This window comes from Psychrobacter sp. APC 3279 (genome assembly GCF_030407795.1).
Lineage (GTDB): Bacteria > Pseudomonadota > Gammaproteobacteria > Pseudomonadales > Moraxellaceae > Psychrobacter.
Genome location: NZ_JASDCR010000009.1, coordinates 57,672 through 115,342, shown reverse-complemented (window position 1 = coordinate 115,342; position 57,671 = coordinate 57,672). Strand labels below are relative to the sequence as shown.

General features: G+C 42.4%; 48 protein-coding genes and 1 riboswitch (2 of these 49 cut by a window edge). Of the genes, 13 read left to right on the top strand and 35 right to left on the bottom strand.

From position 1 onward, the window contains the following. The 8 genes from sucC to sdhC form a co-directional block, all read right to left on the bottom strand. A protein-coding gene (gene sucC, locus QL898_RS06540) for an ADP-forming succinate--CoA ligase subunit beta (RefSeq protein WP_134292285.1) crosses the window boundary here: on the bottom strand, positions 1-634 show its 5' portion. Its footprint begins 533 nt before the window's first position; only the first 634 of its 1,167 coding nucleotides appear in the window; the start codon lies at positions 632-634; the stop codon falls past the left edge of the window. A 158-nt stretch (positions 635-792) separates the two neighbouring features. Then, positions 793-2,247: a dihydrolipoyl dehydrogenase gene (lpdA, locus tag QL898_RS06535; RefSeq protein ID WP_160021402.1), complete on the bottom strand. Its 1,455-nt coding sequence runs from the start codon at positions 2,245-2,247 to the stop codon at positions 793-795. Between the two features lie 254 nt (positions 2,248-2,501). Further along, positions 2,502-3,749, bottom strand: coding sequence for a 2-oxoglutarate dehydrogenase complex dihydrolipoyllysine-residue succinyltransferase (gene odhB, locus QL898_RS06530; protein ID WP_290176223.1), 1,248 nt, complete (start codon positions 3,747-3,749; stop codon positions 2,502-2,504). A 154-nt stretch (positions 3,750-3,903) separates the two neighbouring features. After that, positions 3,904-6,780, bottom strand: coding sequence for a 2-oxoglutarate dehydrogenase E1 component (locus QL898_RS06525; protein ID WP_290176222.1), 2,877 nt, complete (start codon positions 6,778-6,780; stop codon positions 3,904-3,906). A gap of 915 nt (positions 6,781-7,695) precedes the next feature. Continuing rightward, a complete protein-coding gene (locus tag QL898_RS06520) occupies positions 7,696-8,406 on the bottom strand; it encodes a succinate dehydrogenase iron-sulfur subunit (RefSeq protein WP_055123743.1) in 711 nt (236 codons plus the stop codon). A 223-nt stretch (positions 8,407-8,629) separates the two neighbouring features. Then, complete coding sequence (sdhA, locus tag QL898_RS06515; protein ID WP_201547479.1) at positions 8,630-10,480, bottom strand: succinate dehydrogenase flavoprotein subunit; 1,851 nt, start codon at positions 10,478-10,480, stop codon at positions 8,630-8,632. A gap of 330 nt (positions 10,481-10,810) precedes the next feature. Beyond that, entirely contained in the window at positions 10,811-11,218 is a 408-nt protein-coding gene (gene sdhD / locus QL898_RS06510; RefSeq protein ID WP_290176221.1) for a succinate dehydrogenase, hydrophobic membrane anchor protein, read from the bottom strand. Continuing rightward, entirely contained in the window at positions 11,218-11,604 is a 387-nt protein-coding gene (gene sdhC / locus QL898_RS06505) for a succinate dehydrogenase, cytochrome b556 subunit (RefSeq protein ID WP_082624524.1), read from the bottom strand. The genes sdhD and sdhC overlap by 1 nt, the downstream gene beginning before the upstream one ends. Before the next feature lie 1,017 nt (positions 11,605-12,621). Here sdhC and gltA point away from each other — a divergent pair. After that, entirely contained in the window at positions 12,622-13,902 is a 1,281-nt protein-coding gene (gene gltA / locus QL898_RS06500) for a citrate synthase (protein WP_057757851.1), read from the top strand. A 132-nt stretch (positions 13,903-14,034) separates the two neighbouring features. Here the strand turns inward: gltA and QL898_RS06495 are convergent, their stop codons facing one another. Together QL898_RS06495 and QL898_RS06490 are read right to left on the bottom strand one after the other, a co-directional pair. After that, the gene (locus QL898_RS06495) at positions 14,035-14,967 is read right to left on the bottom strand and encodes a hypothetical protein (protein ID WP_290176220.1); all 933 of its coding nucleotides are present in this window, start codon (positions 14,965-14,967) and stop codon (positions 14,035-14,037) included. Between the two features lie 211 nt (positions 14,968-15,178). Next, positions 15,179-15,709: a type IV secretion protein Rhs gene (locus tag QL898_RS06490; protein ID WP_290176219.1), complete on the bottom strand. Its 531-nt coding sequence runs from the start codon at positions 15,707-15,709 to the stop codon at positions 15,179-15,181. 444 nt (positions 15,710-16,153) lie between these two features. Between QL898_RS06490 and QL898_RS06485 the strand changes: the two genes are divergently transcribed. Beyond that, positions 16,154-17,443 (top strand): replication-associated recombination protein A, encoded by a 1,290-nt coding sequence (locus tag QL898_RS06485; protein ID WP_290176218.1) that lies wholly within the window; start codon positions 16,154-16,156, stop codon positions 17,441-17,443. 358 nt (positions 17,444-17,801) lie between these two features. Further along, positions 17,802-18,914 carry a bifunctional 3,4-dihydroxy-2-butanone-4-phosphate synthase/GTP cyclohydrolase II gene (gene ribBA / locus QL898_RS06480; RefSeq protein ID WP_057757842.1) on the top strand — a complete coding sequence of 371 codons (1,113 nt, stop codon included), beginning with the start codon at positions 17,802-17,804 and terminating at the stop codon, positions 18,912-18,914. 141 nt (positions 18,915-19,055) lie between these two features. On the opposite strand, the gene QL898_RS06475 is transcribed toward ribBA, so the two are convergent. The 6 genes from QL898_RS06475 to QL898_RS06450 form a co-directional block, all read right to left on the bottom strand. Then, positions 19,056-19,547 (bottom strand): acyl-CoA thioesterase, encoded by a 492-nt coding sequence (locus tag QL898_RS06475; protein WP_290176217.1) that lies wholly within the window; start codon positions 19,545-19,547, stop codon positions 19,056-19,058. A gap of 52 nt (positions 19,548-19,599) precedes the next feature. Then, on the bottom strand, positions 19,600-20,625 hold the full coding sequence (locus QL898_RS06470; RefSeq protein WP_290176216.1) for a hypothetical protein: 1,026 nt from the start codon (positions 20,623-20,625) through the stop codon (positions 19,600-19,602). A 60-nt stretch (positions 20,626-20,685) separates the two neighbouring features. Next, a complete protein-coding gene (locus QL898_RS06465) occupies positions 20,686-21,684 on the bottom strand; it encodes a uroporphyrinogen-III synthase (RefSeq protein WP_290176215.1) in 999 nt (332 codons plus the stop codon). A 110-nt stretch (positions 21,685-21,794) separates the two neighbouring features. Next, a complete protein-coding gene (gene hemC / locus QL898_RS06460; protein WP_290176214.1) occupies positions 21,795-22,829 on the bottom strand; it encodes a hydroxymethylbilane synthase in 1,035 nt (344 codons plus the stop codon). A 228-nt stretch (positions 22,830-23,057) separates the two neighbouring features. After that, the gene (locus tag QL898_RS06455; protein WP_102078269.1) at positions 23,058-23,795 is read right to left on the bottom strand and encodes a LytTR family DNA-binding domain-containing protein; all 738 of its coding nucleotides are present in this window, start codon (positions 23,793-23,795) and stop codon (positions 23,058-23,060) included. A gap of 341 nt (positions 23,796-24,136) precedes the next feature. Continuing rightward, a complete protein-coding gene (locus tag QL898_RS06450) occupies positions 24,137-25,171 on the bottom strand; it encodes a histidine kinase (RefSeq protein WP_290176213.1) in 1,035 nt (344 codons plus the stop codon). A 230-nt stretch (positions 25,172-25,401) separates the two neighbouring features. On the opposite strand from QL898_RS06450, the gene argH reads away from it, so the two are divergent. Then, positions 25,402-26,775 (top strand): argininosuccinate lyase, encoded by a 1,374-nt coding sequence (gene argH / locus QL898_RS06445; protein WP_290176250.1) that lies wholly within the window; start codon positions 25,402-25,404, stop codon positions 26,773-26,775. A 315-nt stretch (positions 26,776-27,090) separates the two neighbouring features. Next, positions 27,091-27,381: an oxidative damage protection protein gene (locus tag QL898_RS06440; protein ID WP_057757820.1), complete on the top strand. Its 291-nt coding sequence runs from the start codon at positions 27,091-27,093 to the stop codon at positions 27,379-27,381. Positions 27,382-27,477: 96 nt separating this feature from the next. On the opposite strand, the gene phoU is transcribed toward QL898_RS06440, so the two are convergent. The 5 genes from phoU to pstS form a co-directional block, all read right to left on the bottom strand. Next, on the bottom strand, positions 27,478-28,260 hold the full coding sequence (phoU, locus tag QL898_RS06435) for a phosphate signaling complex protein PhoU (RefSeq protein ID WP_290176212.1): 783 nt from the start codon (positions 28,258-28,260) through the stop codon (positions 27,478-27,480). A 119-nt stretch (positions 28,261-28,379) separates the two neighbouring features. Next, positions 28,380-29,138, bottom strand: coding sequence for a phosphate ABC transporter ATP-binding protein PstB (gene pstB, locus QL898_RS06430; RefSeq protein WP_290176249.1), 759 nt, complete (start codon positions 29,136-29,138; stop codon positions 28,380-28,382). A gap of 250 nt (positions 29,139-29,388) precedes the next feature. Beyond that, complete coding sequence (pstA, locus tag QL898_RS06425; RefSeq protein ID WP_201547488.1) at positions 29,389-30,294, bottom strand: phosphate ABC transporter permease PstA; 906 nt, start codon at positions 30,292-30,294, stop codon at positions 29,389-29,391. 61 nt (positions 30,295-30,355) lie between these two features. Continuing rightward, complete coding sequence (gene pstC, locus QL898_RS06420; protein WP_102092671.1) at positions 30,356-31,309, bottom strand: phosphate ABC transporter permease subunit PstC; 954 nt, start codon at positions 31,307-31,309, stop codon at positions 30,356-30,358. 208 nt (positions 31,310-31,517) lie between these two features. After that, positions 31,518-32,684 (bottom strand): phosphate ABC transporter substrate-binding protein PstS, encoded by a 1,167-nt coding sequence (gene pstS / locus QL898_RS06415; RefSeq protein WP_290176211.1) that lies wholly within the window; start codon positions 32,682-32,684, stop codon positions 31,518-31,520. A 315-nt stretch (positions 32,685-32,999) separates the two neighbouring features. Next, a riboswitch (TPP riboswitch) is annotated at positions 33,000-33,144 on the top strand. Positions 33,145-33,392: 248 nt separating this feature from the next. On the opposite strand from pstS, the gene thiC reads away from it, so the two are divergent. After that, positions 33,393-35,507 carry a phosphomethylpyrimidine synthase ThiC gene (gene thiC, locus QL898_RS06410; RefSeq protein ID WP_290176210.1) on the top strand — a complete coding sequence of 705 codons (2,115 nt, stop codon included), beginning with the start codon at positions 33,393-33,395 and terminating at the stop codon, positions 35,505-35,507. 124 nt (positions 35,508-35,631) lie between these two features. Here the strand turns inward: thiC and QL898_RS06405 are convergent, their stop codons facing one another. Together QL898_RS06405 and QL898_RS06400 are read right to left on the bottom strand one after the other, a co-directional pair. After that, positions 35,632-36,522, bottom strand: coding sequence for a fructose bisphosphate aldolase (locus QL898_RS06405; RefSeq protein WP_290176209.1), 891 nt, complete (start codon positions 36,520-36,522; stop codon positions 35,632-35,634). Positions 36,523-36,698: 176 nt separating this feature from the next. Beyond that, positions 36,699-37,547 carry an EamA/RhaT family transporter gene (locus tag QL898_RS06400; protein WP_290176208.1) on the bottom strand — a complete coding sequence of 283 codons (849 nt, stop codon included), beginning with the start codon at positions 37,545-37,547 and terminating at the stop codon, positions 36,699-36,701. Between the two features lie 369 nt (positions 37,548-37,916). Here QL898_RS06400 and QL898_RS06395 point away from each other — a divergent pair, with 369 nt between their 5' ends. The 3 genes from QL898_RS06395 to QL898_RS06385 all read left to right on the top strand — a co-directional run bounded on the left by QL898_RS06395 (position 37,917) and on the right by QL898_RS06385 (position 41,439). Further along, the gene (locus QL898_RS06395; protein WP_290176207.1) at positions 37,917-39,833 is read left to right on the top strand and encodes an ABC transporter ATP-binding protein; all 1,917 of its coding nucleotides are present in this window, start codon (positions 37,917-37,919) and stop codon (positions 39,831-39,833) included. A gap of 77 nt (positions 39,834-39,910) precedes the next feature. Then, complete coding sequence (locus QL898_RS06390) at positions 39,911-40,801, top strand: alpha/beta hydrolase (protein WP_290176206.1); 891 nt, start codon at positions 39,911-39,913, stop codon at positions 40,799-40,801. A 20-nt stretch (positions 40,802-40,821) separates the two neighbouring features. Further along, a complete protein-coding gene (locus QL898_RS06385; protein ID WP_290176205.1) occupies positions 40,822-41,439 on the top strand; it encodes an alpha-ketoglutarate-dependent dioxygenase AlkB in 618 nt (205 codons plus the stop codon). A 32-nt stretch (positions 41,440-41,471) separates the two neighbouring features. Here the strand turns inward: QL898_RS06385 and QL898_RS06380 are convergent, their stop codons facing one another. The 4 genes from QL898_RS06380 to QL898_RS06365 all read right to left on the bottom strand — a co-directional run bounded on the left by QL898_RS06380 (position 41,472) and on the right by QL898_RS06365 (position 45,834). Further along, positions 41,472-42,344 (bottom strand): EcsC family protein, encoded by an 873-nt coding sequence (locus tag QL898_RS06380; protein WP_290176204.1) that lies wholly within the window; start codon positions 42,342-42,344, stop codon positions 41,472-41,474. 195 nt (positions 42,345-42,539) lie between these two features. Continuing rightward, positions 42,540-43,571 (bottom strand): NADP-dependent oxidoreductase, encoded by a 1,032-nt coding sequence (locus QL898_RS06375; protein WP_290176203.1) that lies wholly within the window; start codon positions 43,569-43,571, stop codon positions 42,540-42,542. A gap of 186 nt (positions 43,572-43,757) precedes the next feature. After that, the gene (locus QL898_RS06370) at positions 43,758-44,513 is read right to left on the bottom strand and encodes an endonuclease/exonuclease/phosphatase family protein (protein ID WP_238068831.1); all 756 of its coding nucleotides are present in this window, start codon (positions 44,511-44,513) and stop codon (positions 43,758-43,760) included. Between the two features lie 208 nt (positions 44,514-44,721). Continuing rightward, on the bottom strand, positions 44,722-45,834 hold the full coding sequence (locus tag QL898_RS06365) for a hypothetical protein (RefSeq protein ID WP_102091366.1): 1,113 nt from the start codon (positions 45,832-45,834) through the stop codon (positions 44,722-44,724). A gap of 490 nt (positions 45,835-46,324) precedes the next feature. Here QL898_RS06365 and QL898_RS06360 point away from each other — a divergent pair, with 490 nt between their 5' ends. The 4 genes from QL898_RS06360 (at position 46,325) to QL898_RS06345 (ending at position 50,082) form a co-directional block, all read left to right on the top strand. After that, on the top strand, positions 46,325-48,535 hold the full coding sequence (locus QL898_RS06360) for a M3 family metallopeptidase (RefSeq protein WP_290176202.1): 2,211 nt from the start codon (positions 46,325-46,327) through the stop codon (positions 48,533-48,535). Further along, positions 48,536-48,793 carry a YheV family putative metal-binding protein gene (locus QL898_RS06355; RefSeq protein ID WP_290176201.1) on the top strand — a complete coding sequence of 86 codons (258 nt, stop codon included), beginning with the start codon at positions 48,536-48,538 and terminating at the stop codon, positions 48,791-48,793. Between the two features lie 142 nt (positions 48,794-48,935). Then, positions 48,936-49,484, top strand: coding sequence for a hypothetical protein (locus tag QL898_RS06350; protein ID WP_290176200.1), 549 nt, complete (start codon positions 48,936-48,938; stop codon positions 49,482-49,484). A 34-nt stretch (positions 49,485-49,518) separates the two neighbouring features. After that, positions 49,519-50,082: a hypothetical protein gene (locus QL898_RS06345; RefSeq protein WP_290176199.1), complete on the top strand. Its 564-nt coding sequence runs from the start codon at positions 49,519-49,521 to the stop codon at positions 50,080-50,082. 119 nt (positions 50,083-50,201) lie between these two features. On the opposite strand, the gene pnp is transcribed toward QL898_RS06345, so the two are convergent. The 8 genes from pnp to infB all read right to left on the bottom strand — a co-directional run. Beyond that, a complete protein-coding gene (gene pnp / locus QL898_RS06340; RefSeq protein ID WP_201547499.1) occupies positions 50,202-52,304 on the bottom strand; it encodes a polyribonucleotide nucleotidyltransferase in 2,103 nt (700 codons plus the stop codon). A gap of 690 nt (positions 52,305-52,994) precedes the next feature. Further along, positions 52,995-53,261 carry a 30S ribosomal protein S15 gene (gene rpsO, locus QL898_RS06335; protein ID WP_045443035.1) on the bottom strand — a complete coding sequence of 89 codons (267 nt, stop codon included), beginning with the start codon at positions 53,259-53,261 and terminating at the stop codon, positions 52,995-52,997. 378 nt (positions 53,262-53,639) lie between these two features. Then, a complete protein-coding gene (locus QL898_RS06330; RefSeq protein WP_167514323.1) occupies positions 53,640-53,816 on the bottom strand; it encodes a hypothetical protein in 177 nt (58 codons plus the stop codon). A 113-nt stretch (positions 53,817-53,929) separates the two neighbouring features. Beyond that, positions 53,930-54,091, bottom strand: coding sequence for a hypothetical protein (locus QL898_RS06325; RefSeq protein ID WP_160023635.1), 162 nt, complete (start codon positions 54,089-54,091; stop codon positions 53,930-53,932). Positions 54,092-54,188: 97 nt separating this feature from the next. After that, on the bottom strand, positions 54,189-54,713 hold the full coding sequence (locus tag QL898_RS06320; protein ID WP_290176198.1) for a type 1 glutamine amidotransferase domain-containing protein: 525 nt from the start codon (positions 54,711-54,713) through the stop codon (positions 54,189-54,191). 400 nt (positions 54,714-55,113) lie between these two features. After that, positions 55,114-56,205 carry a tRNA pseudouridine(55) synthase TruB gene (truB, locus tag QL898_RS06315; protein WP_290176197.1) on the bottom strand — a complete coding sequence of 364 codons (1,092 nt, stop codon included), beginning with the start codon at positions 56,203-56,205 and terminating at the stop codon, positions 55,114-55,116. Between the two features lie 9 nt (positions 56,206-56,214). After that, complete coding sequence (locus QL898_RS06310; RefSeq protein WP_102078739.1) at positions 56,215-56,604, bottom strand: ribosome-binding factor A; 390 nt, start codon at positions 56,602-56,604, stop codon at positions 56,215-56,217. Positions 56,605-56,805: 201 nt separating this feature from the next. Continuing rightward, positions 56,806-57,671: the final stretch of a translation initiation factor IF-2 gene (gene infB, locus QL898_RS06305; protein ID WP_057757754.1), read on the bottom strand. Its footprint extends 1,861 nt past the window's final position; the window shows 866 of its 2,727 coding nt (coding positions 1,862-2,727); the start codon falls outside the window, past its right edge; its stop codon occupies positions 56,806-56,808.

The following is a 57,671-nucleotide window of genomic DNA, read 5'->3' as shown; positions in this document are numbered from 1 at the left end:
AAACGATTTCGCCATTTTCACGAACGGCTAATGGGTTGATTTCCATTAGGGCAAAGTCGTTTTCAACGAATGCTTTATAGGCGCCAGTCATCAATTTAACGAATTGATTGATTTGCTTACCTTCTAGACCAAGTTTGAACGCAACGTCGCGCGCTTGGAAAGGCATTAAACCAACTAAAGGATCAACGTGTACTTTAAAGATTTTTTCTGGAGTGCTGTGTGCTACTTCTTCGATATCTACACCACCTTCGGTAGATGCCATGAAAGTTACACGACGAGTTGCACGATCAACGACTGCGCCAAGATATAGCTCAGTTTGTACTGGATACATATCTTCTGCAACCAATACGAAGTTTACTGGCTGACCATCAGCATCAGTTTGGAACGTTACTAGGTTAGTACCGATCAACTCTTCAGCAACTTGCTTAGCTTCTTCACGAGTTTTAACCAGTTTTACACCACCAGCTTTACCGCGACCACCAGCATGTACTTGCGCTTTGATTACCGCAATGTCAGTTGGGGTTTTATCAAAAGCTGCAGCAGCTTCTTCGCCGTTATGAGCGATGATGCCTTCTTGAATTGGCAAACCGTAGCTTTTTAATAGCTCTTTTGCTTGATACTCATGTAAATTCATTGATTGTATCCTTTATTTTTTACAATTAATAAAAAGTGAAATCAAGTGCGCACATATACATATGAATCATACGTCTGACGCACTCATGATTGTGGCATCACCAAAATAGCGATACCCCAATCAGGTTGTAAATCGATAATAACTAAACGAGCAACTACTTATTTCTTACGTTTTTTGCGCTGGATAGCATGGATAGCACGGCCATCTGCAGATAGAGCAGCTTCATGCACTGCTTCTGAAATAGTTGGATGAGCAAATGTCATCAACTGCAAGTCTTCGATACTAGACACAAATTCCATCGCGATCATACCTTGATGGACGATATCACCAGCACCAGCAGCGATAGCATGCATACCTAATAGACGATCTGTTTTCGCATCAGCAACAACTTTGATAGAGCCTTGTGCTTCACTTTGCGCTAATGCACGACCGTTAGCAGCTAAGTTGAAAGAACCTGTTTTAACTTCATAGCCAGCTTCTTCAGCTTCTTGCTCAGTCAAACCTACCCATGCGATTTCTGGGTGAGTATAAATGACATTGATGATAGTGTCATAGTTAACTTGAGGTTTTTCGCCATGAATACGCTCAACAGCCATCATGCCCTCTTCCATTGCTTTGTGCGCAAGCATAGGACCACGGACCAAATCACCGATAGCATAAACGCCATCAAGATTGGTTTTGCACTGGTCATTGACATCGATAAGACCACGTTCAGTCAACGTGATACCGCTGTCATCGCCAAGCAGTTTTTCAGAATAAGCGCGACGACCAACACAAACGATTAGCTTGTCGAAGCTCTCTTCAGAAGATTCGCCTTTGCTTTCGCTAGTGACAACAACTTGGTCACCTTGTACTTCAGCATTGGTTACTTTGGTATCGACACGGATATCAAGACCTTGCTTCTTCAGCATTTTGCCGGCTTCTTTTGAGATGTCTTTATCGGCGGCAGCTAAGAAGCTAGGAAGTGCTTCATATACGACTACTTCTGCACCTAGACGACGCCATACTGAACCAAGCTCAAGACCGATAACACCAGCGCCAATAACGCCTAAACGCTTAGGTACTTCAGTGAAATCAAGTGCGCCAGTTGAATCAACAATGCGGTCACCGTCAGTTTTGGCAACAGGAATTTCGATAGGCACAGAACCTGCCGCAAGAATAACATTCTTAGCAGTGATCGTCGTTTCGCTTTCGTCTTCTAGAGCAGTAAATTTGACTTTTTTGTCAGTGCCCGTGCCGTCAACTAAAGTACCCCAGCCCTGTAGCCAATCAACACCATTGCCTTTTAGCAACGCTGCAACACCACCAGTCAACTGCTTAACAATACCTTCTTTACGCTCTATCATTTTTTCGATATTGATAGCAACGTCACCAGTACTGATACCGTGCTCGTCAAGGTCATGCTTAGTAGCTTCGTAACGATGTGAGCTGTCAAGTAGGGCTTTTGATGGGATACAACCAACGTTTAAGCAAGTACCGCCAAGTGCTGGCTCGCCTTTATAAACGCGCTTTTCGATACAAGCAACACTCATACCGAGCTGGCCTGCACGAATAGCTGCTTCGTAACCACCAGGACCGCCGCCGATGACGACTAAATCATAATTGTCTTTCATAGTACGTTCCTATTTTTAATTGTATGTGTCATTTAAACTGGTTGTTATCTTGCTGATAGATCAGCGTTATCTACACTGAACAGTTAATACACTATGTCAATGAGATAGACTCACACATCGATAGCAAGTCACCATTATTAAATTTATTTAAATACAGTTATCAGCGCATCAAGTAATCGCTGACTAATAAAAATCATTATCTATACCAAAGTTAAAAAGCTTGTATCAGCGGTTGCCAATACAAGCTTAAAAGCTTACAGGTCTAGTAGTAGCATTGCAGGGTCTTCGACCAACTCTTTGATAGTTACCAAGAACTGTACTGCTTCTTTACCATCGATCATACGATGGTCATAAGATAGTGCTAGGTACATCATTGGTAAGATTTCTACTTTGCCATCGACTGCCATTGGGCGATCATTGATAGCATGCATACCTAAGATAGCAGTTTGTGGTGGGTTCAAGATAGGGGTTGACATCAATGAACCAAATACACCACCGTTAGAGATAGTGAAAGTACCGCCAGTCATATCTTCTAGGCCAAGTTTACCTTGCTGTGCTTTACCGCCAAACTCACGGATTGTGCTTTCAACGTCAGCCATGCTCATGCGATCAGTATCACGTAATACTGGAACAACCAAGCCGCGATCTGAAGATACTGCTACACCGATATCATAAAAACCATGATAAACAATGTCATCGCCATCTAGTGAAGCGTTTACTGCTGGGAAGCGTTTCAATGCTTCTGTCGCTGCTTTTACGAATAACGACATAAAGCCTAAACGTACGCCATGACGCTTTTCAAACTTCTCTTTGTACTTAGCGCGCATGTCCATCAATGGCTTCATGTTCACTTCGTTAAACGTCGTCAACATCGCTGTATCTTGTGATGCTGATAATAGACGCTCAGCAACACGCTTACGAAGACGAGTCATTGGAACACGTTTTTCAGTACGCTCACCCATTGACTCAGCAACAGGACGGCCACTGTCAGACTTGATACTGCTGTCTGATTTCAATGTTGGATTAGCCATATCAGTTTTGGTTACACGACCACCGCGGCCACTACCTTCGACTTCTTTAGGATCTACGCCTGACTCTTTTGCTGCTTTACGAACTGCTGGGCTTTGATCTTTATGATCAGCTTCGCCTTTCTTATCTGTTGCTTGAACAGGCTCACCACCATCGGCAGCTTGCTTTGCTTGAACTGGCGCAGCTGTTTGGTCTGGATCTACTGCTGGCGCTTCGTCTGCGCTAGCACCAGCACTTGCACCGGCTTCAAACTGAGCGATAAGCTCATCAGACAATACAGTATCATCAACTTGCTTTACGATTTTGGTCAATACACCATCATCAGGTGCCACAACTTCTAATACAACTTTATCAGTTTCAATTTCAGCCAATAGGTCATCACGATTAACTTGTTGACCTTCAGTGACATGCCACTCAACGATTGTGCCATCGGCAACCGATTCTGGAAAAACGGGGGCTTTGATGTCAGCCATCGATATACTCCTTAGATTTGGGTATTCATACTTATTATTAAGTCGTGATAAGCAGCCGGTAATCTTTTAATAACTTTGCTTATATTTTATTAAAAAACACTGACTGTCATCGCCTGATTCATTTATCTTCTATAATCTTTGCTTAGACAAGGTGTTACTGAGCTAATTCATCAACACTTATGCCAAGGCCACCAGCAATGAGTGCTTGCTGTTGTTGAGCATGCAGTTTCGGTGATCCTGTTGCAGGGGCTGCACTAGGAGGACGCGCGACTGGCTCCATGACTTTTGCTTTGGTTGGATGCGGTACGACAATACGGAACATATGCGGTGCTAAATAGTACCAAGCGCCTTGGTTCAATGGCTCTTCTTGCGTCCATACGATTTCAGTTAGGTTGCTGTATTTTTCGATTTCAGCGATTAAGCGAGTCTCTGGCAATGGATACAATTGCTCAATACGAACGATAGCCACATGATCAAGACCTAATGCACGGCGCTGCTCTAACAAATCATAATAAACCTTACCACCACACAGAACCATACGAGTCACTTTATCTGCGTTGTGATCGTCCATCTCTGGCAATACCGTCTCAAACTTACCATTAGCAAGCTCTTCTAGATTAGAAGTCGCTAGCTTATGACGTAATAAGCTTTTTGGTGACATAACGATCAGTGGCTTACGAATAGGACGTACTGCCTGACGACGTAATGCATGATAAATTTGCGCAGGAGTCGTTGGGGTAATGACCTGCATATTGTCTTCAGCACATAACTGTAAGAAACGCTCTAGACGTGCAGATGAATGCTCAGGACCTTGACCTTCGAAACCATGTGGTAACAACATCGTCAAACCACAAACACGCTGCCATTTGGTCTCACCGCTTGAGATGAACTGGTCAATCACAACCTGAGCACCGTTCACGAAATCACCAAATTGTGCTTCCCAAACGATCAATGCGTTCGGTACAGTGGTCGCATAACCATATTCAAAGGCTAGTACCGCTTCTTCTGATAGCAATGAGTTATAAGTAGCAAAGCGTGCTTGGTTCTCACTTAAATGAGACAACGGTACATACATGCTGCCATCATTGACATTGTATATTTCACTGTGGCGATGTGAGAAAGTACCACGGCCTACATCTTCACCAGTAATACGTACTAATACGCCATCGTTATCAACCAATGATGCATAAGCCAATGTCTCAGCTGCACCCCAGTTAAGAGGCTCTTCGCCCGTTTGCATCGCTAGACGCTGCTCAACGACTTTTTGAACCTGACGCTGTAGCTTATAACCTTCTGGCATTTCGGCCATACGGCGGCCATAGCCTTTAAGCTTTTCGATATCGACACTGGTATCCCAGTCATCAACCAAGTCATGACCTAGATAAGGTTTCCAATCTACGAACAACTGTTCGTTAGGCTCTTGAACCAATGAGCTAACAACATAATCACCACGGTCTAAAGATTCACGATAATTATCTTCATACTGTTTTTCTTCTTCAGCATTTAAGATACCTTCTGCGATAAGCTTCTGCGCATACAGAGTACGAGTAGTTGGAAGCTTCTTAATAACAGCATACATCAATGGCTGAGTTGCAGATGGCTCATCTGCTTCGTTGTGGCCGTTACGACGATAGCAGAACAAATCAATGATGATGTCTTTGTCAAACTTATGACGATAATCTAATGCTAACTGAGCGGCAAATACGACTGCTTCAGGATCATCACCGTTTACATGTAGGATAGGAGCATGAACCATCTTGGCAACGTCAGTACAATATTCAGTTGAACGAACATCTTCTTGACGGCTAGTAGTAAAGCCAACTTGGTTATTGATCACGATATGCACAGTACCGCCAGTGGTATAAGCACGGGTCTGTGACATCTGGAAGGTTTCTTGGACCACACCTTGACCAGCGAAAGCAGCATCACCATGAATCACGATAGGTAATACTGAATTACCACCAGTATTGTCTAGTAATGGCTGATCGTTACGGCGTACTTGACGGGCACGTACTGAGCCTTGTAGTACTGGCGCGACAATTTCAAGATGCGATGGGTTAAATGCTAAAGCCAAATGCGCTTCGCCACCTGGTGTCATCACATTAGATGAGAAACCGTTGTGGTATTTAACGTCACCTGAGCCTTTTTCTGGCTGTACTTTACCATCAAACTCATCAAACAAGTCTGCAGGGTTTTTACCTAAGATGTTGACTAGTAGGTTTAGACGGCCACGGTGAGCCATACCAATGACCATTTCTTTTGTGCCATATCCGCCAGCACGTTGAATGATTTCATTGATAGCAGGAATGAAGCTCTCACCACCTTCCAAACCAAAACGCTTAACACCCGTATATTTACGAGCAAGGTATTTTTCTAGACCTTCAGCAGCCGTTAAGCGCTCAAGAATAGATAAACGTTTTTCTTTATCGAATTTGATATAGCCTAGATTGGTCTCTAGGTATTCTTCCATCCAGCGTTTTTCGGTACTGGTGGTAACATGCATGTACTCGACACCGATATGGCCACAGTAAACACGTTCCATGATTTCGATGATTTCGCGCAATGTCGCTTCATCTTTACCAATAACTAAATCATTGGTTGGGAATACGGTATCGAGATCAGCTTCTGACAAATTATGATAAGCAAGCGTCAAATCTTCTACTTCTGCACGTGGATGCAAATTTAAAGGATCAAGCTTGGCACGGCGATGACCGCGACGACGATATGCTGAGATTAATTGCTGTACGCCCATCTGCTTAGGATCACAGTTGGCAGAGCTGCTAGAGTCGGTATCAGTACTGCTACTCTTATTTGCCGTTTGATTACGAGCAAGTAGTAAGAACTGATCTTTGATAGCGTTATGCTGAGCATCGTTCTGCGACTTATACTGTTCAAAGTACGTTTGCCAGTCAGTATCAACACTATCAGGGTCTGTTAGGTATTGCTCGTAAAGAGCTTCTATATAGTTGGCGTTATCGGCAGCCAGTTCGGTATGTACTTGGCCAGATTTTTCTTTGGTTATACTATTCATAATAATCGTCTATTTGATAGATAAATGAATGGAATCGTGCTTATTATTGTGTCAGTCGTTGTATGCTCAGGTAGTTAGACAATGTGTCATATCCTGTTAAATACTATTCGATAAAACACTTTTATCCCTAAGTATTGCCATCACCATAGAATATTGCTGTCATTGTCTACAAGAGCAAGTGATGCTAAATAGTGGTAACAAGTCTTATTGCAATACCCGTCTAAAAATAAAACTATTTGTGAACGCTCAGTTTTCTTATCTAGCTCGTTTCACAACATTAATTTATATATACTTCTTTGAGTCATAACCAATCCATTAATGATAAACTATTAATAGATAATTATATTTTCAGCTAACCTATAAACTGGTTATTGATGCTGAATTACCCTAAATTTGCTGACAAATCCTGCCTTTTCAGACAGACATACATTGCTGTATAGATTATCATGCCCATTTTTTGCGACATAGTTTGTTTGTTCAATACTAGGTATTTATGTAATGAATATCTATCATCAATTATAAACGCATAATCATTGTGCGCATAGTATTTTAGCCCGATAATGTCATAATGTGTTCAAACGGCACATATTAAGCTCCAAAAAGGACGCTTTGATCATCTCACTAAATACCAAATACAATTATACCAAAATTCGACTATGTCTATATTCGATTATATAGGGTGATTGTCTATATATTATTTCTTCTTACATACAACCAACGTATTGACCATACAGTTTTACTCTTAAATCATTTGATACCTATTTTTCAATAGGCTAAATTTACTGGATTTTTTAAACGACAAGTTAGCTATAAACAGTAGTAAACCTATATATCAGCTTTTTAACTAACAAAAACACCACCTAATGAATAGGTGGTGTTTTTCGTATAGTAACTATAAATATCAATTATTTATGCTTAACCAGCTTGGTCAATCAACATATTACGTAGATGACCGATCGCTTTGGTTGGATTCAATCCTTTTGGACAAACTGATACACAGTTCATGATACCGCGGCAACGGAACAAGCTAAACGGATCGTCTAAGCGAGCTAAACGTGCTTGAGTATCACCGTCACGGCTATCAGCAACGAAGCGATAAGCATGCAGTAACGCTGATGGACCTAAAAACTTATCAGGGTTCCACCAGAAAGATGGGCAACTGGTTGAACAGCAAGCACATAGAATACATTCGTATAAACCGTTCAGTTTTTCACGCTGTTCAGGCGACTGTAGACGCTCAGTTGGCGGTGCTGGCTGATCATTGATCAAGTACGGATGTACTTTCTCATACTGCTCATAGAACTGGTTCATATCGACAACCAAGTCACGAACCACTGGCAAACCAGGTAGCGGACGAACCGTTACTTTTTCTGGTAGCGTGTTCATGTTGATTAGACATGCCAAACCGTTCTTACCATTAATGTTCATGCCGTCAGAGCCACAAATACCTTCACGGCAAGAGCGACGGAAAGTAAGCGTTTCATCTTCTTTCTTTAGGCGTAATAGTACGTCAAGCAACATACGATCTGAATCAAGTAGCTCAATCGTATAAGTTTGCATGCGTGGCGCTGCGTCCAGATCAGGATCGTAGCGATAGATTTCGATGGTGCGAGTACCTCGGCTCATAATGCTAAACTCCACACGTAGGTGATGGCGGGCATACAAAGATTGCAACATATTTGCGCTAGCTATTAATCAGTATTGATAACCAATATCAGATACCAATTAATAGCATAGTAGCGCTGGCATGAGCATGTAGCTGGCGGTCACCTTTTTAATAAATTAATAAGGGATAAAACGTTAACACTGCTGTTATCTATCAACTATATATAAAGTATGCAGTCTAAAATTAGTAGACGCGGACTTTTGGTTCGATATAATCAACGGTTAATGGCACTTTACGTACTGGCTTATAAATGATGCGATTGCCTTCAGAGTACCATAAAGTATGCTTCATCCAATCGTGGTCATTACGGCCGTTAGGTGCGTAATCATCATCTTCTGGACGATCATAATCGGATACACTGTGCGCGCCGCGGCTTTCATGACGCTTCGCTGCAGATATCATTGTCGCTTTTGCTACTTCATACAAGTTAGCAACTTCGAATGCTTCAATACGCGCTGTGTTGAACACTTGTGATTTATCGCCAAGATGGATCTTGTCGATCTTTTCACCTAGCGCTAAAATTTTCTCAACGCCTTCGTCCATCATCGCTTGCGTACGGAATACGCTAGCGTGTTTTTGCATCGTAGCACGAATCTCATCAGCCACGTCTTGCGCGTTGTAGCCTTCAGTAGACTGTTGCAACTTGTCTAAACGCTTCACTGTAAAATCAAGCACACGTGGATCAAGCGGCTTGTAGTTGTGATCTGCATGATGGAATTCATCAACAATATGCTTACCAGCTGCACGGCCAAATACCAATAGATCTAGTAGAGAGTTCGTACCTAGACGGTTAGCACCATGTACACTGACACAAGCACACTCACCGATTGCATAAAGACCTTTAACGACGTTGCCTTTAGCATATAAGCCGTCTTCATCAGTACCTGCATCTAGATCCGGTACAATCACTTGACCATGAATAGTGGTTGGAATACCGCCCATCATGTAGTGAATGGTTGGGATTACTGGAATTGGTTCTTTAGTGATGTCAACGTTGGCGAAGTTTTTACCGATCTCAAATACTGATGGTAGACGTTTCATGATGGTTTCAACACCTAGATGCGTCATATCCATTACGATATGGTCAGCATTAGGACCACAACCACGACCTTCTTTGATTTCTTGGTCCATTGAGCGCGATACAAGATCACGTGGTGCCAAGTCTTTCACGGTTGGTGCATAACGCTCCATGAACGCTTCGCCATCTTTGTTACGCAAGATAGCACCTTCACCACGGCAACCTTCAGTCAATAGTACACCTGCACCATGGACACCAGTTGGATGGAACTGCCAGAACTCCATATCTTGTAATGGAATACCAGCACGGACTGCCATGCCAATACCGTCACCAGTATTGATATAAGCATTGGTAGAAGCTGCGAAGATACGACCAGCACCACCTGTCGCTAGGACAGTAATTGGTGACTGGAATACTGCAATAGTACCCGTCTCTTGCTCAAGCGCGACGACACCGTTGATGTTACCAGCTTCGTCTTTGATCAAATCAAGCGCGATCCACTCGATAAAGAACTCAGTACCTTGCTCTAGGTTTTTCTGATATAGCGTATGTAGTAATGCGTGACCTGTACGGTCAGCAGCGGCACAAGCACGTTGTACTGCTTTTTCGCCATAGTTAGATGTGTGACCACCGAACGGACGCTGATAAATAGTACCGTCTTCGTTACGGTCAAACGGCATGCCCATGTGCTCAAGCTCATAGACTACTTTTGGCGCTTCACGACACATATATTCGATAGCGTCTTGGTCACCTAACCAATCTGATCCTTTAACGGTATCATAGAAGTGGAAGTGCCAGTTGTCATTGCTCATATTACCCAAACTTGCACCGATACCACCCTGAGCGGCAACCGTGTGCGAACGCGTTGGGAATACTTTGGTAAGGACTGCAACCTTCATGCCCGCTTCCGCTAAATGCAATGAAGCACGCATACCTGAGCCGCCGCCACCAACGATAACTGCATCGTAGTTTAGGGTCTTGATATTACTAATGGTATTGTCTTGTCTAGTTGCCATTACGGTTTTCCTAATGCCTGTTAATGCGTAAAAGTAAATCAAAGACTTTTTGAGACATCTCTATTACAGCTATAAAGGCTTACTATTTGGCCATCTCTACGCTTATAAAATAAAGAATCTTAATAGTCGTTAACCACTTAATTTGCATATCTATCGTTATACTGAACTAAGCCTACTCAACTATAATCAGATTAGCTGATCAGTAATGCTAGTCCAATGCTATGACTATTCTTGGCTATCGACGGATGACTCTAAAATACTTTGCCAACTAATGTATCAGTTGAATGTATCCGTCGTTATATATAGATATCAGAGCTTTTTATGAGATGGTTAAACGGCAGCGATACCGAAACCGTTACCCCAAAAAATCATGATGCCCCAAAATAGAAATACTAAAATAGCGATAATCATCAATGACTGTAGTACTAAACGTAAACCTGCTGCGCTTGAGCCTAGTTTGCCTGTTGTAATATAGTCAGTAAATACTGTCCACATCCCAACCCAAGCATGACCAGCTAGTGCAAGTACTGCAACCAAACTGAATAGACGCATCGGTAGGCTGGTCATAAATGATGACCATTCAACAAAAGTGACATCGCCATGGGTCAAAAAGAAGCCCAGCAATACCACACTATAAACGGCTAAAACAACAGCACTAATACGCTGGACAATCCAATCACGTGAGCCTGAACCTGTCAGACCAGTAGCACTTTTGATTCCTGAATCATTTTTTCTCATTAGAACATCACCCATACAAATGACGCGACAACTAAAATCGCTGCAATCACAAAACTTACCATAGAGGCAGTGCGGCCAGATTTTAGCTCTTCGTTCATGCCCATATCAGCAAATAAATGTTTGATACCCATTACAAAATGATATGCAATGGCGGCAACAAATATCCATGCCAAAAAGCGCACAAGTACGTTGTCAAATACGGTCGCAAAACTCTCAGGCGATGCCAATGAGTTCTGTAGTATCCATAACATGACAGGAATCAATAAAAATAGAATAATGCCAGAGATACGATGCAAGATAGAGGCGATCGCGATCGGTGAGCGATTAACGCTAATCACTTGGCTTAAAGGCAGATCAATAGGTCGGTTGCTTTTCACAGCGGGCATCCTTTTGCGGTTATACTCCTGTATCTGCTATCAACGCATGACATAAATAGTGTCAATTGAGCATTGAGCAACACACGAGACGAATAAAGTAAGGAAGAGCTAGCTGACTTCGTTTAGTTTGCGCTAAATATGAAGAAAGGATTATGTATATAAAGGTATTGATAGACTGTTCAATGTCGCTTGTCGAATCGACAGGCCTATCAAACAACCTATCTATTATACAACAAAGAAAATAAACATGAGTAATATCGACTAACCAGTCTATTTTAGAGGTCGTATGAATAGTAAGACAACGTTAATATGTCTTCCATATCAGAGCAGACCCTATATTGGGCACTTGAAATCTTGTGCCAAACAAATAAAAAAGATTGGTTAAGAAGAAAATTCAAACCATAGAATGCGGTTTGGTCTATCGTAACACCAGACAATCGTAAATAAGCATGAATAGAAGACGCTCTGAACGACACTATAACATGGTCATTTATTAATTCGCGCAAAGCTAGTGCCAGTTAATTCCTACAATTATAAAATGCCTGAGCAATAATTACAAATTTATCCATTCAGTAAGAATATATACATATTTAATCAATAAATGAATGAATAAGCATATTACTAATTTTAACAGTGATTATTATGACAAACTTTAATCCGCTTGCTAGGTATAGTCTGGCAGTTTTCGGTGTCATTATTTATGAGTTTTGTCTCTAAAATATATTTATAAATCCAAAATACTGCTCCGATAATGCTGCTATAAACTTGCTCAAAAATAGAGGAATTTTAAGCAAAATAACCTGACAGACATATTTTGATACAAAAATTACAGCGAATAACTACCGCCACACCGCGCCAATTGGACACATGGTCCATAAAAGTTTTTTCAAATCATCAAGAATTGCTGCTAATATACCCTGCGTACTAAATGAGTTGAATGCACTTTTACCGTTCAACCGACAATGACGCGAGGGTATGCGTCTGTAGTAATTTATTCTAACAAGTCAAACCAATGGAGAGCAATTTATGGCTGATACTAATGCCAAACTAACCGTGAATGGTGAAGAATACGAACTTCCTATTATTAAAGGTACTTTAGGGCGCCCAGTTATCGATATTGCTGCTTTACAAGAATCAGGATTTTGGTCTTATGACCCTGGTTTTAAAGTAACTGCTCCTGTTGAATCAAAGATTACTTATATTGATGGTGGCAAAGGCGAGTTATTACACCGCGGCTACCCTATCGACGAGCTAGCGAACAATGCTGAATACCTAGAAGTTGCTTATGCACTTTTACATGGTGACCTACCTACTGCTGAGCAAAAAGCAGAGTTTTTTGAAAAAATCCGCGAGCATACTCCTGTTCACGATCAATTGCGTAAGTTCTTTGAAGGCTTCCGCCGTGACGCGCATCCAATGGCTATTATGGTTGGTGTCGTTGGTGCCTTATCAGCGTTCTATCATGAAGACCTAGACGTGAGCAATGAAGAGCATCGCGAAATCACAGCTATTCGTCTGATTGCTAAGATGCCTACGCTTGCTGCGATGAGTTATAAATACTCACAAGGCGAACCGTTCATGTATCCGCGTAACGACTTTAACTACGCAGAAAACTTCTTATACATGATGTTTGCAACGCCTGCTGATGTAGACTACGAGAAAAATGACGTTATCACTCGCGCAATGGACAAAATCTTTACTTTGCACGCTGACCATGAGCAAAACGCTTCTACGTCAACGGTACGTTTAGCTGGTTCTACTGGCGCAAACCCTTATGCGTGTATCGCTGCTGGTATCGCAGCCCTATGGGGACCATCACATGGCGGCGCGAACGAAGCTGTTCTTGAGATGCTAGATGAAATCGGTACTGTTGAAAACGTGCCTGAGTTCATGGAAAAAGTGAAGAGCCGTGAAGTGAAGCTAATGGGCTTTGGTCACCGTGTTTACAAAAACTTCGATCCACGCGCTCAAGTAATGAAAGAGACTTGTGATGAAGTACTAGAAGCACTAGGTATCAACGATCCTAAGCTTGAATTGGCGATGGCACTAGAGAAAATTGCGTTAGAAGATCCGTTCTTCATCGAGCGTAACCTATATCCAAACGTTGATTTCTACTCTGGTATCATTTTGAAAGCCATTGGTATCCCAACGTCAATGTTTACCGTAATCTTTGCATTGGCTCGTACTTCAGGTTGGATCAGCCATTGGTTAGAAATGCACAGTGCACCGTTCAAAATCGGTCGTCCACGTCAGTTATACACTGGTGAAACGCGCCGTGATTTTGTAAAAGTTGAAGATCGCAAGTAAGCAAAAATAATATTTATCCAATAAAAAATCCCGCCATCGTGCGGGATTTTTTATTGTCTTAACTCTCTTTATTCGATACTGGATGTTTTATGAGAAATGACTAACTAAATAAGTTTATAAAATTATAGTCAGTTACTGAAACTCTTTTAACGTTTGCTCATATTTGGCAATCTGCTCATCGTATCCTTCAATAGTTTCATTAAATTTAGCCATTAAAGCTTCAAACTCTTGTTGCTGCCGCTGTTTCATTTGCTGCATATCAACCACTTGCTGAGCTTCTATTTGTTCCCATACCTGATGCTGAATGATTAAACGGGCAAGTGCCGGACTTTTTGCACTTACTCTACCAGCAATCTCTGCATGCTCAAATAACTGCGGAACCAAGGTCGCCACATTGATTAATGTATCAGAATCCTCTGCGCTCAGCGGTGTTGTCACCGGTTGATACAAGGCATCCATGGTTTGCTGATAGCGTTCTATGATTTGGTCTTCGGTCAACATAACAGGTTTGCGCGGCTCAAGACTGATGCGTTTTAAAACCGTTAAGTCACGCTCACCAACTTCAGTGCTAGTATTGACATCAACCTCTGCATCTACATTTGGATTGCTGTTTATCGGGGCGATATCAATATTCGATGACGCCACTTCTTCAGAGCTAGTAACAGTAGTATTTGCGTTAGGAGCGGTATTATCAGTCGCTACTTCGTTATTGCTATCTGTATTTTCACTATTATTAGTATTCAGTAATAAAAGCTCCTCACTGTCTGACGCATCTGCCGCTTGCAATGACTCATACTCTGCTTGCAATCGTCTCTGTAAACTTTGCGCCTGTGTGACATATATCGGCTGAAATTGTTTTATGCGCGCAGCAGCTGAGTCACTTTTTGGCATAGGCTTACTGTCTTCTACGCTTGTTTTTTCACTGGTTTGACTGTCATCAGCTACAGGCGATGTGTCAGACTGCTGACAGCCTGTCAAAAACAATACTCCTGACAGTGCGGCTAAAAGCAAAGTCGGTGGGTAGCGGGTATCAACATTAGGCTTTACTGACAAAAATTTAAACATGAGAGTGCATATCCTTTGGTAAAGCAAAATTATTAAAGGGTAAATTACAATTGCGGTTCATTATTCTTTGATTTTTAGCAACACAACTGACTGTTAAATCGTCCAATATAGTTATCCAGTATTTATCCAACCGACCTATGTTTCAGTTAATGTATCGTTCTATAGTTCGGTTATGACTTATCATAGCTAAGCTTACTGTTACTTTTAAAAATTAGATGATTGATGGATTGTCAGTATTTTTTGCCTTAATAGGCTGCTCTGTCAAAAATGGAATACAAGCTTCCCACTTTTGGCAGTTCTGACCACGCTGACGACTTACAAAATAGTCTTGTACCATGCGTGCCTGCTGCTCAATACCATACTTAAAAAATGATTTGCCTGTTTCTAACACGTAGTCATATTTTCGGTTGATGATCGCTCCGCGTACCACTTTTAAGCCTTGCTGTAATTGCCATACGTGTGTTAGCTCATGTATAAGCCAGCTTTGTTTGCTCAATGGAGCTTCGCTAAAATCCGTAATCCAATCGACTGAATTAAAGTAAATATTGCCATTGGGGCTAACGGCATAATGTTGTAATACCCACCATGCTGTCTTTAACTGCACTTCATCAAGTTTGATGCTGTCACCAAATACTGAATGCGCCAATGCTATCTCGCCAGCTGTCAGATAACGTGACTGCTGCTTGCCCGTATCACTACGCAAGTAACGATTGAATAAGCGTTTAAGAGTCGGTTCAGACATCGTTAATGCAATACCTTATATTTGATAAGCCATTTTTAGTGTTTAATAGTTAACAGTCGCAATTGGCCAACTTTTCCCATCGATACGGTAAAACTGTTAATAGTAGAGCCGTTAATATAGATGAATGATGAAAACTAAAGTACTCCGGACACAAGCTATACGCTTAGTTAGCTTTCATTAACATATTTTTGCGCTAACCTAGCGCGTATGACTTATAACAAGTACCATCCTTATAAACTAGCTTACTTCTACTGCTGATGTCTAATACTCATTGCTATTATAAAATTGCTGCGAAAATCATGCCAAACATATATGAGTGTCGAAACCCAATGAGAATGATGGAGTTAGACTAGTATGCTGTTATTTAGATTTAACTATAAAGACCTTGCCATTACTACCATTGCAGCTAGTAGATAGCTTTTTTATTTTTCGATAGAGAATCTTATGCCACCTAACTTCCATGCCGATACTCCACTTGCTCAGCGTATGCGCCCTACTTCTCTTACCGAAATCATTGGTCAAGAGCATTTGCTGGCAACTGGTGCACCGCTACGACGTTTAGTAGAGCAAGGACACCTGCCATCTATTATCCTGCACGGTGAAGCAGGTATTGGCAAAACAACCATTGCGATGCTATTAGCCGATGCCGTCAATCGACCTTTTCATGCGCTTTCCGCGTTAAATACTGGTGTCAAACAGTTACGCGAAGTCTTAGATAGTAAAGATTCATTGGCATTTGAGTCACCTGTGCTCTTCATTGATGAAATTCATCGCTTTAATAAAGCACAGCAAGATGCACTTCTGGGTGCGGTAGAGTCTGGTGACATTACTTTGATTGGTGCTACCACTGAAAACCCATCGTTCAGTGTCAACAACGCTCTACTATCACGTTGCCAAGTATATCGTTTAGAGCCGTTAACACCTGAGCAGATAAGTGCCGTGCTACAACGAGCGCTTTCAGAAGATAATATACTCAAAAAGTTAACCATCGATTTACAAGCAAAAGATACCATCAGCCAGTTGGCCCATGGTGATGCTCGAAAAGCGCTAAATTTATTAGAGTTAGCCATTCAGACCGCTGATGCTAAACAGTCGCCAGTGATTATCGATGATGAATTGATCAGCCGAGTGGCACAGACTGCTTTGGTAAGATATGACAAAGATGGTGAGCAGCATTACGATATTATCTCAGCGATGATAAAGTCCGTCCGCGGCTCAGATCCAGATGCGGCATTGTATTGGATGGCACGTATGCTCGTAGGCGGCGAACCTGCTGATTTTATTGCGCGGCGCTTGGTGATTTTGGCCAGTGAAGATATTGGTAATGCCAATCCTAATGCCTTACTCCTAGCTGATGCGGCATTACGTAGTGTGCAATCTATTGGTATGCCAGAAGCGCGCATTATTTTAGGTCAAGTCGTGGTGTATTTAGCAACTAGTGCCAAAAGCAATAGCACTTATAAAGCGATCAATGCTGCGATGGCGTTGGCTGAAAAAGATGCCTCACCTGTACCGCTACATTTGCGCAATGGTGTGACCAAACTGATGCGTAGTCAAGGCTACGGTCAAGGTTATGCTTACCCGCACGATTATCCTAACCATTACTATCCTCAAAGCTACTTACCAGATAATTTGGTTGGTACCAGTTTCTACGAGTTTGCAGATAATCAGCGTGAGCAGCATAGCAAGCAATTTATGGATTGGTTAAAAAGCCAAGCAGCGAGCAATAACTAACTATGATATAGATTAATAAAAATGTAACGCACAAATGTAACGCACAGATTTATGAGTCAGTTTTAATGGTCATTGATAATATTTATGACTATTTTTGACATACTGAACGATATAGTGGGAAGATGGCGCAGCACGTGACGCTGAAAAGCGTTAAAATAACCTAATAATGATATATACAAGCAATGAAGCGAATCACTTTTATATCAAATTATATTGCTTATAGCGCGATTTACTTGACCGTAGTAGCGCTTTGCTTGACCGTAACAGCGCTTTGTATTATCTACTGCTACAATAAGCAGATAGAGCCCTATATTCTAAATGACACCTATTTATAAATAATAAAATATTGAGATTTACTATGAGTTTAAATGCAATCCCTGAGATTATCGAAGATATTCGTGCTGGAAAAATGGTCATCTTGATGGATGATGAAGACCGCGAAAACGAAGGTGATATCATCATGGCAGCGACGCATGTGCGCCCTGAAGATATTAACTTTATGATTACTCACGCACGCGGCTTGGTTTGTTTGACCTTATCACAAGCACGTTGCCAGCAATTGGCACTGCCACTGATGTCAGATCGTAACGAGGCGAAGTTTAGCACCAACTTTACTGTCTCGATTGAAGCGGCTGAAGGCGTCACTACGGGTATTTCTGCTGGTGATCGTGCACGTACTATTCAAGCGGCGGTATCTTCATCAGCAAAGCCTGAAGACATCGTTCAGCCTGGACATATTTTTCCAATTATGGCACAAAACGGCGGTGTTCTTCACCGTGCAGGCCATACAGAAGCGGGTTGTGATTTAGCACGTTTAGCAGGTCTAGAGCCTGCAGCGGTGATTGTAGAGATTATCAATGCAGATGGTACGATGGCGCGCCGTGACGACCTTGAAATATTTGCAAAAGAGCATGACATTAAGATAGGCACGATTGCTGACCTTATCAACTACCGTATCGCTAATGAGCAAACGGTCGAAGAGATTGAGTCACATCCTTTTGAAACTGAACACGGTACTTTTACGCTACATCGCTTCCGTGAGTTTGGGGCTGAAGAAACACATTTAGCCTTGGTAAAAGGTGATGTCAGCGAAGGCGTCAGCACTGTACGTGTACACGGTTTCCACCCATTACGCGATTTGTTTGCAGCTAAAAACGATATGACTGGCCGTAGTGGCTGGAGCGTACAGTCAGCACTAGAAGAAATCAGTGCTTCAGATCGTGGTGTGCTGGTATGGATTGGTAGCAATCAGCCAGTTGATTTGGGAGATGCGCTGGACAAAGCCGCAGACAACGAGTCTCAATCAACCATTACGCAACAGCCATATCGTAGTATCGGTGTTGGTGCACAGATATTACGTCATTTAGGTGTCCGTGATATGCGCTTATTGTCATCGCCAATGAAGTTTTTTGCATTGTCAGGTTTTGATCTAAATGTGGTTGATTTTGTTCATGCGCCGCAACAAGACTAAAAACTGTTTAAGAAAATAGTTAAAGAATGAGTGATAAAAAAGGCACGCTAATATTATGTTAGCGTGCCTTTTTTGTTTTTAGCTTTTACTTTACGATAATTTTTTTGAAAAAATGAACCATCGACTCATATAGAAACCGACCTAAAGCTCAGGCGTATGACCAAACTTGGCTTCCAGTGCTAGCAGCTGTTGACGCTCTGCTGCTGTCCATGGCAATTTACCTTTTCCATCACTATCCAGACGCACTACCACGGCCTCTGCCGTAGCAACGATTGTTTCTTGTGCGATACTATAGTAACTATATTCCATCGCCATACTTGTATTGCCTAAACGCTTACAACGAACTCCTAATAATAATGTATCAGGATAAGTAACTGGGCGTAAATACTGGCAGCTAGACTGGGCTAAAACAGTGACCATACTGCCATCAAACATACCTAGCGCATGCAAATAACTAATACGCGCTGACTCAGCGTAACGATAGTAAACCACATTATTCAGGTGATTGAAGGCATCCATCTCTCCCCACTGTATCGGCTGATGATGAATAACAGGATAATGGGCTAGTAATTCAGGGCGGTGTTCGTTTGCTGTATCAGATATAGATGTCGAACTTTCATTATAATGGGTCATTTCTTACCTTACGTTTTATATTTTCTGTATTAACTATTGTGACTAACTCTCGTTAGCGTTGCGGCTTATCCAAAATTTCTGTCGTCAATAATGGCGTTGGTTTTGGTGCATGAGCAATCAACTGATTTAGCCATACAATTACTTCTGGTATGTCACTCGGTGCTTTCATTGTCTCAAGATTACTTTGACCATCGATTGGTTTTTTATCTGCTTGTACAATGCCAATCGCACCAGCTTGTGCTGACTTTTTATTATCGCTAGTTGAGGCCTTAGGCACCAACGTTTTTAATTGTTTGCGTGCTTGCGTCAAATAGCTGACAAGTTGATCTTGCTTACGCATATTGCTGGCTTGGCTTGCTAGATTCAACGTCATGATGACTTCATGGATAGTGAGCTGACGACGCGTTAAATTTGTATCACTAGTCGCTGAAGTATCATTCGCTTTGAGCTGCTGTTTATTTTCAGTAGCTGCATCTACTAGCTCTCGACGCTGTAGATCCGTACCTTCGTAGCTACCAAGACGCTCATGACTGTGCAAAAATTCCTGAATGTTTTGAATCGCCAGATTTTGTATTTGCCACGGGCTTGGCTGCGAGCTTTGGGCCTGCAGACGCTCAATATCTTTGAGCAAACTTTGCTTAATAACGATGGTTAACGCAGGCGCAATCTCATTACTGCTTTGCGACAACTGCCAATGTAGACCTCGCAATAACTCAATCGCCGCACTGTCATTACTATCTGCCAACAGTCTATCAGCAGCTTTGATTTGGATACGCAACAGGTCCAACTGATTCTGCGCTTGGCTACTGGCCTTAACTCTAGGCTCTGGCAGCGTCTGCTGACTCATGGCAAATAGACGATCGTCCATTTCGTTTAATCGACTGATTACTTGCTCATTACTCTGCAAACGATCGTTGACACTATGCTGAAAGCGCTGCTGACTAATATATAGCCACAATAATGCAGCGATCAGTAATAAGATAACCAGCCATTGCATCCGTAGCAGCAAAATATTTGCTTGCCGGCGCTGCTGAACAGTAGAAGGATCCTTAGATAAGGACTCAGAATTCATTGACATAAGGCAGTACCGTTATTGGTATAGATAAACATGTTTAAAGCAAATGAGAAGTTTAAAGTATTATATTTTAGAATGAATGGCTGAGAGAATCGTATCTGGCGATAAGTCCTCTACTCGCCAGTAGCTCAACTGCTGTGCGGCAACCATATTGGCCAGACGCTCACCCAACACAACGTAGGAGAAATCTTTTAACGTAAGCGATAGCCGCTGTGCTGTATTAGCCACTGCATCAGAATCTTGCCCTTTGTCGACCGTCTTTGATTGGCTGTCATTGACAATACTTGACCAATGCTCAAAAGCTGCCGCACTGCTGATGACGACAATTGGCTTTGGCTGCTTTGGTAGGGCAATATCTGACGCAATACTATGAGTAAGAAATGCTTGTTGCCACTGCTGATAATGAGCCAATGCCTCGATAGGCATCGCACGCTCGTACCAAGCAATACTATCGATATGTACACCGCGCGCCTGCAATGTATCAACTAATAATCGTCGTCCACCAAGCCCGCGCCATATCAGCAATTTATCGCCTGCTTGTAAGCTATCAATTTCAGGCATTGCTAGCATGCCTTCGTTATTGGCCGTCTTAGGCTGAAGTATTTGATAGTTTGTTGTGTTTATACGCACCTGACTGAACTCTGCCGCCGTTGCTTCACCAACCGCAACCAGAGGACTAGGTAGGGATAACCCCTCTAGTAAACTCTGTGCATAAATGTCTGTCGTTTTGTATTCGCAATCTTTATATTCATTTTCAAGTGATTGCCAAACGGCTAGCCCTGAAGCGGCAGCAGTTGGACTGACAATAACAAGCGCTTTGTAGCCCCCCGCCAGCCACTGATGCATTAATGCAATATCTAGATCAGTTGTTGGACGTGGTCGTAGTGTCAACATTGGCATCTCAATCACTGTCAATCCTGCCGCTTGTAAATACTGAGTCAACGGTGCTGCTCGCTCTACTGGGCGAGTATTGATGACAATTTGCGGCATTACGTTTGACTTCTCATTAGCATAATTCTTAAGAGAAATGGTGTATGTAGATTGAATTGGCATTGATGACATCGATATACCATGACAAAAAGCGAATGAAAAAGGCTTAAGCATACAAGAGTGGCTGATGCTTAGATCAGCCTATCTTACGGTTGATCAAACCTATAGCGACTGTACTTGTACTACTCAGGCTGATAAATGGCTGACAAAATAGCGCCTGCGCCATCAGCAAGCAGCATTTCTGCGACATCGATACCTAATTGATTGGCTTGGGCTTCTTGCTCAGCTTGTGTCCCAACCAACGTAGCTCGTTTGTCCGCTTTCAACAACTCGCTACCATCGGCCTGACCCACTCGACCGCGTAGCCACAGCACATTCCCGCTGTCGTTATTGCCATTATCACCATTGTTGTCATTATTAACACTGGTTTCTCCAGCTGTCTGCAGAACTGCATAAGCGGCGATCGGTACTTGGCAGCCGCCCTCTAAATGACGGTTCAGAGCACGCTCAGCGATAAGCCGAATACGAGCTTTATCATCATTGAGTGGTGCAAGTAATCTTAGTACTTCTTCATCGCCTTCACGGCATTCAATTGCTAAGGCACCTTGCCCAACTGCAGGCAAGCAAGCTGCGATATCAAGCTCACCGCGTATTCTCGCGTTTAGCTCAATACGTTGCAAGCCGCTGGTCGCTAAAATAATGGCATCGTATTCACCAGCATCTAACTTGCCCAAACGAGTGCCAACATTGCCGCGCAAGGTTTTTATTTGCAGGTCAGGACGATAGGCTTTGATCTGGCATTGACGACGTAAACTTGATGTTCCAACGACTGCACCTTGCGGTAGCTCATCAATACTATTATAAGTGTTTGAGACAAAGGCATCTGTTGGTGATGCGCGTTTACAGTAGACGCCTAATGTGAGGCCTTCGGGAAGCTGCATGGGTACATCTTTTAGCGAGTGCACTGCAATATCGGCTTGCTTATCATACAGCGCTTGCTCAAGCTCTTTTACAAACAATCCTTTGCCACCGATTTTGGCCAAAGGTGTATCCAAAATCTTGTCACCCTTAGTGACAATTTTTAGTAAGTTAATCGTCAGATTAGGATACAGCGCCAATAAACGATCACGAATATGCTCAGCCTGCCACAAGGCTAAAGGACTTTGACGTGTAGCGATATTTAAAGTAGTCAAAACAGGTTGCTGCGGATTGCTCATAAAGGACCTCAATAAGTTCGATACTAATACTATAATGGCTTTAGTCCCTATATCAGTACTGTTCACCTTTGTACTGAATAATATCGATATTACTCGATAGGGCAGATTTGCCAAAGCATAGGCGACTCAAATGATTAATAGTAGATGCTGACGCAAAAAAATACCCCTATTTAAGCATAAATAAGGGTTTGATGATATGGAATGATTGGTCGCTATCAGGACAGCCTATTACATGCTTTGGATTTTATCACGTAGGGCAGGTAAGTGGCGACGACTGACCGCTAGCGTCTCATCAATACCTTTAAATCGTATCTGATACTGGCCTGCATCCAAAGTTTCTAAAAAGTCCAAATAACTAAGGTTGATGATGGCATTGCGATGTACTCGGAACAGACGATCATCAAACTCTTGCTCTAACTCTTTTAGCGTTTCATCAATCAATACCATGCCATCTTTGTGACGCACTTTGACGTATTTTTGATCTGCTGCAAAATAGTAGATATCTTTTAGCTTAATCAGTTCAACACCGCGATGCGTACGAGCAGCGATATGTTCACGTATCGGACGTGCTGTCGGGTCTTCAAGCTTGCGAATTTCATTTAGTTGAGCAGCATTTAGGTTCTTTGCTTTGTTTAATGCCTCTAGTAGCTCATCTTTGTTTGCAGGTTTCAACAAGTAGCCAATTGCATTGGCTTTTAACGCTGCGATCGCATAATGGTCGTATGCCGTCACAAATATAATCGCTGGTGGATGCTCAAGTTTGGCAAGCTCTTGAGCACAGCGCACTCCGTCCATCTCAGGCATTCGGATATCTAATAATATGATATCTGGCTGCTGGGTTTTTACAGCGACGATGGCTTCTGCACCTGTTGTGGCCTGAGCAACTACCTCATGGCCTGACTCTTGTACAATTCTCACCAAGCGCTCACGCGCTAAGGGCTCATCATCACAAACTACGATACGCATGCAAACTCCCATCCAAGGACATACTTAATATTTGTTTCAATAGCATTACAGCTATATTAGCACTCATTATCAATCACGTAGAATCTAAAGTCTAAATTATTTAATAAAATTCTGACAAAAACTACCAGTTTTTATAGCGGACAATATACTCCTGCTATCGGTAGATTTTATATGGTGTAATTGTGTTTCACGGCAGTTATGATATTACTGATTCGTAATCATTATTTATCAAACACAAATATCAAACACGGAATATGATACCTATACATGGTGATGCAATAAGTATGCCACATAGGTTTTTAAGCATTGAAAAAGAGAGGAAATTAATAAATAACAGCAGGTTATAAACCCACGTCTTGTAAAGGATAGTCGATGATAGTGATAATTTGAGTACTGGCTACCGAGCTTTGGATATCAGCACTTTGTCCAAAATGGGCGCGCAAACGATCAGCTTGAATATAGAAATTCATATGTTGGCGCAAGTCGTGGTTGATGATCAATGTCTTTTTGGGAAGTGCAACATCAATCATAATTTTGACTCGATGTTGTTCCCACGTGACTTCGATATTGATGCATATAGTTTCTGTGGTCATCTCTACCACATTGAGCAGTATTTTTTCTAGCACGCTTTGTAGCGTCAGCGCAGTGATAACCATGTCATACATGATATCTTCTTCAGGTAACTTCCAATTGACTTCGAGCTTGTCTGCTAAACGACTAGATTCGATTGCCAAATAATGCTCACAAAGATCAACTTCTTCTTCAAAGCTAATCTCGCGTGTACCACTAAAACTAGCGCGGAATAATGCAGAGACATGTTGTAATAAGTCAGCAGCTTTTGGCGGGTTTGATTCAATTAGTGATATAAGTGTGTTGATCGTGTTGAAGAAAAAATGCGGGGCGGTACGAGCTTTAATCAAATCATTTTGCGCGGTCAACTTATACTCAAAAGATACCTTGAGCGCATTCAGTTCACGATGGCTACGCAAAAAATACAATAAGAACACAGCGGTAAAACCGCCAGTAAGTACTGTATTGAACATCAAATTAATAACAAAAGCTTGACGGTTGTACTCCATCCACCCTAGATTGATCATGACCAAAACCACCAACACCATAGAGACCGTGGCGGAAAACATCATGAGCATGACAATACGCACACTCACACTAGGAATGCTCGCGTTTTTGAAGACAGGACGCAAATAATCGACCAAATATAGTGCGGGAATAACCGTCAGTGCATTTTGTATCACGCGAGAAAAAAGCTTGATAATAAAATCAGACCAGCCTGATAGACCATGGCGCTCAATCACCGTCAAAAACAATGACCAAAAAAAGATATATGTCAGCCACTGCCAAGGCCTCATGATTTCCATGAGTTTAGGAATAAAAAACTCTAAGCGTGTAGCTAGTAAGGCAACCTCATCATTTGCTATACTCGAGTTCTTATTCTTTTGACTTGTCTTGTACCGATATGAACGCCAATTCTTCAAAACCTAGTAATCCTGAATCAAGTAAAAGTTCATCTGACTCTGATTTTAGCACAGATGTTCCTACAACAAGTACCACAACGCAGACTGCGCCTGCTAGTAGCCAAGGCCAACAAATGTGGGGCGGGCGCTTCAGTGAAGCGACAGATAGCTTCGTTGCCGCCTTTACTGCCTCTGTAGGCTTTGACCAACGCTTTGCTCGTCACGATATTCAAGGCTCGATTGCGCATGCAACGATGCTAAAAGAATGTAACATTTTAACTGCTGATGAAGTTGCCACCATTATCGATGGCCTGCAGCAAGTATTGCGTGAGATTGAAGCGGGTGAGTTTAACTGGTCGATCGCCCTTGAAGACGTGCATATGAACGTCGAGTCACGTTTGACTGACATCATAGGTGCCGTTGGTAAAAAGCTACATACTGGACGTAGCCGTAATGATCAGGTAGCCACAGACATTCGCCTATGGTTGCGCGAAGAGACTGATAATATCATTGAGTTATTAGTACGTTTGCAAAGTGGTTTACTTGATTTGGCTGAGCAACATACTGATACTATCATGCCAGGCTTTACTCATTTGCAAACAGCACAGCCTGTTAGCTTTGGGCATCACGTGATGGCATGGTTTGAGATGTTGTATCGCGATACTGAGCGTCTTGTCGATGCACGCCGCCGTATCAACCAGATGCCACTTGGTAGTGCAGCGCTTGCTGGTACAACTTTCCCAATCGATCGTACCATCACTGCTGAATTGCTAGGTTTTGAAGGTATTTGCCAAAACTCACTTGATGCTGTTTCAGACCGCGACTTTGCGATTGAGTTCACTTCAGCAGCATCGATCCTGATGATGCATATGTCACGCATGAGCGAAGAGATTATTCTTTGGATGTCAGCACAATTTAATTTCGTGCAGATACCAGATCGCTTCTGTACGGGCTCATCGATCATGCCGCAAAAGAAAAATCCTGACGTACCTGAGTTGGTACGCGGCAAAGCGGCACGTGTCTTTGGTCAGTTGATGACTTTGCTTAGCCTAATGAAGAGCCAGCCGCTCGCCTACAACAAAGACAATCAAGAAGACAAAGAACCTTTATTTGATTGTGTCGATACGTTGACAGGTTCATTATTAGCATTTGCTGATATGCTACCAAACATCACACCAAACAAAGAAAGCATGCGTGCCGCTACGATGAAAGGCTATGCAACTGCGACTGACTTGGCAGATTACCTAGTACGTCAAGGCGTGGCATTCCGTGACGCGCATGAAGTCGTTGGTAATGCTGTTGCTTTGGGCATCAAAGAAGGTGTTGATCTAAGTGATTTGTCATTGGCACAGCTACAGCAATTTAGCGATGCCATCGGTGAAGATGTCTTCGACTATCTAACGCTAGAAGGCTCATTAGCAGCTCGTGACCATTTAGGTGGCACTGCGCCAAACCAAGTCAAGCAAGCAGTGGTCAATGGACGTGCTCGCTTAAAAGCTTTTGCCTAATCAGTACTTTTGAATAAAAGCTAACCTGCTAATATAAATTTAACACCCGCTATCTATGCGGGTGTTTTTATTTGTCCTATGACCTTTACCGGTTTAGCCAATGTCATTATCAAAATATCACTAGCTTTGAAAACCTAAATAAAAAGGTCAAACGTAGATAGTAATTGTCATGTACCAACTACCAAAGACTTTTAACAAATGGATAGAGGCTTGAAGATATACATTAGTACCCTTTGCTAAATCTACCAAGACCGTTATCATAGACTCATATGATATTTGATTTAACCACTTAATATAATGAATAAGGAATGCCTTATGACTGAGACTTTTAACCCTCAAGCAAATACTGTGTTTTGTCGTAAATATAAACAAGATTTACCAAAGATGCCGCATCCACCCTTCCCTAATAAAAAAGGTCAAGAGTTGCAAGAGACCGTATCTGAAAAGGCGTGGAAAGAATGGCTTGAGCATCAAACTATGCTCATTAATGAGAATCATCTAAGCATGATGGACCCTGCTGCCAAAAAATTCTTGACCGAGCAGCGTGATAAGTTTTTAGATAATGAAGACTACGAACGCGCGCAAGGTTGGACGCCTGAAAGTTAATCGTTTTGATTTGATAATTTTGGTTTAATAGCCATAAAAAAACGCGCTTACTATAGCGCGTTTTTTATTGTAAGGTAAAAATTATAATCCTTCTTATCAGCCTTCATCACTATCTGACGTTTCAAGCTCACTGGCTGGCAATGTGCTTACTTGACGAGCGGCTAAGCGATCATTGGCCTCTTGTACTGCTTTTTCGACCATTGAGTAGTCAGAGTGACGCACGTCTTGGCCACTGATATAGTTGATGACAAGTTCGGCAACGTTTTGAGCATGATCGCCAATACGCTCAAGCGAACGTAAAATCCACATGATATTGATGACTTTTGAGACTTGTCTAGAGTCTTCCATAATATAAGTCATCAGTGCTCGAATGGCCGTTTGGTATTCACTATTGACCACACTGTCGTTACGCATGACTTCAAACGCCAATTCAGCATTTGATTGGCTAAACGCTTCTAGCGAATTGTTAAGCATCACCCGTACTTGATTACTCAAATGCTGTACTTCAGCATAACCGTAAGAGGATTTGCCTTGGGCAGCTATCTTGCTGGCCATTCGCGCAATTTTTACCGCTTCATCGCCGATACGTTCTAAATCGACCACGCCTTTACTGATAGACATGACCAAACGCAAATCTCCGGCTGCAGGCTGGCGTTTTGCCACTAATAGCAGGATATGCTCATCAAGCTCTACTTCCATTCGATTGATATCGAAGTCCATATCGATGACTTCTTGCGCCAGTGACTCATCTTTGTCGATGAGCGCGTGAATGGCTTTGGCTACTTGGTTCGCAGCACTGTCACCCATATATAAGAACAAGCGGATGGCTTCATCAAGATCTTGGTCAAAACTTTTGGAGATATGCTTATCACTTTGCATAAGAGGTATTCCCTAGAATCTATATTTTAATAGCGCGGTGTGCTTGTGAAGTTAGAAAGTCGGCTTATAACATGCTAATCAGCGTTGTCTGCTTGTACCGATTCCAATCTCAATCAATGTTAGCCATAACGACCTGTAATATAGTCTTCGGTCGCGGTCTGGGCAGGTTTGGTAAATATCTGATCGGTCTCACCCATCTCAATCATATCGCCTAGATACATATAGACCGTATAATCAGATACGCGTGCTGCTTGCTGCATATTGTGAGTGACGATAGCGATGGTGTAGTCGTTTTTCAGATCTTCGATCAAATCTTCGATAGCACCCGTCGAAATAGGATCCAGGGCTGATGTCGGTTCATCAAGCAACAGCACTTCAGGCTTAGTCGCGACACTACGTGCGATACATAGACGCTGCTGCTGACCACCTGATAACGACAGTCCTGATGCTTTTAGCTTGTCTTTAACTTCTGGCCATAGCGCTGATTTTTTCAGTGCCCACTCGACACGATGATCTAGCTCGTCTTTGCTTAATTTTTCATACAGTCGTACGCCAAAGGCGACATTGTCATAGATTGACATTGGGAACGGCGTTGGCTTCTGAAAGACCATGCCAACTTGTGCACGCAGTAAGTTCACATCGATATCTTTACCCAAGATGTTTTTGCCATCTAAATTGATATTGCCCTCTGCGCGCATACCTGGATATAGATCGTACATGCGGTTGAAGGTACGCAGTAGCGTAGACTTACCACAACCTGAAGGACCAATAAAAGCGGTCACTTTTTTATCAGCGATATCGATATTGATGTTTTTTAATGCCTGAAAATCATCGTAATAGAAGTTTAGATCTCGAACTTCCATTTTTGCAGCAGGCATATTCTTAGGAATATCTTGAATCGTTTGTTTATTAAAATCAGCAGTGTTTGGTTGCTGAGCTTGGGCGCTAGTAGACATGGGTCTATTTAATAGGCTGCCTGTTGCCGTATTAAAGTTGTCAGCAGTCGTGTTCGTACGGACGTTGCTTAGGACATCATTCATAATATTTCAACCTAGCTCAATTAATTTCATATAAGTTTAAGTAAATGCTTAGCGTGTAGCGTACTACGGTCTGGTCTGCTCTCAACCCTTATTTGGGTTGACCTCTACCACCGATAAATCTTGCCAAAATATTCAACACTAGGACAGACGCAGTGATAAGCAATGCTGCCGCCCAAGCCAATGTATGCCAGTTGTCATAAGGACTCATCGCAAACTGGTAAATGGTATTGGGTAAGTTAGCAATAGGCTGACCCATATCTGTACTGAAGTATTGATTGTTAAGTGCGGTAAATAGTAACGGTGCTGTCTCACCAGTGATTCGAGCAAAAGCCAATAGCACACCTGTGGTCAGTCCCGCGCGCGCAGCTTTCACAGTGACCTGAGTGACCAGTTTCCATTTAGGAGTCCCTAGCGCATAGGCCGCTTCGCGTAGGCTATTAGGTACCAAGTTCAGCATGTTTTCTGTCGTACGTACGACCACTGGAATAACAATCAATGCCAATGCCAACGCGCCTGCCCAACCAGAGAAACTTTGACCTTTTACCATCAGTGCATAGATAAATAGACCGATGACAATCGATGGCGCTGATAATAGAATATCATTCAAAAAGCGAGTGACTTTGCCCAGCATACTGCCTTTAGAAAACTCAGATAAGTAAATACCTGTCATAAGACCAATAGGGGCACCGATAAACAAGCCTGAAAACGCCAACATGACCGAACCAACGATAGCATTGCGTAAGCCGCCTGCACTCATCGGCGGCGGCGTATCAGCAGTAAAGATTGGTAGCTGCACCATGCCTTGGAAGCCTTCAACAAACAAAGTCACCAAAATCCATGACAACCAAAATAAGCCAAAAACCATCGCTGACATGGCAAAACCTAGACCTAACTTGTTGGTCAAACGACGCTTGTTATAAAGGCTTTGATTGTAGCGGGTAGCGCCGTTTGGCTGAGTAGGTAGTGGTGCATTGATCGCATTGTTAGCAGGCATAATATTTATTTCCCATATCTTTTATCAATATCTATCAAGGTTCAATAAATCGGTAACAGACTTATCGGTTACCTGCTTTGTGATCCATGCGCATGAGCATCAGTTTTGCTAAAGACAGCACAATGAAGGTGATGACAAATAAGATTAAGCCTAGATGTAGTAGAGACGCAAGATGTAGCTCACTAGACGCTTCAGCAAACTCATTGGCCAAGGCCGAGGTAATCGTCACACCCGAAGTAAATAGGCTTGGACTGATATTAAACGCATTACCAATCAAGAAAGTAACTGCCATCGTCTCACCCAATGCTCGACCAAGACCCAAAATTACACCACCAACGACACCAGCTTTGGTATAAGGCAGGATAATTTTGAACATGACTTCCCAAGTCGTCGCACCCATGCCATATGCTGACTCTTTCAGTAAGTCTGGTACGACAGAGAAAACATCACGCATGGTGGCAGCGATGAACGGTATGATCATAATGGCAAGTACTAGGGAGGCGGTAAACATACCCAGTCCCATAGGCGCACCTGCAAACAGTTTACCGACAATAGGCAAAGGCCCGACGTGCTCAATGAACCATGGCTGAATGTGATCACCAAAGAATGGCGCAAATACGAACAGTCCCCACATGCCATAAATAATAGATGGGATACCAGCCAACAACTCAATGGCAATACCAAGTGGTTTTTTGAGGAACTTAGGGCACATCTCGGTTAAAAATATCGCAATACCGAAACTGACTGGAACCGCGATAACAATAGCGATAAATGACGTGACTAAGGTACCGTAAATAGGCGCTAATGCCCCGTATTCATTGGCGACTGTATCCCAGTTATTGCTGGTATAAAATCCCAAACCAAACTCTTGAATACTCGGCCATGCTCCAACAATTAGAGACACCAAAATGCCCCCTAAAGATAGGAGGACGAGTATGGCAAACGCTTTGGTAGAGTTGACAAATAAAGCGTCGTAACGTTTTTGTTTAGCCAGTTGGGACCTTAAGTCTGTCATAAGTGTCTCAGCATTGAATGGGATGAATCGAAATATTAAAAGATGTATATCAGGTCTTAACACAACAAACTTAAACGGTATGAGTAAGCATATTTATCGAGATGTATTCATCAAATTTGCTGTGTTAAAACCTCTCAAACAACTACCGGAGAATAGTTATTCGAGAGGATAACTTGTCAGTTGCTAAATAGTATTTAGCAGAAACAAATTACTGAGCTGGCTTGTAGACAGGCTGTCCATCGCTACCTTTTACTTCGTTCCACTTCTCTTTGAACAAGGCCACTGCCGTGTCAGAGAATGGTACGTAGTCTAGTTCCATGGCGCTGTCATCACCTTGGGTATAAGCCCAGTCAAAGAAGTTCAACACGCCAGCGACTTGCTGAGGATTTTCTGGTTGCTTATGTACCAAGATAAAGGTCGCAGCAGCGATAGGCCATGCTTGGTCAGTTTCAGAGTTGGTGATGACTTTATAAAAGCCTTCTTGTTGTGACCAGTCGATATCACCTGCTGCAGCAAACGTCTCAGCAGATGGCTGTACGATGTTACCAGCTGCGTTTTTCAGCGCAGTATGTGACATCTTATTTTGCTTAGCGTAAGCATACTCAACATAGCCGATAGAGTTTTTCATGCGGTTTACGTAGCTTGAAACGCCTTCGTTACCTTTACCACCTGCACCAGTAGCAGAAGTCGGCCATTTGACGGTTTTATCAACGCCAACAGTGTCTTTCCAGTCTGGTGAAACCTTGGCAAGATAGTCAGTGAAGTTAAACGTCGTACCTGAACCGTCTGAGCGGAATACTGTTGTGATTGCGGCATCTGGCAAGGTCAAATCTGGGTTCATCGCCTTAATCGCAGGGTCATTCCAGTTACTGATTTTACCCAAATAGATATCAGCCAGCGTTGTGCCGTCTAGCTTCAGTGCACCAGGCTCCACACCGTCGATATTGACGATTGGGACAACACCACCGATGACTGTTGGGAACTGAATCAAACCTGCTTCGTCTAACTCTTCAGGCGTCATCGGTGCATCAGAAGCACCAAAATCTACTGTTTTTGACTGGATTTGTTTGATACCACCAGATGAACCAATCGACTGATAGTTGACTTGGCCGCCGGTCGCAGCATTGTAGTCATATGACCATTTCGCATAGATAGGCTGCGGGAACGACGCACCTGCACCTGTGATATTCATAGCGATATTTTCAGCAGATTTAAAATCTGACGTAGCAGAAGATGCTGTCTGAGAGGTTGTTTCAGCTGTTGTCACAGCGCTACTGCTAGTATCAGCAGTTGGCTCCGTCGTATCTGTTGACTTATTACACGCCGTAAGCATTAATGTACAACTGACGGCCACTGCTAATAACGAATAACGCATGTAGGACTCCTGAAGTTTAACAACGGTATAAAAAAGCATTGTTTGTGATATGCGTGTTATCTTGCCAAATCTTTATGACAGTTTAATGACAACTTCTAGAATCCTTCATTCGCTTTACATAATATTTGAATAATTTATCTACAGTCCAACAGTGATTTGCCTACAGCCTAATAATACTAAGCATCCTCATCTATTAACACTCAGAAAAATTATTCACGAAAATATTGAACCGTGTGTTTGACGCAGAATATTTGTATCCAAATACTATTAGCCGTTGGTACAGAATTTTGTTAGTATGAAGGCTGATTTACAACACTGACAGACTCGGGGTGCGGTGTATTTTTGGCTCACTTTATTAAACTTGCTTTATTAAAGTAGTCGCCTTGATACATTCGCTGAGAGATCACCCGCCGAACCTGATGCGGTTAGTACCGACGCAGGGAAGTCTTAAGCACTTTGTTATTTATGACAAAGGGCGCGTAGAAATACATTTTTATCGTCACTACTGTCTTAATATGCGTGATGCATAGCCAGATAAGAAGAGAGGATATAAAGCTGCGCCCAATATTTGATGACCACCATGCGCGACGATATTTTTTGGTCGAAGTTGTGGGTTCATAATATAAATTTGTCTAAATGATGGATGCCTACCCCCGCAGATACTGGCGGTGTTGATTTTATTCAAAAACCAACACGCTAGGACAGCATATGACTACTGCAGACACCACCTCAATTGCACCGAAAGCCCAAACGCATAACCCAGCCGACAACTCAACGCTTGCTTCAAATGCTGCTGACACGACCAACGTCAAAGCAGATAAAAAAGCAGATGCGCTAAAAACCCCTGCTCACCGTGCCGCAAGTGATGCCCGTTTCGAAGAAGATGCGCGCGACTTGCACCGTATCTTACCTGCCTCACGAAAAGTCTATATCGAAGGCTCAAGACCTGACATCCAAGTACCGATGCGTGAAATCAGCTTGGCTGATACACCTGTTGGCGGTACTGGAGATAAAGATGGTGAGCATAATCCGCCGTTTTATGTGTATGACACCTCAGGTGTATATACCGACCCTAATGTCGATATCGACCTCACACGTGGATTGCCAAAACTGCGTGAGAACTGGATCGCAGAACGCAATGATACAGAGCAGTTAAGCGGCCTATCCAGCTCATACGGACAAGCACGTGCCCGCGATATCAGCACTGCCAATCTTAGATTTGCTCATATTGATAAACCGCGTCGCGCCAAAGCAGGACAGAACGTCACGCAAATGTACTACGCGCGCCGTGGCATCATCACGCCTGAGATGGAATATATCGCCATACGCGAAACGCAAAAGCAGCATGAACTGACCGATATGCGTCAACACGATGGCGAGAGCTTCGGTGCCAATACGCCTCAAATCATTACTCCTGAATTTGTCCGTGATGAAGTAGCGGCTGGACGCGCTATTATCCCAAACAACATCAACCACCCTGAATCTGAGCCGATGATCATCGGGCGCAATTTCTTGGTGAAAATCAATGCCAATATCGGTAACTCAGCGCTGGGTTCGTCTATCGATGAAGAAGTGTCCAAAATGACGTGGGCCACGCGTTGGGGGGCGGATACCATTATGGATCTATCAACGGGCAATCATATTCATGAAACACGTGAATGGCTAATCCGTAACTCTCCTGTACCGATTGGTACGGTACCGATTTATCAAGCACTAGAAAAAGTCGATGGCGTCGCTGAAGACCTTACGTGGGAGATATTCCGTGATACGTTGATCGAGCAAGCAGAGCAAGGCGTAGATTACTTTACTATTCACGCCGGCGTACTATTACGCTATGTACCGCTTACCGCAAAACGTCTGACAGGTATCGTCTCACGCGGCGGCTCTATCATGGCGCAGTGGTGTCTTGCCCATCACAAAGAAAGCTTTTTATACACGCATTTCGAAGACATCTGCGAGATTATGAAACAGTACGATGTAGCATTTAGTCTAGGTGATGGCCTACGTCCTGGTTGCTTGCAAGATGCCAATGATGAAGCGCAGTTCGGTGAACTACGTACGCTTGGTGAATTGACCAAAGTCGCATGGGAGCATGATGTACAGGTGATGATCGAAGGCCCTGGACACGTGGCGATGAACCGGATCAAAGAAAACATGGACTTGCAGCTTGAGCTATGTGCTGACGCGCCTTTCTATACTTTAGGGCCATTAACCACAGATATCGCCCCAGGCTATGACCACATCACTAGCGCCATCGGAGCTGCCATGATTGGATGGTTTGGTACAGCGATGCTGTGCTATGTCACGCCAAAAGAACACTTAGGCCTACCAAACAAAAAAGACGTCAAAGACGGCATTATTACTTATAAAATCGCTGCGCACGCTGCTGACCTTGCTAAAGGTCATCCAGGAGCGCAGGCACGTGACAATGCGCTATCTAAAGCACGTTTTGAATTCCGCTGGGATGATCAGTTCAATCTAGCGCTCGATCCTGATACTGCACGCGAATATCATGATGAGACGTTGCCAAAAGACGCACACAAATCGGCACACTTCTGCTCTATGTGCGGCCCTAAGTTTTGTTCAATGAAAATCACTCAAAACGTGCGTGAATATGCAGCAGGGCTGGATAAAGATGCCGCTAACCAAAAAGTAACGCCGCAAACAGGCGACTTAACCGATGCTGGTCACCTAATCAAAGAGGTAGATACAGAGCTCGTCGGACAAGTTGGTGAAGCCACTGCTGAGGAAATTCGCCAAGGCATGGCGGAGATGACTAAAAAATATAACAACGAAGGACGTCAGCTATATAAAGAGGTGTAGGGTCAATAACCGATACTTTTGAAATAAGAAAAGCCCTACTATTTAAGCATTTGCACACTTATCTAGTAGGGCTTTTTTTGGCTTATTTACTCATGATTTATGTACGAGTTTTTATTTACTACGTTTACACTTTCGACGCTTCATAGATCTCTTCAATTGAGGCATTAATGGTTTCAGCAAACTCGCTGTCGCTTTGTTGCTTACTCAAACCTTCGGTAAAGGCACGCGAGAAGCTCGCAATCATACCTGGGTTTTGTTTGAGCTTGGCACAAGCATCGCTACGACTATAGCCACCAGATAACGCCACAACTTTTAGCACTTTAGGATGGTCAATCAGCTCCTGATAAAACCTAGCCTCTTCTGGCAATGTTAGCTTGAGCATCACTTGATGTTCGTCATTCAAGCGTTCCAGATTGCGCAGGATATCTGTCTTCAACAGTAACTCGCACTCATGCTTTTGAGTGCTTTCAATATTTACCTCTGGCTCGACGATAGGCATCAGACCTTTTGAAATAATTTGCTTAGCCACATCAAACTGCTGCTGTACCATAAGCTCGATACCATCGACGTTTGGCTCATAGATGACTGAGCGCATTTTAGTACCAAATACAGGATAGTTCTTTGCTTTATCTAATAATAAATCTAGATTCGGAATCGGCTTCATAACTTGTACGCCGCTCATTTGCTCAGCCAGTCCTTTATCTACCTTTAAAAATGGTACGATATTTTTATCTTCCCATAGGTAATTAGCCGTCGACTTACCGTTGACTTCGCGCTCCATGGTGTCTTCAAACAAGATTGCACCAAGTACACGCTCACTATCAAAACAGTCACACGTCATGATACGAGCACGCATTTCATGAACCAAATCAAACATGGCTTCATCATTATCATAAGCATCACTGCTGACACCATAAGTCTCTAACGCTTTCGGTGTACTGCCACCACTCTGATCAAGAGCAGCAATAAAACCTGAACCATTTTTTATACGCTGTAATTGCTTATCGTATTCCATTGAGCCTGCATCCTATTTTTATTGGTTAAGTTAAATATCATAAACTAAGCTTTTTTATTCCATACAAGCCGTGTTATTTGTAGATAACCTTATCATAGGATGATTTGTATGCCTATATAGGATACGTGACAATATAGCCAAAAAATCATGAAACCAATACTTTTGGACAGTGTGCATTACGCCAAAAATAGCACCCCTACACAGCAGACTGCCAATACTAATCCTATTATATTGATACGGTTCAGCTGCTCTTTAAACACACCGACGCCAATCAATGTCGCTACGGCAATAACACCGACATTCATACCAGTAAAAACAATACTAGGCGAATCATGCAGCACTTGGTGTGCCCGTACATAGGCGTAGATATTGCCCATGTTTAATGCACCGAGCAGCAAGCCTGACATAAGTGCTTGTTTTTGCCAACGTACCCGTGTGACAAGTAAATAGATTAGAAGCAATACACCTGCTACCCCGAAGCTAACCAATAAAGTCAACGGAAAGGCCGCCCCTTGTTTGGCAACTTGTTTGAACAAAATATCAATAATGCCGTAGCCTGCCCATACCCCGAATAACCATAGTGGCGTATGCTTTGCTTGCCGAGTAATATCGTTATGCTGTGGCCGATAGACAAGCGCACCTAATGCCAAAAATCCTAACGCCAATCCAAGTATACGTGTACCAGTCAGCACCTCACCGAATAGCAAGAAAGCCGCTACGATAGGAATAATAAGTGATAAGCGCTGAGACGCGTCGGTTGCTACCATCCCCACCGCCTCAATGGCTCGTCCCAAAATGATAAATACGGCAGGCAATAGTACTCCAAGCGCGATGATGATGCCCCAAGCGCTATCAAGCGCATGAATGGTCCCGATATCAGGTTTTAGTAATACCCAGGTCAGTAAAAAAGCCACAGGATAGCCTGCTACGATGGTCTGACGAATATCTATATTTTTCTGGCGCAATATTTTTAAAAGCACTGAGACAGCGACGCTACATAGCACCGCTATTATTAAATACATCATTCACTGCTACCTTTTGAACTTCAATGTTGAGTTATTACTGTTCGTATATTTATAGAAACCATTAAATAAAATACCTGCTAATCAGCTGATTTTTGCAATAAAATCATACTTATAAAAGCAATATTTAAACCGTGAATAAGTTTGGATGTAGAATGTAACAAAATATATTTTCTACAGCAATCTATTTATTATGGTTATAACTGAAGCTTTCAAAACATAGCTATTCTTAAGCAAATTACAATTAGCATGCAGGTATGATTAGTAATTTTGCTAAAATAGCACCTAATCCCAATCACAAAAGTAAAGATTCTAGATAACGAGTCCTCTCGTTCATCTTGACGTACTGCTATTGATGTTTTATTACTGCCTATGAATGCTTTATTTCGCTTTTTTGAAAACCGCCTACCTGCCTTTCCAGACACACCCATGCCATTGCCATCACCTCGCGATGGTATGCTGAAGTTTTTGTGGGCATGTACCAATGGCCTACGCGGCTGGCTACTAATCTTTATGATTTTGTCCGCTGGTATCGGTATCTACGAGGCCATGCTGTTTGCTTGGATAGGTAATATCGTCGATTGGTTGGGCGTTTATACACCGCAAAACTTATGGGTAGAAAAAGGCGACATGTTGCTCATCATGCTCGCTGTCATGATAGTTAGCCCGTTGTGGATTGCCTTGTCATCGTTTATCCACTTCCAGACCTTGCAAGGTGTGTTTCCCATGCAGATGCGCTGGCGTTTTCATCAGCGCATGCTTGGGCAATCCATGCAGTTCTATCAGGATGAGTTTTCGGGACGTGTCTCAGCTAAGGTAATGCAGACAGCGCTAGCAGTACGCGATACTGTGATGACCGTCACCGATATGTTTATGTATGTCTCTGTCTACTTTATCACCTCAGGGGTGATTTTGTTTAATTTAGACAGCTTACTACTCATTCCTTTTGTCATTTGGCTGGTCTTAGTTGCTATCACCATTTGGTACTTTATCCCCAAACTCAAAGAGACAGCGATTGTGCAAGCAGATGCCCGTGCCTTGATGACAGGACGAATCACTGATGCTTATGCCAATATCATGACTGTAAAACTATTTAGCCATTCGCGTCGTGAGCTGGGCTATGCCAAAAATGCCATGGGGCAATTCTTAGGTACGGTACATGCGCAGATGCGCTGGGTCAGCTATTTAGAAGTATCGACCCATCTTATCAGTGTGATTTTGGTCAGTAGTACTGCAGGTATTGGATTGTACTTGTGGCAACAAGGCGCAGTTGGTGTTGGTGCCATTGCTGCTGCGACCGCTATGGCATTACGTCTAAATGGTTTGACGCGTTGGATTATGTGGCAGACAGCCAGTTTGTTTGAGAGTATCGGTACAGTTCAAGATGGTATGCGTACGTTATCAGCACCGCAGACAATCATTGATAAACCTGACGCGCCAGCCCTAGCCGTCACGGACGGTCGCATCGTGTTCGACCATGTTGACTTCAGTTATGAGAATGACGATGAAGACAATGGTCAAACTAGCGAGCCTACTGATAGTACCAGCATCGCTAAGCGCGCTCCTAACTCATATATCAAGCTGTTAGACAACTTCCACCTAGATATTAAGCCGGGTGAAAAGATTGGTCTGGTTGGGCGTTCAGGTGCTGGCAAATCGACCTTGGTCAATCTGTTACTGCGTTTCTTTGATGTTGATAGCGGTAAGATTCTGATTGATGGTCAAGCTATTGATGCGGTTACGCAGGAATCGTTGCGCCAACAGATTGGTATGGTGACTCAAGATACGTCATTGCTACATCGTACTGTACGTGAAAACATCGCCTATGGTCGTCCTGATGCTACTGACGAAGAGATTATGGTCGCTGCCAAACAAGCTCAGGCATGGGATTTCATCAAAGATCTGTACGATGATAAAGGCAATACAGGACTTGATACCCAAGTGGGTGAACGCGGAGTCAAACTATCTGGCGGTCAACGTCAGCGTATCGCTATCTCACGTGTTATGCTAAAAAATGCGCCGATTTTACTTTTGGATGAAGCGACCAGTGCGCTAGATTCTGAGATTGAATATGCTATTACCGAAAGCTTAAATGACATCATGACTGGCAAGACCGTTATTGCTATCGCCCACCGCCTGTCTACTATTGCCGCATTGGATAGACTGGTCGTTATGCATCAAGGCCGTATCATCGAGCAGGGGAGTCATGATGAACTATTGGCGTTGAATGGTGTCTACGCTCGACTGTGGCAACGTCAAAGTGGTGGCTTCTTAGGTGAAGACAACTAAGATTCATTAAGAGCAATCATAAGAAGACAAACTGCAAAAAAATCACTCAAAATAAGTCACAAGGAAGTGTTTATTTTATGGAAGCATTCACAAACCGTATTACTCTTGGCGGAAAACAGGCACGCTACTATGACCTTAGCCAGTTTAATCAGCCGCTAGATTCAAGCTCTACTCCTCGCGCGCCAGCACATTTTTATAGTGGCAATAGTTTTACTGTTGGTACTTATACGCCACTATTAAGTAAGCTAGCCACTGAGTTTGATATCAGCTCACTTGCCCTACGTGGCTACTGGTATGATAAGCCGCAAAGCCGTCGTCTGACGCGCGAGCAAGATGCTGATATGCTGATTGAGTTTTTAGAAAAGACCCAAGACAAGCCTGTCATAGGTATTGGTCATTCGCAAGGGGCTACGGCTACAGCGATGGCAGCTGCCAAACGTCCAGAGCTATTTTCACAGTTATACTTGATCGAGCCAGTCACATTTACCAAACACCAAGCCACCTTATATAACCTTTTGCCACGCTCTGTCCTACTGAGCCGCGAGCCTTTCAAAAGCACCTTAACTAAGCAATCTACTTGGCCAAGTACCCATAGTTATTACGAGAGCCTACGTGCGCAGCGTGCTTATAAACGTATCAGCGATGAGCACTTGCAAGTATTTGCTGAACAAAGCCTGAGCAAAAACACAGATGGTAGCTATACGCTTATGTTTGCACCAGAACAAGAGCTGGCCAATTATTTTGGCGCACCTCATATCGATGCTGCCCTTAAAAAACTACGCTGTCCCTACACGTTGATTACAGGCAAGCCTACCCTGTTCATCAATGACAAAGTACGCAAGCAATGGAAAAAATTTGTTCCAGATAGCAGTCTTATTTCGCTGACAGATTATGGCCATCTATTGCCAATGGAAGCGCCTGAACTATGCGCTCAAATTATTAACGAGCACTACAAAAGCAGCAAATAAGGATTTACAACGACTAAATTATGACTGATCTCTTTGCCCCTGCACCCACGGATAATTTACTACCCTATGATGGTAAGGTGAATGATTTAGGCGTGATTATCGACGATACCACTGCCCTTTATAACACTCTACTAAATGAGCTACCGTGGCAATCAGACATCGTGACATTATTTGGTAAGACCCATATAACCACTCGGAAAATTGTCTGGATGGGAGATACAGGTGCAGACTATCAATATTCAGGACACGTGCGGCAAACCGTTCCATGGTCAGATGTAGTGTTTCACGTGAAACAGAAAATTGAGCAAGGTTTAGCAGAGATTGGCGTCACTGCCAATTTCAACACCTGCCTGCTTAATTACTATCCTTCTGGCGCTGATGGTATGGGCTACCATGCTGATGACGAAAAAGAGCTCGGTCAGCAACCAGTCATCGCCTCCTTATCGCTTGGTGCCACACGCAAATTTGTTTTTAAGCATAAAAAAACTCAAGACAAAGTTGAACTTTATCTTGAGTCTGGTCAGCTCGTTGTGATGCATGGTGACACACAAACCTTTTGGAAACATACGATCACCAAGACAAAGACGGTCGATGCTGGGCGAATCAGTTTAACGTTTCGGCATATGCTTACATCTTGATACTATCGCTGACTTAACGAGCCATTAAGTGTTTATGCGAGACGATCTAAAAAGCGCTCACGATAACACTGGTAAGCAGCTTCACACACATTGGCAGTGTAGCTAGCATTAACACCACCTGCGACTACTGCACCCACTGCTGGAATGATTTGCGCCGCTTTTGTCTTAACGATGTTAGTGGCTACTTTAGTCGCTGTCTGGCGCAGTACACGAGACATGACTTCTTCATTAATCTGATTAAATGCTTGAGTTTCTGGATCTTTGATCATTGCATGAGTGTCATCTAACGCCGCTTTACGCTCTTCAACAGAGGCAGAAGTTGCTACAGCCAACAAAGACATAGCAAATAACTGTTCGCCTTCATCATTGATATCAAAGCCATAGTACGTTGCATATTCTCCAATCGCTCGTAGGTTAGCTGTAATAAGCCCAACGACATCAGCAGGGATACCTGCCCAGCCTACAACCCCCGTAGTCACCCCTTGCGCACTGGTTAGCGCTACATATTTGCTCTTAAAAAGCTTAACTTGTTTATCTATAACAGCAATAGGTAGACTTTTAATGTCACCAAGCGTTTTGATAGAGGAATCGTTAATATCTACTTCCTCTTGATAGCTATCGATAACGTCTTGAGTATCTAGTGTCCAATTGGCTGCATCACTCAAAGCAGTAATCGTTTCCTCAGTTGCTTTTTTTAGAGAATCACCAAATTTTGGAGCTTCCATCAACGCATCGCCGGCTGCTACCACAGGGGTATTAAGCACTGCTAGCGCTTTATCCAAAATCCCTTTATCAGGGTTTTTCCATGCTTCTATCTCTGCACGAACTTTTGCTTCATAAGCAATGTGGTCATCTGTTTTTTCATTGCTGGTCTTATTATTGGTAGTCTTATTGTTGATAGTCATATTATTTCCTTTATTAGTATCGTTCGCTTTCTATCCTATGATAAATAAGCAAAGACTACAGGGACGTTCTGTTGTTCAAAATAAAACTTTTGTATGATTTGTTAAGTCATCAGTTAAGTTTACTGGGTTTCAACAGACATCCCTTTACTAATAAACCTTATCAAACACTACCTAATACTTGGGAAATCTTTACATTCACTCAGCTGCCGCTAAGACAATTTTGCCAAAAGCATCGCCTTTTTGTAGCTCATGGTGCGCTGCAACAACTTCTGAGAGTGGATAGGTTTTTTGAATTTTTAAAGTTAAATTACCATCGGCCACCTCCTGTAAAACACGCGCCATATCTTGACCACTACGCTGCGCTTTGTAACCTGCTACTGCTAAGTCTTTTTGCTGACCGGCTTCTTTGAGCTTATCAACCCAGATAGTTGGTAATACATTCACTCGAGCGCCTGACTTGAGTACGCTAAGCGCGCGGACACCTGCGTCATTACCGACCAAATCAAGTAGCATATCGGCTTGTAGGTCAGGAAACGCTTCATCTTTGGTATAATCTATCCAACCCGCCAGCTTAGATACGTCTATCAACTCATCAAGCTTGGCGTACTTTTCTGGCGAGCAAATTACCGTCACCTTGATGTTATCTTGTGCCACCTTATTCATGAGCAATTGGATTAGTAAATGACCGACACCACCTGCTGGTGCATTAATCACCACATGCTCGCCTGTTTTTATATCAGCAAAATCTACAAATTGTAGTGCCGTTTGTCCGATACAAGGCAAAGCACCTGCCTGCTCTAAGCTGACATTATCTGGTACTTTTGCGAGCAACTTGGCATCTACTGCTGCATATTGCGCATAGCCGCCACCGCTAAAGGTCAAGGCCGCTACTCTATCGCCAACAGCAAACTCGTCGCTATTACTGCTGACTACTTCGCCTGATACATCGAACCCTAAAATAGCTGGCTGATCATTCTCAAACTTGTCTTTGCGAATGTTTTCCGCACCCCAGCCTTTACCTTGGCGAGTTTTATAATCGACAGGGTTAATCCCAGCATAGGCAATTTTTACCAGTACTTGGTCGTCCTGTAGCTCAGGGACATCAGCACCATCTTGATATTTCATTACTTCAGGCTCACCGAACTCGCGTATGAGTACGGCGTGCTGTGTCTTAGGTATATTGTGGTTAGCTTGTTGATTATTATCAGTAGTAGACGTTGTTGCCATCGTAGAATATCCTTATATTTTGTTTATTAGGCTGTACTTGTTATTCATTTTATTGAAACGTTGTGCTGTTAATATCACTTTCAATCGAGAACATAGTTAATTAATAATATGATCAATAAAGACAATTGTTCATATATCGATAGATTGCCAATATAATACATTTAGACGAATTATTATAGTTAGGTATTAGGGCAACATCAGTTCTGCACTAATGGGCAGGTGATCTGATAGAGAGGACCAAGGTTTTCCAGTGTGTACCCAAGCATCCTTCACAAGCAAATTGCGCACGTAGATACGATCTAAACTAAGCACTGGCAGTTTTGCGGGAAAGGTTGACAACAGCTTGCCATGACAATGCTTGAACGCTTCTATCATACCGAGATCTGACGCCAGTTTGTCACAAGACATCTTTTTCCAATCGTTAAAATCGCCTGCCAAGATGAGCGGTTGATTCGGCGCAATCTCATTTCGCACATAATCACTAATCGCTTGATACTGCTTGATACGATCACGCTCAAATAAATTTAAATGTGCACACAATACGACAACTGGCATCTCCCAACCGATAGGCTGTACCTCACAGTGCAAGACACCGCGCTGCTCAAGCTTGTTGACCGTAATATTTACGTTGTGTTTGGGGTCTAGCGGAAAGCGGCTCAATACTGCATTGCCGTGATGACCGTTTTCGTACTCTGAGTTTTTGCCGTAACTGTTTTGCAAATCTAAAAATTCGCCGAACCATTCATGCTGTGATTGATCTGGGTACTCGTTATATTGCATATTACGCTTGAGGTTTTGGCCTTGCACTTCTTGCAAACACAAGACGTCTGAACCCACAGACTCTAGCGCCTGAGCAATACCTTGCATCTTCACTTGGCGATTTAGCGGTGACATGCCTTTATGGATGTTGTAGCTGGTTAAAACAAAAGAGGTGGTAGTCATAGTTTGGTTAGTTGTACGCTCATTATTTATGGAGTAAAGATCAATAGCTCAGCTACGATAGCACCCATAGTGATGGTAATGACAGACATAAAAAGAGCACTGGCTCGTATTGAACCAATGCTCTCATATTACACCTATGTATTATCAATGGCTAATTCATAAATGGCTAATTCATAAATGAACATCGCGTATAGGTGTCATCGTCAGATTAGTAGCGAGTTACTAGCGCTATTGGTTGATCTTCACCCATGATATCTTGTGGCATAAATACAGCTTCGCCGCCATTATGAATGACGTGTTCGATGATTTCGCCGATTGCATCGTCTGTGATGCCTTCTGTAGTCGCATCATTGGCAGGACTTAGAGTCTGAGCTTTCTCGTCAATCTTAGCGGATTGTATATAACCACGTCGTACATAAAGTGTCTCGCCAGCTCCTTGGAAAGCACTTCGATATACTTCCTGCAAGTCAGTCTGCAACATATTCGCACCGCGAGCTTTGTCGATTTCGCCCAATGCAGCTTTATGTAATGAGGTGCGATACTCTTCTACGGCTTCTTGCACGCTATCTACGATATGCTGAGCACTACCGTCTTCTAGATTGGTCGCATTCGATACTGTAGCGATGATATTGTCTGGACGATCACAGATTTCTTTATAGTAGCCAATATTTTTTGCATCACCAACTATAACAAGAGGCATTTTATGCTCGCCCCACAATTCTTGGACACTTTTATCAACTTGGTTAAAGAATTCTTTTAAGTGACTGCTTTCATTGTTTGATGAGCGATCTGAGCCACCGTCGCCTGTTGTGTATAGTCCGTTGTTTTCAACAGGGAACTGAATGTTCTCCATATTGTTTTGTGCATCATCATCTTTATCGAATTCTCTCACAACGCGGTCGTTAGACGCTTCAATCAAACGCGCATTATCACGAGTTAAGACCACCGTATAATAATGAACCGCACTTGCCATATCACGAACCAAGTCACGCGTAGCAAATCTATCTGAAATCACAACGCGTTCTGTTGTATCAATTGGCATACGAATAACTTGCACATCATCTGTACTAGCAAATATAGCTAACGTATCGAGATTATAATTGTGATTGAGCTCACTGATTTTATTTTGAATATTATCTAGAATAGTGGTCGCTGTGCGTTTGTCATATTCTTTCGTCAAACGATCTTCAGCAACTTTCAATTGGTTTTTTAGAGCGATAGGATCTTGCTCGTTAGCTGGATGTTCACGATGCGTTTTAACAAAGATACTTACGGCAGGGTTAGCTTTAGTTTCACGTAAACTTTTAAGAGTCGCTTTCATATATTGCTCCTTGTTTTATTATCGTTCATTTTTAACTTTATGTATTTCTTCACTCATGTACTTTTATAAGTGTAGAAATTTCTATCCGTGTTTTTCTTGCATCCTGTCGATGCATAATATTTAAATTCCATTATCTTCATGCTAACAGCTATACCCCACTCCCTGTAGGGTTAATTTGCAAGCAAATGATAGCGCTTTGTAAGTAGAGCACTCTATATTGTTAAAGAACTGCCTTAACGAACATAGCTACATATTCAGATAATTATCTTAAGAAGTTGAATCTAAATACCGGAATCTCGACATCTACTTTCAGATTGCTAGCACTGTCCTAATTAGTTGAATCGTATAAAAGTGCTTAGGTTGTATTTTTACCAAACGAACCCATCTTTTATATAATCTATATATAAAATAAGAACACACTGTATATTTCAATAGTAGCCAGACTTTTCTCATTTTGATTAATAATAATTCATTGATATCGGATACCTATATGACACCTTCTCCTTTAGATTTACGCCTTGTCGATTTTGCCGACACTGCGCCACATACGTTACAAAACCAAGTAATTGATGCCATTGATGCTGCCAATGCTTTTTTGGATACCTTAACCGTGATAGAAAGCGATAGTGCTGAAAAAACAAGTGCTGAAAAAATAAGCGCTGAACAAGCTTTAGCAGATGTGATGAGCTTTGACCATATCAATTTGGCATTAGATCGTAGCTGGGGTATTTTGTCGCATCTCAATAGCGTGATGAGCAACGATGAGATTCGCCATGTTCACCATGAACTGCTACCAAAACTATCTGCTTACGGTACGCGAGTGGGACAACATCAGCCTTTGTTTAATCGCTATCAAACTATCGTCAATGACACAGATTTCTTTGCTACGTTAGAGCCTGCTCGTGCACGTGCAATCGAACTGGCATTACGTAGTTTTGAGTTATCAGGCGTTGCATTACCTCAAGCTGAGCAAGAAAAATTTGCTGCTATCCAAAGCGAGTTATCTACCCTGTCTGCAACCTTTTCGGACAATATCTTGGATGCGACGCAAGCATTTGCCCTGCCTTTAGAAGACTCTCAGTTAAAGGGGTTAACAGAGAGTGGTTTGGCACTATTGGCAGATGCAGGCGAGCAATACAAAGCACGTGAGCTTGCTAGCGGTGCACTTAGCCAAGCTGATGTAGATGCACTTCCTACTCCTTACTATGTGGCCAGTTTAAATATCCCTGTATATCTAGCGATTATGACTCATGCGGACGATCGTAGCCTACGTGAGACGCTGTATCGTGCTTATGTTACGCGTGCTTCTGAGTTTGATACGCATACCAATGCAAAAGGCAACTCATTAAATAACGCTGACAATATGAGTCAAATCCTCTCATTACGTGAACAAAAAGCTAAGCTATTTGGTTTTGCAAATTATGCCGAAGTATCGCTATCGACCAAGATGGCAGACAGTGTCTTAGAAGTTGAAACATTCTTACGTGACTTAGCAACGCAAGCAACCCCTGCTGCCAAAGCAGATTTGGCACAGCTACAGAAATACGCAAGCGATTATGGCATTGACGAATTGCAGCCGTGGGATAGCGCCTACATCGCTGAAAAGGTAAAACAAAGTGAGTTCAGCTTATCGCAAGAGGAAATTCGTCCATATTTCCCATTACCTAAAGTGATTAATGGCTTGTTTACTATCGTTGAGCGTCTATACGGTATCAAAGTACAAGAGCAAAGCCATAAAAATGCAGAAAGTGACTCAGTCTCTCGCTGGCATGACGATGTGAGTTTTTATCAATTATTCGACGCTGATGATCGCTTGCTCGGCGGCTTCTACTTTGACTTGTTTGCGCGTAGCGGTAAGCGTGGCGGTGCATGGATGAGTGGTTTTCAATCTCGCTATAGCTATGAAGAACAGAACCATCAACAGCTGCCCGTTTGCTTTATGGTTGGCAATTTCACGCCAGCACTTGATGGCAAACCTAGTTTATTGACTCATGATGAAGTATTAACCTTATTCCACGAGTTTGGTCATGGCTTGCATCATTTATTGACTCAAGTCACGGTCGGTGATGTCGCTGGTGTCAATGGCGTCGAGTGGGATGCGGTCGAACTTCCTAGTCAGTTTATGGAAAACTGGGCTTGGGACGCTGAAGGTATCGCGCTTATCAGCAGTCACGTTGAGACTGGTGAGCCATTACCTAAAGACAAGCTCGATGCACTATTAGCAGTGAAAAACTTCCAAAGCGGCATGCAAACATTGCGTCAGATAGAGTTTGCCCTATTTGACTTACTCATTCATGCTCATACGCCAGCGCTTAATTACGATGGTATTTTAGAGACGCTCAATACTGTCCGTCATGATATCTCCGTTATGCAAACACCTGACTATAACCGCTTTGCTAATGGTTTTAGTCATATCTTCGCGGGTGGTTATGCTGCAGGTTATTACTCATATAAATGGGCGGAACTGCTATCAGCTGATGCGTTTAGCAAGTTTGAAGAAGACGGTATTTTCAACCCAGCGACAGGTAAAGCGTTCCGTGAATCTATCTTATCTGTTGGCGGCAGTTTCCCAGCCAAGACCAACTTTGAAAACTTCCGTGGTCGTAGCGCCTGTATCGATGCCTTGCTACGCCATAATGGTTTCACTGATGTTAAAAATATCGATGCCGCAAATACTCAAACGACGCGCGAGGTCATTTAAATGCGTTATCAGTCATCTAGTCCTAAGCGCCGGTTTTTAGCAGGGGTACGTTGTCCGAAATGTCAGGAGATGGATGCTGTGGTGCAAGTCAATATCGTCACCCCTGCCCCAGATGAGTATATTGAATGTACTCAGTGCGGACACACAGAGCACCGACCCGACTCTGATGCCATTAGTGCTAAGAACCATTTAGAAGATCAAATGGCTCGTGATGCGATGGCGACTGGCACCAGCGGCACTGTAAAATTTAAGCCTTAGCTATCTAGCACTTACACTTGAGACTAGATTAAATACTTTATTATTTAATGGTCTATTAAGCCTATCTATCAATAGATAGGCTTTTTATTTTGAGTTTGCTATAGTATGGCTACTTATATTCTTGACATGAATCGATCACAATATGAAACCAGACAACATCCGGCCTTCATCAACCCACACTTCTAAGAAAAAACAGACTAAATCACGTCAGAAAATTTTGGCAGTACTTATCTCCATATTGCTACTTATCGTCATTGTCTACCTTATCGTAGGAAGGTCTGGCACTCAGTCCACACTCCCTATAGATAACGCTACTTCAGCACCAGTAACTGAGCAAACGCAGACAGAATTAGCCAAAGACAGCACTTCGAAAGAAACAGATGATTCTGTGATTGACGACGGGGTGCTCATGGATGAAAACTCTGGAGCAGCCAATAATAACAGTATCGCGATACCAAATCCTACTGCTATATTAGATGCGCCGCTACCAGAAAATGATAGCTTGGCGAAAGAAGAGATTGATCGTTTAGAAGATGAACGTCAGCGACTGGCCGAACAAGAAAAGTTAGCCGCTGAACAAGTGGCTATGAATAAGCAATTGACTGATATGAAGGCAGAACAAATTGCACTACTTGAACAAAAAATTGCTCAGTTAGAAGCAAACGACTCTAATAAAGCGACGGTTCAATAACCGTATACTTGATTTGGTTATGGAGAGGCTTACGATGGCGATTTTGCAATTCAAACATGCCTCTATTTTAAATAGCAATGCACAGTTGCTTATTTTACCTGTCAACAATGCTGGTGTCGTTTTAGATCCTGTACTCACACGAGCGAAAACTCTATTCCCTGATAATTATAGTCGCTATCATCGTGCGTGTCGCGATGGTAGTCTGAATGTTGGTAGCTGTTTACTTAATAAGCGTACACGTGAGCAAGTCGGACTTGGTATCAGTAGTAACGGTAACCAGCCAAACTACATTGCCAACCTTGTGATATCAAACCATCCTTACCATCCAGCGCGCACACGTTGGCTGACTGCTGCTTTAATTGATTTACAACAGCAAATAATGCCGCTAATACGCTATCAAGGTATACGCAGAGTTGCATTGCTTGCGCGGCCACTTATCTCAGGCAAACCACGTGATATCGTATCCAATGAAAGTAATACAGCAGATACCCTACCTTTAGACTGGCATGCTGATACTTTGCCATTACTGACTGAGTACTTACAAGACCTACCAAAACTTCGTATCGATATACATCTGCCTAAAAGCATTGAGTTATAAATGGCCTTTTAGCTAGCCAGTCATCATCTTTTTGGACACATAAAAAAACCGCCTTGAATACTCATAACGAGCATTTCAAGGCGGTTTTTTCTTATTTAAACCACATCAGATATTGAGTATTAGTTCTGCTCAACACCTTTCATAGTTAGTTTGATACGACCACGGTTGTCAACGTCTTGTACGAGTACTTTAACGATTTGACCTTCTTTTAGATAGTCTGATACATTCTCTACGCGCTCTTCTGCAATTTGTGAAATATGTACTAGGCCATCCGTGTTTGGCAAGACATTTACAAATGCACCGAAGTCGACGATACGAGCAACGGTACCTTCATAAGTTTTACCAACTTCAACTTCAGCAGTTAGTGCTTCGATTTTACCGATAGCCGCTTTGGTCGCTGCTTTGTTTTCACCAAAGATACGGATAGTACCAGCATCATCGATATCGATAACCGCGCCAGTTTCTTCCGTTAGCTGACGGATAGTTGCTCCGCCTTTACCGATAACGTCACGAATCTTGTCTGGATTGATTTCGATAACCGCGTAGTTTGGTGCATGAGCATTGATTTCAGTACGGCTCTCAGGCAATACTTGGTTCATTGCTTCTAGGATATGAATACGACCTGCATGAGCTTGTTTAAGCGCTTGCTCCATGATGTCAGGGGTAATACCTTCGATTTTGATATCCATCTGAAGTGCAGTGATACCATTTTTAGAACCAGCTACTTTAAAGTCCATATCACCTAGATGATCTTCATCACCCAAGATATCTGACAATACAGCAAAACGATCGCCTTCTTTAACCAGACCCATCGCGATACCAGCAACTGGTGCTTTTAATGGTACGCCTGCGTCCATCAATGCCAAGCTTGCGCCACAAACAGAAGCCATAGAAGATGAACCGTTAGATTCAGTAATTTCTGATACCACACGAATCACATACGGGAAACGCTCACTATCTGGTAACATCGCTTGTACACCGCGGCGTGCTAGACGACCATGGCCGATTTCACGACGTTTTGGAATACCTTCGCGGCCTGTCTCACCCACTGAGAAATGCGGGAAGTTGTAATGCAACATGAAATGGTCACGAATCGTACCACCTAGTGAGTCAATCATGTTGACGTCACGGCTGTTACCAAGTGTGGTAGTAACCAATGCCTGCGTCTCACCACGTGTGAACAATGCTGAACCATGCGTATATGGCAATACACCAACTTGTACGTCAAGCGCACGAACTGTCTCAGGGTCACGACCATCGATACGCGGCTTACCTGACAAGATGTTGTCACGAACAGTACGATATTTAAGGTCGTTATAGATTTCTTTAAGCTCAGATACGGTATCAGCATAAGTTTCTGACTCAGCATCACCAGCAAGTGCATCAATAATTGACTGCTTAATTTCATCAAGCTTCGTGTAACGTGCTTGCTTATCAGTAATGGTATAAGCGTCAGCAACTTGCTCGCCGAACTGCTCTTTCATGCTGCTAGTAAGTGCTTGGTCACGCTCAGGAGCAGAGTATTGCTGCTTAGCAGTACCGATTTCTTCAGCCATTGAAGCAATGTTATCAATAACGATTTGTTGTTGCTGATGGCCGTACAATACTGCACCTAACATCTGGTCTTCTGACAGCTCTGCCGCTTCAGATTCAACCATTAATACCGCAGACTTAGTACCAGCCACAACCAAATCTAGGTCACTGGTTTCAAGCTGCTCAGACGTTGGGTTTAGAACGTATTCGCCGTTAATGAAACCAACACGAGCGGCAGCAACAGGACCATTAAATGGTGCATCAGAAATAGCCAATGCTGCTGAAGCACCGATTAGTGCAGCGATATCTGCAGACTGAGTTTTATCTGATGATACAACTGTTGCCGTAATTTGGATTTCGTTTACGTAGCCTTCTGGGAATAGCGGACGAATCGGACGGTCAATCAAGCGTGAAGTTAAGGTTTCAAATTCGCTCGCACGGCCTTCACGTTTGCCGTAAGCACCTGGAATTTTACCCGCTGCATACATTTTTTCTTGATAATTAACCGTTAGCGGAAAGAAGTTTTGACCTTCTTTAGCTTCTGATTTTACGACTGCTGCAACTAATACTGTTACGCCGCCCATGTGTACTAAGATAGAGTTTGCTTGACGGGCAATACGGCCTGTCTCGATAACAACCTGCTGGTTGCCATATTGAAATTCACGCTTAATGGTGTTGAACATTGTCATATAATCTTCCTAATGTTGACTGACAAAACTGATATCAGCGTCAAAAAAAGCTGATATCTGTCATTAAAATTCTGTGTATGTGGCTATCAGTTGACATGTTTTCTATTAGAAATCATCGCAACCAATGCCAATAACGTTACTTGGTTATCTCATATATTTGTCTGAGTTAGACATCGTACTATTATGTATATTCGGTCGTGCAATTTTGGCTTTACTATAAATACTATCAAAAAGACATTAAGTCAAAAGACTTCGATGCTAAAAACCCTACAGGCTATTTTCTGAACTTTCAAATATCAGCTATCTGCGCTGATTACCAAGCCAAATAATTAATATCTTATTAATAATTGCCATATCTGTAGCAGATGCGCTATCAAACTCACAAGGCATTATTTTACAGTGATTTATAGCCATTGACCAATTAATTGCACAGTAGCGCAATTATCGTCAGAAAATACCGCATTTGAGGCTTGGTTAGTATAGTTTATACCTATATTCCTCTTAGCTATTCTAGAGAAGGGGTTCTACCTCTTACTACTTGAGCACAGTATCTAAAACGAATAAGCATAAAAAAACGGCGTGAAACTATTCCACACCGTTTTTAGAAAAATCTATTTTATCGATAATAACAAACAAGTTCCGAACGATTTAGCAAAAAATTCAGCATTCACTCGTACTATTGTCGTTAGATTAACGACGTAGACCTAACTGGCTGATTAGAGTAGTGTAACGACCAAGGTCTTTACCTTTTAAGTAATCAAGCAGTTTACGACGCGTGTTAACCATACGGATAAGACCGCGACGGCTATGATGGTCAGCTTTGTGTGCTTTAAAGTGGTTCTGCAAATCATTGATACGAGCACTCAACAAAGCTACTTGAACTTCTGGAGAACCAGTGTCATTTTCGCCACGTTGGTATTGAGCGATGATTTGTTCACGATCGGTATTAGTTAGCATAAATATCTCCGGCAATGCTAAAAACTTTAAAAACGGACTGCAATTTGAGTCAGTATTAAAGCAATAGAATAATAAATAAAATAACCTGTACGCCATTCAGGACAACCCTGCATTACTAGAGTTGACCTAGTGTACGACAAGCTCAGTTAACAACCATTTAGTATATTTTGAATCGTACGTTGTATTTAGCTATAGCACTACTTAATCAAAGTAATGGGCTAACTACAGTACATCATTCAAAACCTAATTTAAATGTGGGGGTAATTATAACAAAAAACTGCTGAACTAGCAGCAGTTTTTCATAATACTTGTAACGCTACCTTTGGTCTCTGGTAACTAGTACATGACAGATAACTATCTATTGATATCCTACCTAGGCTACTTATTAACGTCAGATTCTTTCGCATTGCCGCCTAGTTCATCATCTTCAAGAGGCGCGGCAGTAGTCACTTCCGCTAGACTGTCTGGGGCAGTATGCTCACTCGGATTAATTTCTTCTGCAAGCTTTTCAATCTCTTTTTCCTGCTCGTCCATATTGTTCGGTGAATTACTCATATTAGCTCCTGAATTATTATTTTGTGGACTAACGGTAGTTGCACTCATCGAGCATAAGACGTGCAAACTATAAACATATCAATGCCACCCATTACAGGTGGCATATTAAAAACCTACTTATCTTCTTTCGCGTTTTCTAAGTTAGCTGCGATACGTTCTGCTGCTGCTTCACTATTTTCATTATGATTGTCTTCAGTTTGACTTTTAAGTGCTGCTTCTGCTGAATCAGAACGTTGTTGCTCAAGCTTAGTATCATTTGGATTAGAGTTTGACATAGTATCTTCCTTAGTTATAGTTATAAATGTTAGTTGTACAGAGTTGAAATTTAATAGTACTTAGTTAATTAGGCTTGTTTAATTAGAAGTCGAAAGTCTAAGATAATGCTTCATCTATGGCATCAACAAAATTAGGAATATCGTCTGGGTTACGCGAGGTAATAAGATTGCCATCTACTTGTACTGTCTTATCTACGTAGTTTGCTCCAGCATTTTCTAAATCTAGTTGCAAAGTAGGGTAAGCGGTAAGGGTTTTGCCCTTAGCAATACCTGTATTAATGAGAACCCAAGGAGCATGACAAATAACAGCTAATGGCTTTCCTGCCTCATTAATAGCGTTAATAATTCGATGAGCCTTTTCATTACCACGAATAGTATCAGCGTTTACAGTACCGCCTGGTAACACCAATGCATCATAATCAGAAACTTCGGCATCTTCTGCAAAGATATCAGCAGTAAAAGTATCATTCTTATCTACGTCTTGCTGCATGGCTTGCACTTCTTTTTTATCATTTGTTGTTATGAGAAGTGTTTTGTAGCCTTTGTCTTTTAGCTGATTATTGACGTCTTCGTACTCTGCTTGTTCGAAGTGGTTATGTAGTAAAAAAGCAATCGTTTTCATAACTTTCCTTCTTCTTATCTATTAGTTTTTGTGAGTCAGTATATTTTTATAAGTTAGTTTTATTATTATTCGGTAGTACATTTTCTTTTGAACTATTTTATTTTTATTTAAATGCGTCCTTTCTGCATTACTTTTTTCTTTTAATGAGCCATTTTTAATTGTCTATTATTATGATTATTGACCTTATGGCAAATTTCTATTTTTATAATATTTATCCATTTTATTTTTTAGCTCAGCATTCCCTATCTGATGAATCTAGAGTACAAAAAAAACAGGTTTCACCATAGGCGAAACCTGCAATAAAATGTGACGGTATGTGATTAGTGTAAACTATTAGTAAATCAAGCCAATGTTAGGTGGTAGTTTCTCTATTTAAGTAACATTAGTGAAAACGTTACTATTAGCGTTGAATCAATTTCTTAGGTTGTAGACGTCCGTTTAAGCTCACAGACCCCAAACCAAGAAACTCTCCTTGCTCATTGAGTAGACATATATCAACTGGTATTTCGTGCTCTAGGAGCTGAGGCACATCAAGATCAGTATCAGCTTTACCATTGGTACTAGCGTCATCATCGATACCAACAGAACTATCATTAGACAGCTGGTTAGAAACCATATTAGTAACATAATCTTTGAGCTTACCTGTTAGCTCATCAAATACGTTTAGGCGTTGCCCCATATGTACACGGGCGCACTGTTCCTCTGTCAGCGTCAGTTCAGCATCGATATCAATACAAGCGTCGATAGGCAGTAGCCAAGCTTGACGCGCCTCTAAACCATGCTCTTCTAATGATGATAAAGCGATCGCATCATCAATGCTGAAGTTCCCTACTTGTGTACGACGTAATGCCGTCAGATGTCCTAGTGTGCCTAGCTGCTTTGCAATATCTTCCGCTAATACACGTACATAAGTACCTTTCGTACAAGTAACCGTGAGATTAATCTGAGTATCATCTATCATCTGTAGATTGATTGCTTTAATCGTGATATCTCTAGGCGGTCTATCAACCTCAATGCCAGCGCGAGCATATTCATACAGTTTTTTGCCGTCTTTTTTTAGCGCTGAATACATCGGTGGTATCTGCTGCTGAGCACCCAAGAACTGCTGTGCAATAGTCGCCAATGACGCTTCGTCAAATACTGGGATAGATGCCTGCGTGACGATTTGGCCATCAGCATCACCAGTATCGGTTTGACTACCTAGCAAGATAGTCGCTTGATAGGATTTATCAGCATCCAGTTGATAATGGCTAAACTTAGTGGCTTCACCCAAGCAAATAGGCAACAGGCCAGTTGCCATCGGATCAAGCGTTCCTGTATGCCCTGCCTTTTTACTATCGTGTATCGGTGACTTAAATAAATACTTCACTTTTGACACAACTTGCTGCGAGGTCATACCTTTGGGTTTATCCACCAATATAACACCTGAAACTTTTACTTTTTCAGGTACTTTACTGGCTTTTTTATCAACTTGCTTAGACGCTATAGACATAATAATAATTTACTCGTCATTCTCGTTTTGCTCAGTTTTAGTCACGGCTTTACTAATCAAGTCCATCATGTAGTTACCACGAGCAGTCACTTCATCATAGTGAAAACGTAGGCGCGGCGTAGTACGTGTTTTTAAGCTATGGCTTAATTCTGTACGCAAAAATCCTGCCGCTTTATTCAGTACTTTGATGCTTTCTTCATGATTGGTCTTGTTCATAGCATCATTGAGCTCAGGCTCCATGATAGTGACATAGACGTCCGCATAACCCAAATCTGGGCTAACTTTGACACTAGATATAGTGACAAAACCTGTTAGACGAGGGTCATTGACTTCATCGCGAATAAGAACAGCAAGCTCACGCTGAATCTGATCCGACAATCTTTGTAAACGTTGGTTCATGTTGTTACCTTACTTTAATGGGCTTATTTTATTACTGTATAAGTCTGCTGATTAATAGATGTTGCACTGATATGTGCTAAAAAAGGCCTAGCAGGATGTACCTGTTAGGCCTAAGTACAGCTGAATATTAGCAAAGTATCTAAACAGCTCAGCGGGTTACGCATATTGCATTAATACATACTCTGCTATCGAACAGCAGCTTTAGATAGTACGTGCGAACTCTTGGATTTCAAAGACTTCGATCTTATCGCCAGCTTCAACATCATAGCCACGAACGGCCAGACCACATTCCATACCAGTACGTACTTCATTCACGTCTTCTTTATAGCGACGTAATGATTGCAATTGACCAGTAAAGATAACTTGATCATCACGCAATACGCGGATAGGTTTGTTGCGATAGATTGTACCTTCGACCACCATACAACCAGCAGCAGCACCAAACTTACTAGAACGGAATACTTCACGAACGTCTGCAACACCAAGGATTTTCTCACGATGTTCAGGAGCAAGCATACCGCTCATTGCTGATTTAACATCATCGATCAAACCATAGATTACACTATAGTAGCGAATATCCATGTTAGCAGTATCTGCTTTACGGCGTGCGGTAGCATCTGCACGAACGTTAAAGCCTAATAGTACCGCTTCACTCGATTCTGCAAGGGTTACGTCAGACTCAGAAATAGGACCAACGCCTGAACTGATCACTCTTACTTTTACTTCGTCAGTAGACAATTCGTTTAGGGCGGCTAGTAGTGCCTCAAGTGAACCACGTACGTCTGTTTTTAGTACGATATTCAAGAATGACACATCGCCTTGACCCATCTGATCAAACATGCTTTCTAAACGCATGGCATTCTGACGCTCAAGTTGACGCTCACGCTCACGGTTGGTTCTAAAGTCCGCAACTTCACGAGCTTTTTTCTCGTCCGTCACAACTAGGAACTCGCTACCAGCAGCAGGTGTCTCAGGCAGACCTAAAATCTCTACAGGGATAGAAGGACCAGCTGATTTGATACGTTGGCCATGCTCGTCTGTTAATGCACGAACTTTACCATAGTGCT

Coding starts and splice junctions, on each gene's coding strand:
- lpdA (WP_160021402.1), bottom strand. CDS start 2,247: ATGAAAGACAATTATGATTTAGTCGTCATCGGCGGCGGTCCTGGTGGT.
- odhB (WP_290176223.1), bottom strand. CDS start 3,749: ATGGCTGACATCAAAGCCCCCGTTTTTCCAGAATCGGTTGCCGATGGC.
- QL898_RS06525 (WP_290176222.1), bottom strand. CDS start 6,780: ATGAATAGTATAACCAAAGAAAAATCTGGCCAAGTACATACCGAACTG.
- QL898_RS06520 (WP_055123743.1), bottom strand. CDS start 8,406: ATGAGCCGAGGTACTCGCACCATCGAAATCTATCGCTACGATCCTGAT.
- sdhA (WP_201547479.1), bottom strand. CDS start 10,480: ATGGCAACTAGACAAGACAATACCATTAGTAATATCAAGACCCTAAAC.
- sdhD (WP_290176221.1), bottom strand. CDS start 11,218: ATGAGAAAAAATGATTCAGGAATCAAAAGTGCTACTGGTCTGACAGGT.
- sdhC (WP_082624524.1), bottom strand. CDS start 11,604: ATGCCCGCTGTGAAAAGCAACCGACCTATTGATCTGCCTTTAAGCCAA.
- gltA (WP_057757851.1), top strand. CDS start 12,622: ATGGCTGATACTAATGCCAAACTAACCGTGAATGGTGAAGAATACGAA.
- QL898_RS06495 (WP_290176220.1), bottom strand. CDS start 14,967: ATGTTTAAATTTTTGTCAGTAAAGCCTAATGTTGATACCCGCTACCCA.
- QL898_RS06490 (WP_290176219.1), bottom strand. CDS start 15,709: ATGTCTGAACCGACTCTTAAACGCTTATTCAATCGTTACTTGCGTAGT.
- QL898_RS06485 (WP_290176218.1), top strand. CDS start 16,154: ATGCCACCTAACTTCCATGCCGATACTCCACTTGCTCAGCGTATGCGC.
- ribBA (WP_057757842.1), top strand. CDS start 17,802: ATGAGTTTAAATGCAATCCCTGAGATTATCGAAGATATTCGTGCTGGA.
- QL898_RS06475 (WP_290176217.1), bottom strand. CDS start 19,547: ATGACCCATTATAATGAAAGTTCGACATCTATATCTGATACAGCAAAC.
- QL898_RS06470 (WP_290176216.1), bottom strand. CDS start 20,625: ATGTCAATGAATTCTGAGTCCTTATCTAAGGATCCTTCTACTGTTCAG.
- QL898_RS06465 (WP_290176215.1), bottom strand. CDS start 21,684: ATGTCATCAATGCCAATTCAATCTACATACACCATTTCTCTTAAGAAT.
- hemC (WP_290176214.1), bottom strand. CDS start 22,829: ATGAGCAATCCGCAGCAACCTGTTTTGACTACTTTAAATATCGCTACA.
- QL898_RS06455 (WP_102078269.1), bottom strand. CDS start 23,795: ATGCGTATCGTAGTTTGTGATGATGAGCCCTTAGCGCGTGAGCGCTTG.
- QL898_RS06450 (WP_290176213.1), bottom strand. CDS start 25,171: ATGGAAATCATGAGGCCTTGGCAGTGGCTGACATATATCTTTTTTTGG.
- argH (WP_290176250.1), top strand. CDS start 25,402: ATGTGGGGCGGGCGCTTCAGTGAAGCGACAGATAGCTTCGTTGCCGCC.
- QL898_RS06440 (WP_057757820.1), top strand. CDS start 27,091: ATGACTGAGACTTTTAACCCTCAAGCAAATACTGTGTTTTGTCGTAAA.
- phoU (WP_290176212.1), bottom strand. CDS start 28,260: ATGCAAAGTGATAAGCATATCTCCAAAAGTTTTGACCAAGATCTTGAT.
- pstB (WP_290176249.1), bottom strand. CDS start 29,138: ATGCCTGCTGCAAAAATGGAAGTTCGAGATCTAAACTTCTATTACGAT.
- pstA (WP_201547488.1), bottom strand. CDS start 30,294: ATGCCTGCTAACAATGCGATCAATGCACCACTACCTACTCAGCCAAAC.
- pstC (WP_102092671.1), bottom strand. CDS start 31,309: ATGACAGACTTAAGGTCCCAACTGGCTAAACAAAAACGTTACGACGCT.
- pstS (WP_290176211.1), bottom strand. CDS start 32,684: ATGCGTTATTCGTTATTAGCAGTGGCCGTCAGTTGTACATTAATGCTT.
- thiC (WP_290176210.1), top strand. CDS start 33,393: ATGACTACTGCAGACACCACCTCAATTGCACCGAAAGCCCAAACGCAT.
- QL898_RS06405 (WP_290176209.1), bottom strand. CDS start 36,522: ATGGAATACGATAAGCAATTACAGCGTATAAAAAATGGTTCAGGTTTT.
- QL898_RS06400 (WP_290176208.1), bottom strand. CDS start 37,547: ATGATGTATTTAATAATAGCGGTGCTATGTAGCGTCGCTGTCTCAGTG.
- QL898_RS06395 (WP_290176207.1), top strand. CDS start 37,917: ATGAATGCTTTATTTCGCTTTTTTGAAAACCGCCTACCTGCCTTTCCA.
- QL898_RS06390 (WP_290176206.1), top strand. CDS start 39,911: ATGGAAGCATTCACAAACCGTATTACTCTTGGCGGAAAACAGGCACGC.
- QL898_RS06385 (WP_290176205.1), top strand. CDS start 40,822: ATGACTGATCTCTTTGCCCCTGCACCCACGGATAATTTACTACCCTAT.
- QL898_RS06380 (WP_290176204.1), bottom strand. CDS start 42,344: ATGACTATCAACAATAAGACTACCAATAATAAGACCAGCAATGAAAAA.
- QL898_RS06375 (WP_290176203.1), bottom strand. CDS start 43,571: ATGGCAACAACGTCTACTACTGATAATAATCAACAAGCTAACCACAAT.
- QL898_RS06370 (WP_238068831.1), bottom strand. CDS start 44,513: ATGACTACCACCTCTTTTGTTTTAACCAGCTACAACATCCATAAAGGC.
- QL898_RS06365 (WP_102091366.1), bottom strand. CDS start 45,834: ATGAAAGCGACTCTTAAAAGTTTACGTGAAACTAAAGCTAACCCTGCC.
- QL898_RS06360 (WP_290176202.1), top strand. CDS start 46,325: ATGACACCTTCTCCTTTAGATTTACGCCTTGTCGATTTTGCCGACACT.
- QL898_RS06355 (WP_290176201.1), top strand. CDS start 48,536: ATGCGTTATCAGTCATCTAGTCCTAAGCGCCGGTTTTTAGCAGGGGTA.
- QL898_RS06350 (WP_290176200.1), top strand. CDS start 48,936: ATGAAACCAGACAACATCCGGCCTTCATCAACCCACACTTCTAAGAAA.
- QL898_RS06345 (WP_290176199.1), top strand. CDS start 49,519: ATGGCGATTTTGCAATTCAAACATGCCTCTATTTTAAATAGCAATGCA.
- pnp (WP_201547499.1), bottom strand. CDS start 52,304: ATGACAATGTTCAACACCATTAAGCGTGAATTTCAATATGGCAACCAG.
- rpsO (WP_045443035.1), bottom strand. CDS start 53,261: ATGCTAACTAATACCGATCGTGAACAAATCATCGCTCAATACCAACGT.
- QL898_RS06330 (WP_167514323.1), bottom strand. CDS start 53,816: ATGAGTAATTCACCGAACAATATGGACGAGCAGGAAAAAGAGATTGAA.
- QL898_RS06325 (WP_160023635.1), bottom strand. CDS start 54,091: ATGTCAAACTCTAATCCAAATGATACTAAGCTTGAGCAACAACGTTCT.
- QL898_RS06320 (WP_290176198.1), bottom strand. CDS start 54,713: ATGAAAACGATTGCTTTTTTACTACATAACCACTTCGAACAAGCAGAG.
- truB (WP_290176197.1), bottom strand. CDS start 56,205: ATGTCTATAGCGTCTAAGCAAGTTGATAAAAAAGCCAGTAAAGTACCT.
- QL898_RS06310 (WP_102078739.1), bottom strand. CDS start 56,604: ATGAACCAACGTTTACAAAGATTGTCGGATCAGATTCAGCGTGAGCTT.